The sequence below is a fragment of the Pseudomonas ulcerans genome (genome assembly GCF_036324125.1).
Taxonomy (GTDB): domain Bacteria; phylum Pseudomonadota; class Gammaproteobacteria; order Pseudomonadales; family Pseudomonadaceae; genus Aquipseudomonas; species Aquipseudomonas ulcerans.
In genome coordinates, this window is sequence record NZ_JAZDQN010000017.1 from 57,672 (window position 1) to 115,342 (window position 57,671).

The following is a 57,671-nucleotide window of genomic DNA, read 5'->3' on the forward strand; positions in this document are numbered from 1 at the left end:
CTCGTCCAGCTTCTCTGGCGGTACCAGGAAGACCGCGAGCACGGCACGCCTGTCGTTCACGGGGGTATGCAGCAAGGCGCACTGCCAGCCGGCAAGCTCCTTGACCAATGGCAGGCTCACCAGCTTCATCCTTTTACCCAGGCTTACCGTCGGATCCAGGACGCGCCAATCCAGGGTCACCTCACATTGCTGCGAGGCGTCGAACTCCAACACCTTGATCAAACCGGCGCCCTGGCCAATGGTGAGCGTGCCTTGCGTTGCTGGAAACTGGATCCAGCAGTTGCCACTGAAGTCCGGGGAACTCTCCTTCTTGATGGTGCTGACCAGCCAGTGCGGATGCAGATAACGACGCAACCCGACGCTGAGGAAGTGCTCCTCCAGATCCAGTGATTTCAGGGGAGAGCCGTCCTCCTTGTCGATCTCCAGGCTCACCGGGTCAAGCACCAGTGCGCTGTTGGGAAACGCCGGTGCCGCCACCGCGTCGGACTCGAAGGTCAGGCCGATCGGCCCCTCCACGGAGAGCAGCACGCCCTGCCCCGTGGCTTGGTCGAAAGGCTCGTAGGCAAGCCGCGGATCGCGGCCGATCTCTTTGCGTATATCCGCCGGGACCACCGATGCCAGGGCGTTTTCCTGGGCCGCGGGCAGTTCGTAACCGATACCGGAACGAATCTCGGCAATCACCCGATCGGCCAGGCCGCCGTAGTCGAACGGCCGCTCCTGCAGGATGGCCATCAGCGGCGGCGTGAGGCCCGCGCCCTCCTCCGGCGACTGGGTCAGGGGAATCAGCGCGCGCAGTTGCGGGCGGGTCAGTTCGATGCGCGAGGCTTCGGCGAGCATGGCTACCCGCAGCCAGGCCTGTTCCAGGGCGTCGGACCATGCCTGGCATTGCCCATCCGTGTCCCGCTCAAAGGCCGGGGTGTAGCGCGAATGCAAGGTGAAGCGGTGACGGAACACAGTGGCCGAGGGTTTTTCCCAATGCGCGGTGTGCAGGGTCGTTACGGCGGGCCAGGGAAGCAGGTTGACCGTCGAGGATTGGCCGTCCCGCTCACGTCCGGCAAAGGCCTGCTGCTCGAAGCGGGCCAGTCGGCCGTCAGCCTTGAGCTTGCGCGACGCACAGCCGGGCGCTATGGGGCTGATGTCATCGTGTGCCTTAGGATTGATCCAGGCATAGATTGGCTTGCCGTCGAAGCGCCAGCGCTGGGTCAGCACGGTGACCGCGCCCAGTTGCCGCCAACGCCATGCCTTGGGATCTTTGGCGGCAGCTTCGAGGGTACCGCCGGCCTTGAGCGTATAGCTGCGTGCGCTGCCGACAGGCTCGTAGCTGACAAGGCCGAGGGCCAGGCTCGTCCATTCTTCGCGGCTGGCCAGCAGTCCGGTCGTGTTGCCGGCTGGCACCGACAAGGGGCCCGGCATGCTTTCGACCAGGACCTTCGCCCCCTCGAACACGACGAGACCGCCCTGTTCACCCACGGCCAGCTCCTTGAGACGTTCGTCGATGACGCGCGACTCGAACCGCCGCGACTCGACTTGTGGCCTGGCACACAGCTGGACGCAGGCTCCGGCGGGAACCTGCAACGTACTGTCCTTGAACGACAGTGACTGGCTGCTGCCGCTCTCGAAACTGCTGATCGTCAGGGTGTGGCGACATTGCCGGTCTAACTGCCCGAGGATTTCCTTGATCTGTCCGTCCTTGACAAGCTTGTCGAAATTTAAAATTCCATTGAGCATCTTGCCGAGCGACGGAATCTTGATCGGGCGGATCGCCTGGGGCTTGAGTTTCTCAAGTTTGCCCAACTGCTCGGGTGCATCCATCAGCCCGTCCATCACCACCACGTCAAGCCGCAGACTGCTCACGGCCGGATCCAGCAGTGCATCCAGCAATTTGCCGAGTTCCAGATCCCGTGAACGGTCGATATTGGCGGCTTCGAGCAGGTACAGGAAGTCTTTGATCTGCGTCTCCCCATTCAAACCCTCGAACACCTCGCCGCGCAGTTTCGGATTGGCGATCCAGCGCACGAAATCGCTGTAGGGAACCCGTGGAAAAGTCACGCGCAGGGTTGCCTCCTTGTGGAAAGGCGGCCGCCATTTGCCCTGGAAGGGCGCGCCGAGCAACAGCAGGTTGTTGTCCTTCGGACCCTGGCCTGCGGTCCGTTGCGTCGACGCGGCGGGGTCGACGAAGCTGACGCTTGCCACTTCTGCTCCGGTCAATTTCACACGCAGCCACAATGAAACGGGGCCAGGCGTTCTTGGGAGCTTGTCCCGCTTGCCCTCGCATTCGACCGTGACCACCTTGCCTTCCAGCCGTATCGACAGGCGTTTGCTCTGCGAAAGCCCCGCGACCAGCACCTGCGTGAAGGTGTGCGAGGCCGCGCCATGCCATACCTCGATCGACAAGGTTCCGCCATCAGGCCCCGAATAACGAAAATCTTCCAGGTGGATGTCCCTGAATGGCTCGTCTTCGCTCAGATACAGCGCGCCGCTGCCATTTACCTGACGGAACAGGTCCAGGGCCAGGCTCCCGTCGCCGTGCAAGCCCAGGCGTGGATAGTCCGCCGACAAAGGTTGCAACCCCGATGGGATCAGGCCCAGGTGCCGCGTGGCGCCCGCGTCGCTGATGGTCGTGCGCCCGATGGCAGTGCGCCGTGAATAGGGCAGTGTCAAGAACGGCGGTTCGTCCCCGGTCGGGATCGGCGCGGGCGACCAGGGTTGCTCGCCCTGCATGCCTGCCGGGAGGGTTCCGCTGCGTCCGACCACATGGGCAAAGACGTCGTACCGTGCGCCATAGGCCAATGTCGGCAGCGGTTCGAAGTCTTTCTTCAGGCTGCCCGGATAGTCCGTCGCGAAAAACGCCTTGCCCACGGGATCGAGACCTGCGTCCGGCAGGCTGTCATCGAAAGCGCTGCTGGCCAGCGGTAATCCGTCATAGTGCAGGAACAGGGAGCGGCGGCCATCATTGATGGTCGTGGGAACCGGCTGCACGGTCAGGACATCGCCCAGTGCCGCCTCTGCTTTAACCGTGGGATGGTGGAAGTCGGCGAGGTTGGCATACGCCCAGGGGCCAGGAATCTGATCGTCGAAGGCATGGCGCAGACCCAGTGCCATACCGGAAAAGGCGGCGGCGAACGCATCCAGATCCTCATCGTCGACCACCGGGTCGAGGGGCAGCGAAATTGCCAGGGGGCTCGGCGCAAGGTCTGGGGTGAAGCGTGCAAAGGTCGGCGCGAACAGGTCGTCCAGCACGGATGCCTGCATCTGCCTGCTGGCCTTGCCCAGGGACTTCAGTGCGCACAGATCCCGCGGCACTTCGTCTGACTGCTTCGCGAAAAATACTTCGTATGACGGCAGGAATGCGCAGCAACGCAGCAGCGACCGGGTAGCCTGCGCAAAGGTTGTCGGCGCGGCGACACCGAGCCGGGCTTTCCAGAACGCAAGTTGCCGGACCGCCTCCTTCAACGGTATCCCCAGCGCTTTCGACTGGTGCAGTGCTATATCGCAGATCAGCTTGCCGACCGACTGGCGCGCGGCGTCGGCACCGTTGAGTCCGGTGTCCAGCAGTGCCTGGAAATCATCCACGCTCTGGTCGTAAGCCTGCAGCACTGACTTCTCGATGACATAAACCACGGTTTGGTCATAGCCCAGCAGCATCGACTGCTTGGCGACACTCAGGGTCTTGATGGAGTTAAGGGTTCTAACGGCTTTGCGGATTTCGAAGGGTCTGACGGCTTGGTGAATCTCGATGCAGATCTGACCGCCCAAGTGCCGCAACAGGCGTACCACGGTCGATTCGAAACCTTTCTCGCTGAGGATCGCATCCTGCAAGGGCGCCAGTTCGGCACTGAGGGTGTCCAGCGAGGTGTTTTCCAATGCCTTCCAGTCTGTCTTCGGATCCACGCTCGCCTGCAGCAGTCGGTACAGCGACGACTGCGGGCTGGCGAACGCCTGGTCCTGCGGTCGGCAGATAGCCAGCAGCAGGTCGAGGTCGGTCTTTGCAGCGGCAGGATTGAGTCTCGACTGGATGACTTGGCGAATGGCGTTACGCAGCACGGACCGAGGGGCATCGGCACCGATACTCTTCTGTTCGAGGCGCTCGATCAAAAGATTGAGCAGCGGTCCGAGCAAGCCACCGTCCCGGGGACTGAACCCGGCGGGGTCGACATGCGGCATCGTCAGTGCCAGCAGCAGGGTATCCAGGCTGGTGGACAGCGTGGCCAAGGCCCGCCAGGCCTCGCGGCGCACCCTTTGCACTGGCAGCGGCTCAGCTTCCCATTGCACTTCGGTAACGGCGAAGAAACCGGTGAACAGCGAGCCGGCCCGCTGTTCCAGCCGGGTCAGTGTCCGATACGCCTCCTGGTCGGCCGCGTCGTCCGCGAACTGGACGAAACCTGACTTGGGATCGATCAGCATGTCGCCAAGCACCGGGCGGTGAGCACGGTTCGAGCGGCAACTGTCGGCTACCGCCGAGGACGGGTAGGAAAACACCACGTCCATCTCATCGACCTGTGCGTTGTCGCTGGCCGGTAGACTGGGATCGCCGACATAGGGTTGGAACACTACGTCGTCGCTACCCGTATCCTCGATTGTCAGGACATAGGCCAGCCCCAGGGATTGCGGTACCGGGGCAACCCAACTGGAGGCGCCAACCAGTACGCTGAAGGCATCAAGCATCGCAGGGTTGTCGAAACCGCTGCCAGTGCTGCTGCGGGGAGCCCTGAAGTCTGATGGGCTGTTCTTCTTCACTCCTTGATGGCCGTCCAGCCAGCCTTCGAAAGCGTCGAGCAACACCGTGCTGGTAGCAGCCGGCGCAACCTGTGGTTTCACCCCAAGAGAACCGTCGAGGCGGACCGTATAGGCGCGGAACTCCAATGCGCCGGTTTTCAACAGCTTGAAGAATTCTTGATAAGCCGACCGGGCGTTATCTCCCTCCTGCAGTTCCTCGACCTTCAAGGCCAGTCGAACCGAGAAGCTTCGCTGCCCGGCGTCCTGGAAGCCTTCCAGTTCTTCCTCGATCATGCAGTAGATGGTCCGTATCATCCTTTATGCCCTCCCCTGTCCATCGATCAGTTTCTTGGCCTTTTCCAGGCTCTCGGCACGCACATCGCTGTTGGTGCTGCTGTTTACTTCCCTGCGCCCCCCCGTCATCCGATAGCGCGCCTGCCCCCCGGCCCTCACGGTAAAGAACCGCGAAATCCGAATGCTGACCCGGAAGCTTCCGGTGGCATCGATATCGCCGTTGTCCTGGTAACTCAGGCGCAGGGTCACCGACAGGTAGGCGCTGGCGATGCGCAGCACGTCGACCACGCCGACGATGACCACCACCATCGACACGGTCAGGCCGCCGCCGGGCCGGCCGATCAGCTTGCGGTAGGTCAGCGCGACGTTGAGCGAGATCGACACCGTCCCCGACACGCCGCAGAAGGAGAACCCCAGCGAGCCCGAGCCACCCGCCGCCGCATCCACCACCACCGCCAGTTCGTTGTTGAACGGCCGGTAGTTCATGTCGACGGTGAGCCAGCCGCTGCCGCCGATGATGAACACCGAGAACAGGAACGGCAGGTCGGCGCGGGCCAGGGCGAAGCTGTTGCTGATCAGGAAGTCGGGATAGGCCAGCAGGCGGAAGGCGTTGCTGATCTGGATGTTCTGCACACCGCTGGTGCCGAACATCATGCCCATGGGCGGCAGCGCGAACAGGTGTTCGACACCGATCGGGATGCCGTTGTCCTTGATGATCTTCAGCCCGCCGATCTCGTCGCCGAAGATCGACTGGAAGGTGTTCTGGATGAACTGGAAGCTGGGGTTGAGACGGATCTTGCGCGGGTCGAAATCGACCTTGAGGCCGCTGTTCCTGTCGAACCGCACCGCCACCTGGCTCAGGGTGACCATGGACGTTCCCGCAACCACTGCATCGAAGTCGGTCAGCAGCGTCGCCGTGCCGGTCTGCGCCACCTCGGCGCTGTCCTTCGACGCTTCCAGGCGCACTACCGCCGTGATCCTCGCGTTCATCAGGTCCAGGGTCACCGGCCCGACGCTGAACAGCGAGCGACGCTCGGGCAGCGGCAGGTCGACATCGACCTGGACCCAGGCCCGCAGGTTCTTCTTGTCGAACTCGTGAGTCACGCGGATGGCGTCCTTGGCTGCGGCTGGCAGCTTGTAGCCGGGCAGCAGCTTGCGCAGGTCGAGGCCGGCGATTTTCTGCAGGGCCTGGCCGATGTCCTGCTTCGTCAGGTCGAGCGGGATCAACCGCTCACCTAACGCATCGATCTGCATGTCCAGGCCCAACGCCTTCAGGTCATCTCCCAGGCGACCGAACCAGGCATTTATAGGTGCCATGTCCACCCGGTCCTCGGCCCAGCCGAAGAAGTACGGCGAGGTCAGGCGCGAGAAGTCCAGGTTCGGCAGGTCCGGCGTGGAACCGAAGGCAGCCATGGCCCGCAGGATGTTGTTGGGGGCTGCCAGCAGGCCGCCTTCGCCGAGGCGGCCGACGGCGTCGACCACGCGCTCGCCGTAGCCTTCGACCAGGTTGCGGGTGGTGGCGAGGTCGTTGCACAGGCCGCGGACCTCGTGGTCGAACGCGTCCAGTTGGCCGAGCAGGTCCTGGTACTGTTCGTCTGTTTTCAGCAAGTCGTCGATTTTGCCGAACAATCCGGCCTGGTAATCGTGCAGACAATCGTAGAGCGGCCCCAGTGTATCGGTAACCGCCCGGGTCAGTTGGTCGCGCAACCCGCCGAGCCCGCTGGAGACGGCCTGACAGGCTTTCTGCACTTCGGCATTGAGCCCCCCCAGCAGCATTGCGGCGCTATCCAGACCGCGGATCACTTCATCGGTACAGGCATTGACCAGGTCGATGGCCGCCTTGAGGCGCGTCTGCACTTCCTGCGTCGTGTCGAACGCCGCCGGCCCGGCCCGGTCGATGACCAGCACCACTGCCGGCAACCCCAGCAATCCTTTGACCAGTTGCGCGACCAACGCGTTGCTGCCCAGTGCTTCCTCCGCGCTTTTCACCTTATCCAGCGTTTCCCCGACAACTCTGTCGAGTTCCACTTTCAACGGCTGGGTGTGCTCTACAAGCCATTGCTCCGTGTCGTCGAGCACCGTCCGGGCTTGTTCGAACAGATAATCGGCCCATTCCTCCGTACGCGAGAACGTTGCCAGCAAGTGTTCGACCTCGGCCGGAATGCTGATGGACAGCGTGGCCCTTGCCGATTCGAATGCCTGGAACAGGTCAGCCTCGATATCGGTAACTGCCGTTTTCAGATCGGTGCTCAGGTCCTCGGACGCCTTGACCAAGCTGTTACGCGCCTCGATCAATTGGCCGGCACATTTATTGGCTGCCTGCGAAAGCAGGCCGTCCGACTCGCCCGGCGTCCTTAAAGACTGGCGTGCCTTGATCAGGTTCTGGCCAATGGCAGTCAATGCGCCGCGTATCGGTTTGAGCGCTTCGTCGCGCTCGGGCGTCGACCCGATCGCCTTCAGCGCGGCCTCGACCTTGGCCACATAGTCAGCCACGGTACGTTCGTCAGGCAATACGCTCGCCACACTCGCCAGGAACCGCGCCAAGGGTTGTTGCAGTGCCCTCCCGGCAAGCGCCTCATCGACGCCACGGATGGCGGCCACGCCGATACGCTGGGCGAAGTCGTCAAGCTCCACGGACAGACGCTGCCGGGCATTGCCGACCTCCACCTGCAGCGCATCGCTGGTACGGGCCAAGGCTTGCCCGATCTGTTGCTCCAGGTCTTTTGCACGGCTCTCCGACCAGGGCTTTGCCTGATCGATGGCCTTCTTGAAGGTATCCAGTTCGGCACGTGCCCGGTCAAGACCGTCATGCCCAGAAGCAATCGCCCCGTCGACGGTCAGCCGGGTGACTTCGATACCCCGCCGAAGCTTGCCCAGTTCCGCCGTGGCTGATTCGAACAGCGGCAACAGCAACGTGTTCAACTTCGCGGTCAGGTAGGACTCGAACTCGCTACGAAGGGCGAACTCTTTGGGTATCGCCTTGGACAGGATCTGGATCTGTTCCTGCCGCCACGCCTCCAGCTCCTGCACCATGGCCATGCGCCTGGCCGTGATTGCGCTGGCGAGATTGTTCTGCAAGGCAGCACATGAAGGAGGCACCCATTTATCCAGATCCTTGACAGGGGTTTCGAAGGACTTGAAGGCCTTGCTGCATTTGTCCGCCAGCTCTTGCAAGTGCTCCTGGATACCGCTCTTGGCGATGACATCCTGTTTTGCCGCATCACCCAACGCAACAAGCCGCGCCTTCAGGGCGTCCAGTGCCGCTGGATCGGAAGGCCTGGTCGCAGGCAACTCGCTGACATCCGCCAGGCAACTCGACAAGGGCTGCAAAGGTCCGGCAACCACCTTGCCCTTGCTCAGGACGCCATCGAACAACGCCCCAGGCAATTTGCTCAGGGCCTCGGGCAACTCGTTCACCAGCTTCCACGCCGAACTGTCCATGTCCGGCTGTTTTTCCTGCCGGCCCGCGCGCATGAAGGTCAGCGTCTCCAGCCCCACGTACACCGGCTTGTCGGCCCGCCCGGCATTGACCCGTGTGCGTTGCGCCGCCGGCGCCAGACGCCAGGTGAACCTGGCGAAGCCTGGAGGCACCGTGGCAGTCGTCGCCGAGTCTTTCGTATGTCTGGGCGGTGGCAGGTCGGTGTAGTCGATACCCCGCCGTACGCCCCAGGCATTGGTGTCGTCGGTCTGCTCCAGGCTGGTATCGGCGAAGAAGTACAGGTTGTCGGGATCGAGGCATCCCTGGGCCACCAGCGGGTCGTCGCCGTCGCCCTCGGCAGAGGTGACGAAGGCAACGTCCGGCATCCCGTAGACCTGCGGCCGCTGCCGGGCGGCATGGCGGTTCCACAGGGGAATGCTCCAGCCCACGGTGCCGATGTCCTCCGCCCAGAAGCTGTCTACCGGGATGATCCGCTTGTTGAAGCGCAAGGCACGCAGGAAGCAACTGGTATGCACCGGCGCCGTGGGCATGTCCGGGTAGTGCCGTTCCGGTTCGAGGATCTCGATGTATTCGCTGACCTTGCGCAGCACCGGGCGGCGGGTCCGGGTGCCCAGGCCGCCCTCCGGGGTGAACTGGGCCGACGGATTGACCGTGCGCTCGTACACCACCACATGCTTGGCGCGGTGCCAGAACGCTCCGATGCGGCCCAGTACCTCGACCTTCTGGCGCTGGACGAAGCCGCCACGGGTCTCGCTGATGATCGATACCCGGTTGTTGTTGAGTTTCACCGTCTGGTCGGCATCGCCACCCAGCGGCGACAAGGCGATGTTCTCGATCGAACCGCCGCTGGCCCGCGGCTGGGCCAGAACCAGGCGCAGCACGTTGGCCGACTCGATCGGCCACAAGGCGCCTCCGGACAGGCCCGCCGGGTGCAGGCGCGGGGACAGGTCGGGCACCTCCTGGGTTGGCAGTCCTGGCTTCTTGCTCTCTTCGAAAGGTACTTCCAGCGCCGCCACCGCTGGCCGGTGCAGCGCCGTGGAGCGCAAGGCGAAACGCGCACCATCACTGAAACGCACCGGGGCGAACTGCATCCGCTGCGAGGGATCGTCGGCCCACAGTTCGAGGCGCTGCGGACGGGTCTGCATGACCTGGTACAGCTTGTTCCAGCGCTCTTCCTTGTGGCCCTCGTCCGGCGGCACGGGACGCCCGGTCAGCGCCTCGATTTCGGCGACGCGGGTACGGCGGGCGGTGCCCTGCTCCAGTCGCGGGGTGACGCCAAAGGCCAGGCCGTACAGGAACTCGCCACTGAGCGAGTCCAGCGCGCAGCCCAGGCCCAGCTCGCCACGCTGGCTGAACAGGTCGCCGGCGGCCCATTCCGGCAGCACGTAGTTGCGCTCGACGTCGGACGGCTGGACCCACAGGTGGGCGGCGGGTGTCAGGCGGAACTCGACAGCCCTGCGGTAGGGCGGGTTGGTCTTCGGATCCCAGCGCTGATCGATCGGGCGAACGAATCCGTCGGTCTGGTACTCTTTCTCGACCTCGGCGTCCTGCAATTCGAGCCGTCGCGGCTTGTCCATGCTTTCGCCAATCACCTGCGGTGGCAGCACATAGTGATAGAGCCCGCTGGTTTGCTTGAACTTCCAGCCACGGTCGTCACTGTCGTAGCTGGCGATGATTGCATTGGACTCACTGCCGAGCATGTCCAGCGGGGTGGAATAGAAACGCTGGAAGGTGAAGGGTTGCTCGCCGATCAGCAGGCTCTTCTGGGTATCCGCGCTGCTCTGGACGTCTTCCAGCAGCGTGGCCAGCAAGCGCCATTGACGATCACCGCGGACCTCCTCGGTGCACTTGAGCCAGTACTGGCCGGTGCCCACTGTCGTCTGCGGCTCCTGGTACAGCAAGGGCTGCGCGCGCCCCGTGCGGTCGCCGCGCAGGACGTCCACCGCCACGGGGGCTACGCGGGTCACAGCCAGATCCAGCCCCACCTTGATACCAAGCACCGCAGAGGTGCCGAGGACGCCTGGGTCAGCCCGCAGGCGCAGATGAATCCGTGCCGAATTGACGAAAACTGGGTTGCCGTGCATCAGCTCCAGGCCGCCCAGTTGGGCGCTGACGGGTAGCTTGCCGGCAGGTTTGTCGGTCTGGACCAGGCCCAGGCGTATGCCCTGGAGTACCTCCTGCGGACCTTCTGCCTGGTGGACCAGATAGCATCCCGCAGGCGTCGGCTGCCGATGCAGCGAGGGCCAGCTGACCTGCAAGGGGATGCGCGCCTGCTTCGCGGCCTGCACGCGGTCATTGAAGATGCTCGTATCCTCAGGATTCGCCAGCATCGCCGACCAGGTCCACGCCTCGCTGTCGAGCGCCAGCCTGCCGGCGGAGAGCGATCCCTTGCGCCGGCCCGCGAACAGCCCGAAATGTAGTGCCGCACTGCCCGTCGGAGGTGCACCTGAGAAGCTGGGCAGAATCGACTGGGGCTGGTCCGGCGCCAGTTGGTGCAGCGCGAAGCGTGCACTGTCCATGGAGGCAACGGCTGCCCGGAGCAGTGCCAGCAGGTCGGCACCCTTCCCGTTCGGGTCGAAGCTGGCGCCAGACTGCGCGAGTTTGTTGCCGGTGTAGGTGGTGATGCCGCCAATGGTGACCTGCAGCGAGCTGGCGTGCTGATCGCTCCAGACGTCGCTGACCGCTCCGCTCAACACCACGGTGATATGCAACTGTTCGGCAAACGTGAGCCAGATGCCGTCCATGCCGGCGGCGCGCAACTGGATACTCTTGTCTGCTACCACGCGAATGTCCGACGAGTCGGCAGAGCCCGATGAAACGGGGGTGGCATTCAGGGCGAAGCGCTGCTCGATACGAAAGCCGGGACCATCCTTCTCGGCGGAGGCACCGAAGGTGATGCTGGGCGCCGGCAACAGGATGTTCACCCGGTCGAGCAGAACCTCGAATGAATCCGGCTTGGCTGTGTGCGTGCGGAAACCTAACGTGGGTAGCAGATCCCCCAGAATCGACTCGCGCGTGGCCCAGTAACCTGGCATATCGAGCTTCACGAACCTGCCCGTGTTATCGCTCCAGGGGTACCGGGCGAAGCCGAAACGGCCGACGGCCTTCATCGAAGGTGCCTGCAGCTTGCTGAAATCGATATTGCCGGTCGAGCGGTCCTGTCGACCGAACACCATGTTGTCCAGGGACAGGGGTTGTGCAGCCGCGGGGAACTGAGCGGTGGCGCGCCGTGCGGGATACAACGCCGAGAATGCGACAAACGCCCGCTTTGCCCTGAACTGCTCTGCATCCAGCGACGCCAGCAACGGCAGTGCCAGATCGAAGCGCAGCAGCGCGTCCTGGTCCTGCCCCACCAGGACCCGGCTGGTGTATTGCTCTTCCCCGGCTTTCGGGAAATGCTCGCGAACTACAGGGATCCTCAAGTCCAGCGCTTGCTGGAAGCTTCCGTTACTGTCCTTGCTCACCGCGTACTGCTCGAACACCTGCACGCCTTCGAACGCCAGCACCACGCCTCGCTTGTCGAAGCGCCAGGTGAGGATCGTGTTGGCGGCCCCCGAAAGCTTCTGCTCGGCGTCTTCCTGCTTGTCTGGCACGGTGGGGATCCCGGCCAGCGGGTCGCTGAACGCCAGTTGCGGATTCCATTCTTTGCTGGGCACCCAGCGCGCGCACCCCACCATTTCCTTCTTCGCTGCGTCGAGCAGGTAATGGATCTCGACCACACCTTCCACGGTCTGCCCGGTCCTGGCCGACTTCAGCGGCGGCCATGCAAATTTACCGAAACAACGAAACGCCAGAAATCGGTCAGCCATCGTCCACCTCCCTGTGAGATCGGAAGTTGCAATTCATCGCCTTATTGGATGCGCCAACCGACTGCAAGAGCAGACGCTGCATTAATAGCAATATGCTAGTCGTCGTTTTCCTTTGTGCTACTCGGGCAAACTGTTTTTTTCTGGCTACCGTTGCTGAAGTACAACTTGAAAGGAACATCGCCGTGGCCAACAACGTTTCCGTCAAACTAACGATCGGTATTCCCAGCGAAGCAGTCTATTACCTTGCCTACACCTACAACGGCGGAACCAAGTGCAGCCCGAGCGCGACACTGGACCTCGACCAGGCGGGCTCAGCGTCGTTGAAACTGCCCGCGCTGGCATGGGGCACCACCCGTGAATACGCCAATGCTGATGCCTCGCCCATCTCCGGCAAGCCGGACTGGTTCCGCGCCCTGCGCCCAGGCGCGCAGCCCACCGGGACGGCCACCCTGGCGCGCACGACGGACAACCTCGACGTGGTGTGGACGGCCATGGAAGGTGCCAGCCATGCCATGAAATTCACCGTGGACGGCGGCAACCCGATGATGACGTTCGCCCCGCACATCGATGCAACGATCACCGTGGGCCTGCGCAAGGTGGCCGGCGGCATACAGTTTTGTGTCGATGGCATGCATGACGGTTTTCCCAACTACACCCTGCAGATCAATAACAAGACGGTCTATGAATGGGATGCGGTAAAACAGGGTGAAGATCCATCGGCGCTGGCAGGGACCGGCGATCAAGATATAAAGATCCCTTGGAAATCGTTATAGACACGAACTTGTACGTATTGAACAGGCTTGTATAGGTTTTCACCCCGCAATAGTCGGGGTGCAAACTAATTTTCATTGGAATTTTAATCTCGGTTTTATTTCACCGCTGTGCAATTTCAACTCGTTACCCGTCTTTGAGTGCGCCCTCGCGACCGTCAATCCGAAAAGGCCAGGCAATCGCGCCCTTTTCAACGCTTTGCACACTCTCCTCCTGTTCTTTACTCACCCCTTACCAAAGGCTGACAGAGCGCTCTGTCCACGACTGCTAACCTTGGCAAATTAATTACCTAGCTAAGTATCTAATTGCCATCATTGCTGCCGTATCTTATGACTACTGATAGATGCCATCCCTGGAAAACCCGGGCCCGCCAACTCGATGCCTATCGTTGGGCATTGCTGCGGGAAAAACATGGGCTGATCGGTTCGACCGTCCGGGTCGTGCGTGACACCTCCTTCGATCTCATGCTCGGCCTGGGCGCACGCCTGCGGGCCCGCCGGGCAACCAGCAGTCCGGCCGAGCGCATCCTGGTCCTGCATGGCTCGCCAAGGCTGCTTGCGCAACGGCGCAAGACCGGCCTGGTCGACGCCCTGCGCCGCCTCGGCCACCAGGTTGTCGAAGCGGCTATCGAGCCGCTGGGTGTCGCGGTCCGCCACAATTACCTGTATCGCCCCTGCGCCGCAGTGCCGCTGCGCTACTACGCCCATGCCGCCTACGCCGAGTGGCTGGCGCGCCGGCACAATCCGGGGCTGGTCCTGAACGAGCGTCACGGCAGCCTGGTCATACCTTTCCTGCGCCTGGCGCTGAATGCCCAGGGCAAGTTCCTGGCGCAGTTGTCCCATGCCACCTCGGTCGATCATTCGCGACGCCTGAGCATGACCGACTACGACTACTACTTTCTCTTCGGCCAGAGCTCCCTGGAGGCCTTGCGCAGGCGGGCGCTGCGTTTCGGCACGACCCGGACCATCCTCACCGGTTCCTACCTGGTCGATCCGCAATACGCGTTGCCTGCGGCGAAAAACGAACTGCACGTCCTGGTCCTGGGCGTCGGCCCCGACAAGGAAGCCCGCCCTGGCTATCAACGCACCTACGCCCTGATCCGCGACTGGGCCGCCCGCCATCCGCAGGTGCCGGTCACCTTCAAGGCCCACCCACGCAGCCGCATGGCCTTCTGGCAGGACGCCGCGGCCAATCACCCGAACATCCACCTGGCCCTGCCGGACGCCTCGCTGGCCGGCGCGCTGCGGCAGAGTTCGGTGGTCCTCAACATCATGTCGAACGCGGCCCTGGAGGCGAGCCTGGCGAATCGTCCGGTGGTGTACGTGAATGCCAGCGACGATCCCGACATCCTTGAACAAGCGCGTTTCTTCGGCACCTGCGTCAGCGATCCGGACATGCTGCAAGCACGCCTCGACTGGCTGTCGCACAACTACCAGGAGGCCGTGCGCAACGCCCGCGCCTTCGCCGAGTACCACCTGGCCCACGGTATCCAGGGCCAGAGCAAGACCGCCGAGGTCATTGACCGACTGGTTCGGCGTCAACCCCTGCCCGCCGTCGAGCTGGCGGGAACCATCGGCTGATTCGCCGGGACCACGCTGCTTCGCAACTCCATCGGGAACACTCATGATCGCGAAAAAAATCCACTATTGCTGGTTCGGCGGCAAGCCGCTGCCGTTGCTGGCTCGCCGCTGCCTGGCCTCCTGGGCCTGGCACCTGCCGGACTACGAACTGGTGCGCTGGGACGAATCGAACATCGACGTCTATGCCCACACCTTCACCGCGGCGGCCTACAACGCCGGACGCTACGCCTTCGTCGCCGACTATGTGCGCATGCAGGTGCTCGCCCGGGAAGGCGGGATCTATCTGGACACCGATGTCGAAGCGCTTGCCTCCTTCGACCCTCTGCTCGACAACGACTTGTTCATCGGCCTGGAATGGGACGACCGCGTCGGCACCTCGGTGATCGGCGCAGCGCCCGGGCACTGGCTGCCCAAGGCCATGCTGGCCTGGTACGACCGGGTACGCTTCGATACGGCGCGCCTGTCCGAGCTGGTGAATGTCAATGAAGTCAGCCGCCTGCTCGGGGTCAAGGGTTTCGGCGCATCGCCCCAGGAACAGTTGATCGGCTGGGACCGGGTGTTCCCCGTCGGCGTGTTCGCCGACCCGCACCGCCAGGCGGCGGCCGGGGTGCGCCCGGTGGCGCGGCACCTGTATGCCGGAAGCTGGCGCGACCGCAGCCATAAAGGCGCCCTCAGCCGGACCTGGCGCGCGCTGCGCAAGGCGCCGGGAAACGCCGGCCATTGCGTGCAACTGTGCCGCTACAGCGTTGCACAACAGTTGCGTAAGGCATGGACCATCCCCCTCACGGACCGGGAGACCAGGCAATGAAAGCGGTATTTGCGGCGGGCAGCGCGAACGTCGGCGACGAGCTCAACGAATGGATCTGGCCGGCCTTGCTGGGGGATATCCAGCGCGACAACGTGGCGTTGCTCGGCATCGGCACCCTGCTCAACGAACACTTCTGCCGCCGTCTGGACAACGCCGAGAAGATCATGGTGCTGGGGACCGGTGCCGGATACGGCACGCCGCCCGCACTCGACGGGCGCTGGCATTTCCATGCCGTGCGCGGCTTGCGCACCGCACAGCGGCTGGGGCTTGAGGCGCACCTTGCGATAGCGGATTCAGCCTATCTGCTGGCCAGCCTGGACTGGAACGCAACGGCCGGGAGACGCGACAGCGTCGTACTGGTGCCTCACCATCGCTCACTGCGTTATGTGGATTGGAACCAGGTCTGCGAACAGGCCGGGATGCGTTTCGTCTCTCCCTTGCTCCCGGCCCCGGAATTCATGAGCGCGCTGACCGGTGCCAGGCTGGTGCTGACCGAGGCCATGCACGGAGCGATCCTTGCCGATATCGTCCGGGTGCCCTGGCAAGGATTCTCCTTCGGCGGGCAGTTCAATGCGGACAAATGGCATGACTGGGCCGAAATGTTCGACCTGGAGCCGCGCATCCAGCGATTGTCGGGTTTCTACGACCCCGCCCGGTTCAGCGAAGGCCGGCCGTTGCGCTACCACCTCGGCAAGATCGTCAAGTTCCACGCCAGCCGGATCGGCCTGGGTCGCAGCAAATGGACGCGCATGACCCTGCCCGCCTTCCGCATGGAGCGAGCTCAGGAGCGTCTGGTCAGTGAATTGCAAGCGCTGGCACTGCAACCCGGCATACTCAGTCAGGACAACATGCTGCAACTGCGGGTCGATCAGCTCTACGAACGGGTCGATCGGTTGCGTGAAGAGCTGCAGGCTGTCCCAGGCGCTCGCCTGCAGGGCGATGGCATGGCCTTTCTGCGCGCCCGCTGATCAATTCGCCTTGATGCAAGGAAATCGCCTGGGCGCAACGCTCGGGAGTGCTGCAGACCTGTAACAAACCTTAAACGAAAGCGTGACATTTTCTCTGCGTGCTCACCAACGGACGGTGAGCACGCACGCCGTCCGCGGCCTCTACAGGTTCTGACCAGGAGCATAGGGATGAAGGTGACGGTTTTCGGTACCGGTTATGTGGGACTGACCCAGGCAGCCTGCCTGGCGCAGATGGGACATTCGGTGTTGTGCATGGACGTCGACGCCGAACGGGTCGCCGCGCTGAACCAAGGGCACTGCCCACTGTTCGAGCCCGGCCTGACGACGCTGCTGGAGGAGAACCTGGCGGCTGACCGACTGCGATTCACCACCGATGCGGCCCTGGCCACCCGCTACGCCAGGCTGCAGTTCATCGCCGTGGGCACGCCACCACAGGCCGATGGCAGTGCCGACCTGGGCCAGGTGTTCGCGGTGGTCGACAGCATTCTCGAACACGCCGACGCGCCCAAGGTCATCGTCAACAAGTCCACTTCGCCGGTGGGCACGGTCGACCGGATCCGCGGGCGGATCGCCCAGGCAGTGGCCAACGCCGACGACTATGGGGTGATCAGCAACCCTGAATTCCTCAAGGAAGGCTCGGCGGTCGACGACTGCATGCGCCCTGAGCGCATCATCATAGGTGGCGCAGCCCCTGCCGAAGTGGAACTGCTGCGCGAGCTCTACCTGCCGTTCAGCCGTAACCGGGAAAAACTCATGGTCATGGACGCACGCAGCGCCGAACTGACCAAGTACGCCGCCAACTGCATGCTGGCGACGAAGATTTCCTTCATCAACGAAATCGCCAACCTCGCCGAACACCTGGGGGCCGACATCGAGATGGTGCGCCGCGGCATCGGCTCGGACCCGCGCATCGGCTACGACTTCATCTATGCCGGTTGCGGCTTTGGCGGTTCGTGCTTCCCCAAGGACCTGCAGGCACTGCGCAGGTCTGCCGAAGCCGAGGGCTTCGATGCGCGCCTGCTGGGCGCCGTCGAGTCGGTGAACGAACAGCAGAAGCATCGCCTGTTCGACAAGATCCAGCGGCACTACCCAGCGGGGTTGCGTGGCAAGGTCTTCGCCCTCTGGGGCCTGTCGTTCAAACCCAATACCAACGACATCCGCGAAGCCTCCAGCCGGGTGCTGCTCGAAGCGCTGTGGGCCGCTGGCGCCCGGGTCCAGGCGCATGACCCCAAGGCGATGGAGGAAATCCAGCGCCACTACGGTCCCCGCGCCGACCTGCAACTGATGCCGAGCAAGGAAGAGGCGCTACGGGGCGCAGACGCGCTGATCGTCGTCACCGAATGGCAGGACTACCGCGTGCTCAACCTTGACCAGGTGCCGCGCCTGCTGGCGGACCGGGTGGTATTCGATGGGCGCAACCTGTTCGAACCCGAGCACATGGCCGCCGCCGGCCTGACCTACTACGGCATCGGCCGTGGCCAGGTGCAGCCACCATGCCCGTACTGATCACCGGCGCGGCCGGTTTCATCGGGTTCCACCTGGCGCGCCGCCTGTGCCAGGAGGGGATCGAGGTGGTCGGCATCGACAACCTCAATCCCTACTACAGCGTCGAGCTCAAGCAGGCACGCCTGCAACAATTGAAGCAGTGGCCGAACTTCCGTTTCCAGCACCTGGACATTGCCAACGCCGACGCGCTGCTGCAGTTGTTCGCCGCCCATGACTTCAGCGAAGTGATCCACCTGGCAGCCCAGGCCGGAGTGCGCTATTCCCTGGAAAATCCGGGCGTCTACGGCCAGGCCAACCTGGTCGGTTTCCTCAATATCCTCGAAGCCTGCCGCCAGGGCCGCCCGGCTCACCTGGTCTATGCCTCCAGCAGTTCGGTGTACGGCGCCAACGCCAAGCTGCCGTTCGGCGTCGATGACCCGGTCGAGCAGCCGGTTTCACTGTATGCCGCGAGCAAGCGCGCCAATGAACTGATGGCCCACAGCTACGCGCACCTGTACCGGCTTCCGGTCACCGGGCTGCGCTTCTTTACCGTCTACGGCCCCTGGGGTCGTCCGGACATGGCGCTGTTCAAGTTCACCCGGGCGATGCTCGAAGGCCAGCCCATCGAGGTCTACAACCATGGCCTGATGGGCCGCGACTTCACCTATATCGACGATATCGTCGAGAGCATTCACCGCCTGCGGGGGAAACCACCGCGGCCCGCCGAGGGACAACCGCCCTGCCAGCTGTTCAACATCGGTCGCGGCCAGCCCGTACGGCTGCTGCACTTCGTCGAATGCCTGGAACAGGCCCTGGGCATCCAGGCGCAACGCCAGTACCTGCCACTGCAGGCCGGCGATGTCCTGGAAACCTGGGCGGACATCTCCGCGCTGCAGCGCTGGATCGACTACGCGCCAAGCGTCTCGATCGAACAGGGCGTACGCCATTTCGTTGACTGGTACCGGGACTTCCATCGGGTCTGAACCAGCCACCACAACAAGAAACCAGGTAGGACCATGAACCACCCGATCGAACTTTCCGTACTGATCCCGGCCAAGAACGAAGCCGACAACCTGCCGGCGTTGCTCGGCGAGATCCGCGTGGCGCTGGCGGCGCAAGACTACGAAGTGCTGGTAGTCGACGATGGCAGCAGCGACCAGACCCTGGCAGTGCTGCAGCGCCTGCGCGCCGAAGGTTTCAGCCAATTGCGCATCCTCCGGCATGAACGCTCCTTGGGCCAAAGTACCTCGGTCTGGCATGCCGCACAGGCGGCACGCGGGCGCTGGCTGGCGACCCTGGACGGCGACGGGCAGAACGACCCGGCGGACATCCCCGGCATGCTCGGGCTGGTGCGCAATACGGATGGCATCCAGCTGGTGGCCGGTCACCGTGTCAAACGCCGCGACAGCGCCAGCAAGCGCTGGGCCTCGCGCTTCGCCAACGGCCTGCGCAGCCGCCTGCTCAAGGATGCCACCCCGGACACCGGCTGCGGCCTGAAACTGGTGGAACGGGCGGCCTTCCTGCGCCTGCCCTACTTCGACCACATGCACCGCTTCATCCCGGCGCTGATCCTGCGGCACAACGGCCGCATGCTCGTCCATCCGGTCAACCATCGCCCACGCAATGCCGGCATCTCCAAGTACGGCAACCTGGACCGGGCCCTGGTCGGCATCCTCGACCTGTTCGGCGTCTGGTGGCTGATCCGTCGCACCCGCCTCGACAGTCGCCCACAGGAGCTTGAAGGATGACCCGGGAAACCTTCTGGCTGATCATCGGCTTTGCCGGGCAGACCGTGTTCACCGGGCGCTTCGTCCTGCAATGGCTGTACAGCGAGTTCAAGCGCCGCAGCCTCATCCCCGTCGGTTTCTGGTACCTGAGCATGCTCGGCAGCGCCTTGCTGCTGGCCTACGCCATCTACCGCCAGGATCCGGTGTTCATCATCGGCCAGTCCTTCGGCTTCCTCGTCTACCTGCGCAACCTGCAGCTGATCTCCCGAAACAGCAAAGAGCAGAAGGAATAGCCCGTGCCCCGTTTCGCAACCGCCGGGCGCGAGTGCCTGGCCCTGGTCATCCTGGCCGTGCTGCTGATCGCTGCGGGCATCGGCTGGCGCCAGCCGATGAACGTCGATGAAGAACGTTTTCTTGGCGTTGCCCTGGAAATGCTGCAGCGCGGCGACTGGTTCATCCCCCATCGCGCCGGCGAGATCTACGGCGACAAGCCGCCGCTGTTCATGTGGACCGTGGCGCTGTTCAGCGTGATCACCGGGCTGCCCAAGGTCGCCCTGTACATCCCCGGCCTGCTCTCGGCGGCCACCATCACCGCCGTGCTCTACGACCTGGGGCGGCGCCTGTGGAACCGCCGCGTCGGACGTATCGCCGCCCTGCTCTTCCTCGCCACCTACCAGACCTACAGCATCCTGCGCACCGGGCAGATCGACAGTTTTCTCTGCCTGTGGGTGGCGCTCGGCTTCTACGGGCTGATCCGCCACCTGTTGCTGGGCCCGGCATGGGGCTGGTTCTACCTCGGTTGCGCGAGCATGGGCCTGGGCATCATCAGCAAGGGCGTGGGCTTCGTCCCGGCGCTGATGCTGCTGCCCTACGCCTGGGCGGTGCGCCACGGCTGGCGCGGCGTGGTGGCGATGCCGGGTCAGGGGTGGCGCTGGAGCCTCGGCCTGCTGGCGCTGCTGGCGGGCTGCGCGGTATGGCTGCTGCCGCTGCTGCTGTCGGTGGCTCACGGTGGTGGCGCTGCGGAGCTGGCCTATCTCAAGGAAATCCTCCTGCGCCAGACCGCCGGCCGCTACGCCAATGCCTGGGATCACCGCGAACCGTTCTGGTACTTCTTCGTCGAGGTGATTCCCAAATACTGGCTGCCGCTGATCCTGGCCTTGCCATGGCTGGTACCAGCCTGGCGCCGCCAGTTGCAGAAACGCGACGGGCGTATCCTGCTCCTGCTGGGCTGGGTCGTGCTGGTGCTGCTGTTCTTCTGCCTGAGCAGCGGCAAGCGCAAGCTCTACATCTATCCCGCCCTGCCCGGCCTGGTCCTGGCCATGGCGCCGCTGGTGCCATGGCTGCTCAAGCGCTGGTTCGGTCATCGTCCGGCGTGGCGCAAGGTCTTCACGGTGGTCGCCGTGGTGTGGTTCTGCCTGTGGTTCGCCCGTGGCTTCGTCGAGGCGCACAAGGATGGCCGCAATCCCCATGAAACCCTGATGGCCGAGGCGGCCCGGGTGACCGGCGGCGCCGAACTGGTGTTGGTGGAGTGGCGTGAAGGCCATTGGCTGTATGCGCGCCAGCCGATCGTCCACTTCGGTTTCCTCGATCGCTCCGTCGCCGATGAGGCGGCCGCCTGGCTAAGCCAGCACCCGGGCAGCTTCGCCCTGGTCCCCGCCAGCGAAACCGGGCGCTGCTTCGACGCCAGCAAGGCGCGCAAGATGGGCGACACCTCGCGGGCCGAGTGGTATGTGGTCGGTGCCGATGCCGACAACGGAAAGTGCCGGCCCGCGGCACCGGCGCATGTCTATCGCTTTGCCTGGGAGTCGCCGCTGTGACCAGCCAGACGCTCCCCGTGCAACGCCTGCGCCGCTGGTCGCGACCACGTCCGGTGCGGCTGATCGTTACCCTGGCGCTGCTCGCCGGGCTGACATTCCTGACCGTCCGCGCCCTGGGTGCCTTCTGGCCACAGCAGCTCCAGGCCCATCTGAGCAACTATTGGAGCGGCGATACCGCCCCCGGCCAGAACATCTGGCTCCCCGCCTATCGGGTAGTGATCGATGCCAAGGTGGTCGATCCGGCGTTGCAGAACCTCTCCGGCATCACCTACGACCACGACCGCAACCGCTTGCTGGCGATTACCAACGGCAACCCCATGCAATTGCTGGCACTGGACGGTAACGGCGACATTCAGGCCCGCTACCCGCTGGAAGGCTTCCAGGACACCGAGGGCCTGGTCTACCTGGGCAACGGTCGCCTGGCGATCGCCGACGAACAGCTGCAGCGCCTGGACGTCATCACCCTGCCCGCCGAGCCGCGCCCGATACGGGCCAGCGAGGCGCAATGGGTCACCCTGGACATCAATCCGACCAGGCGCAACAAGGGCTTCGAAGGGGTGACCTACGACGCACGCCATGACCGTCTGTTCGCCATCAAGGAGCGCGATCCCCGGCAACTGTTCGAGGTGTCCGGCATGCTCGCGGCACTCGACGGCGGGCCCTTGCGCCTCACCGTCAGTGACCGCCGTGATTGGGTCAAGCGCAGCGTGCATGCCACCGACCTGTCCGACGGACACTACGACTCGCGCACCGGACACCTGCTGTTGCTCAGCGACCAGTCAAGGAACATCACCGAGCTGGACGGCGAAGGTCGCTTCGTCAGCATCCTGTCGCTGCGCGCGGGCTTCTCGGGCCTGGCCCGCACGGCGCCGCAGCCGGAGGGCATGACCATGGACGACGCCGGCAACCTCTACATCGTCAGTGAGCCGAACCTTTTCTACAAGTTTCAAAAGCCCTGAGGCCGGTGCGCTACTGCTCGGCCACCGGCCCCAGCGCGGGATGCTGCACCGCCAACTGCCCTGGCTGACAAGGCTGGAACATATCCAGTTGCTGGCGATAGACCGAAGTCTGCACGTTCATGAGCCCGAGTACCGAGTGGAACAGGTTGTCATGGGACAAGGTGGCGCTGCCGCGTTGCGCCATGCAACTCAGCGATATGCCACGGCGCGCGGCCAGCTGCGGCGACATCCACAGCACCATCGGCACATGGGTCTGCTCTGCCGGCGCCATGGCATACGGCAGGCCATGCAGGTACACGCCCTTTTCCCCCAAGGATTCACCGTGGTCCGAGACATACAGCATGGCGCCGTCGAAGCGTGCCGCGTTGTTCTTCAGCAGGTCGATCACCTGCCCCAGGACGTGATCGGAATACAGCAGGGTATTGTCGTAGGCATTGCGGATGGTCTGGTCCTCGCACTGGTCGAGCTGGTTGTCGGCGCAGACCGGCTTGAAGCGCTCGAACTCGGCAGGATAACGCTTGTAATAGGACGGACCGTGGCTGCCTTTCATATGCAGGACCACCACCGTGTTGTCGCTGCGCTGGTCCAGGTACTGCTGCAGGCCCGACAGCAGCACTTCATCGAAGCACTCGCCGGTACTGCACAGCCGGGCATCGCCGAGGTGCGACACATCCTCGCTCGGGACGCGGTCGCAGGCGCCCTTGCAGCCTGAGTTGTTGTCGCGCCACAGCACGCCGACACCGGCCCGCTGCAGGACATCGAGCAGGCCTTCGCGATGGTCGCCGTAGCTGCTCTTCCAGTTTTCCCGGCCTGTGTCCTGGAACATGCACGGCACCGAAATGGCGGTGGCGGTGCCGCAGGAGCTGACCTGGCTGAAGTTCAGGACATCGCGCCGGGCCAGTTCGGGGTTGGTCTCCCGTTCGTAGCCGTTGAGGGAGAAGTTCATCGCCCGTGCGGTTTCGCCGACCACCAGGACCAGCAGCTTGTGCCGACCGCCCTCGCCTGCGTCGACCTGCTGATGTGCATCGGTGCCCACCTGGACGAAGGCCTCGGGCTTGTCGAAAGACTTCTTCGCATAGCTGTGGATCGCCCCCAGCACGTTCGACGGCGTGAGGATCAGGCGCACCTCGCGGTTGTTGCGCAGCAGCGAGGCATAGGACTGGTACTGCGTGGCGACGATCAGCCCGACCATGGCGAGCACCGCCACCAGGCTGCCCAGCCGCCACAGGGCCTGGCGATGCCAGCGCGGACGGGACAGGCGCAGGCGATAGAGCACCAGCACCGGCAGCACGGCGGTTCCCGCCAGCCACAGCAGCATGCCGGGGCTGAGCAGGTCGCGCGCTTCGGCAGGGTCGGTCTGGAACACGTTCATCAGCATCTCGGCATCGATGACGATGCCGTAGCGCGAGATGAAGTAGCTGGCGAAGGACGCAACGATGATCAACAGCGCCAGTACCGGGCGCAGCAGGCGTCCCCAGCACAACGCCCAGAGAATGATGAAATGCCAGGCCAGGACGAACACCGGCAGGCTCAGCAGGAACAGCGGGTTGCCATTGTCGAAGCCATCGACGGCACGCCAGACGGTGGACCAGAACACCGAGTTGACCACCAAGGTCATCCACAAGGCGACCAGAAGTATGGCGCCAATCGGGTTGATCCCCATTTTCTTCGTAGTTTCAGGTCGTACGGCGACCGCTTCCTTGTCCATCGGTACATCACTCCAAAGCAGGCTGGCAGTTTTCTAGTTATGCGAATGCAGTTTTCGGTCGCGCACGAAGGCGTTGAAACGCACGACCAGCAAGGTTCCCCAGGGGATCACCAGGCCAACGCCGAGCAAGGCGTACAGCGGCACGCTGCCCTCCACGAGGCGGAACAGTTCCAGGACCGTGAAGATCAGCACCAGCGTCAGCCCGGCGGCGGCAAATCCGCCCGACCTGGCGACATGCCCGCGGATCAATTGCAGCGGCAGGTAGCCCACCAGCCACAGCAAGACCCAGGTCACGATCGAGGCCATGAAGACAATGAGAAAGAACAAGCGATAGGCGAGCATGCCGGCGTCCTCCCGAGGCCAAACGCACATGGCCGCCGTTTTACGGGGGAGGAGATGAAAAAGCCGTTAAAAAAACATGCTGGAAATATCCAGGCGACGCGGGGAGGAAAAGCCCGGGGACGAACATGGCAGGCATGAGCAGACACTCCTTTGTCTGGTTTTCAAGCGGGAACACGGTTGACTCCACGCTCTGTCTGAAATGTGTCTGCGCGAAGGCCAGACAAGGCGAAACGGGGCGAGGAAGCGGAGTGTACTGGAGTACATGAGCATTCCGAGCCCCGTTTCAACGCAGTATGGGCGAGTGCGGACACATTTCAGACAGAGCCTAGTACAGCCCGGCAATCCGTGGTGATGCGGCTGTCACTCGACAGGCCAGCGCAAGCAGACCTGCCAGCCCTGGCGAGCCCCGGCATCGGCATACCCCGCCGTGATCGCACCGCCAGAGCGCTGCACGATGGTCTGCACGATCGACAACCCCAATCCCGAGCCCTCTTCCTGATTGCCCGGGCTGCGATAGAACGGATCGAACACCCGCTCCCACTCCTGCGGATCGATCCCCGGACCGTCGTCGCGAACGCATATCTCGACGAATGCCTCGCTGCGCAGCAACAGCACGTCGACCTGTCCGGCCTGTGGCACATGGCGAAGGGCATTTTCCAGCAGGTTCTTGAGAATTGCCTGCAACTCGACCTCCCGCAGGGCCAACTGGACATCCTCGCCCTCGACGCCAATATCCACCTGTTTGCGCTCCACCAGCGGCATCAGGTCGGCCAGCACCTGCCGACATACGGCATGCACCGACACCGATCCCCTCTCCTGCTCCGCCAGTTGCGCGCTGGCCAGGCTCAGCAACTGTTCGATCAGCTTGCGGCTGCGGCTGATGCCGCGGCGCACCAGGGCCACCTGGGTTCGAGCCCGCTCCGGCAGTGCTTCGGCTTCCAGCGCCTCGACCTGCAGGGACAGGGCGGTCAGTGGCGTGCGCAGTTCATGGGCGGCGTCGGCGACGAAGCGTTTCTGGCTGTCCAGGCTGCGCGCCACCCGTTGCAGCAGGCGGTTGATGGCATGCACGAACGGCCGGATCTCCGAGGCCAGGGCCTGGTCGTCCACCGGGCGCAGGTCCTGGTCGTCGCGGCTGTCCAGGCTGGCCGCAACGCTGGTGACCGGGCGCAGCAGCTTGCGGATCAGGTCCGCCACCACCAGCAGCAGGATCGGGAACAGGATGGCGAACGGCAGCAACGCCCGCCAGGCGCTATTGCGCGCATCACGGTTGCGTCGGTGGATTTCCTGGGCCACGACGAAGCGCTGCCCCGTCGCATCGCTCGCCACCAGCACGCGAAACGGCTCGTCGCCGACTTGCACGGTGGACAGGCCCGCGCCGATATCGCCCGGAATCGGCAACGGCAACTGGCTGTCGTCGCCCGGCACGACCTTGGCCCCGTCGGCGAGCAACTGGATGACGATACGGGTTTCCTCGTCGTCCTCGGAGACACCGTCCAGTTCATCCGCAGCGGGATAGGTGAAGGTCATGTGCTGCCGGGCGATCAGCTCGGCGACCTGGCGCAGGCCGTTGTCCTGGAAGTCCAGTGCTTCGTCGTAGGCCGAGCGATAGGTGAACAGGCCGGTCATGACCGCCACCAAGAGGATCGCCAAAGACAACGCCAGGGACAGGCGCAGTTGCAGGGAACCGCTCAATCGCCCTTTGAAACCATCCATCCCAGCCCCCTGACATTGCGGATCACATCCTTGCCCAGCTTGCGCCGCAGCGCGTGGATCAGAAACTCCACGGCATTGCTCTCGACTTCATTGCCCCAGCCGTACAAGCGGTCTTCCAGCTCACCCCGAGAAAGGATCGCGCCCGGACGCAGGAGCAAGGCCTGCAACAGGGCGAACTCGCGGTTGGATAGCTGCACCGGCTCCTGTTCCAGGATCCGCGCGCATTTGCTCGCCGGATCCAGGCTCAGGGTGCCGTTGCCGAGTTCCGGTGCCGCACGGCCGCCCTTGCGCCGCATCACCGCGCGCATCCGGGCCAGCAACTCGGCCATTTCGAAGGGCTTTTGCAGGAAATCGTCGGCACCACCGTCGAGGCCGCGCAGGCGATCGTCCAGGCCCGGACGGGCGGTGATGATCAACAGTGGCACCGGGTTGTCCGCCGCCCGCAGGCGTTGCAGCAGTTGCAGGCCGTCCTGCCCGGGCAGGCCGAGGTCGAGCAGGACCTGGTCATAGTGCTGGCTGCGCAAGGCGCTTTCCGCCGTCAGGCCATTGTCCACCCGGTCCACGGCATAGCCGGCGGTCTCCAGTGCCGACTGCACCGCCTCGGCGATCATCCCGTCGTCCTCGACCAGCAATATGCGCATGTCACCTCCCCGGCGCGAAAGATGGGATGAACGATAGCCTGCCCGCTGCGGTGCCGGAAGCACTCAGCCCTGCAGGGAATCGAAGATCTTCAGCAGATCGTCCATCGCGGCCTTGCAGTCCGCCTGTTGCGGCTGCTTGGCGCGCAGGGCGTCGAGGGCGCGGTCGATGCCCTTGTCCAGGCGGTGCCAGTCTGCGGCGGCACGCGGCTTGATCCCGGCTTCGGCGTCGTCCCAGGTTTTTTCCAGGTCGCGGATGCGGGTCTTGGCCCCGGCCAGGTCCTGGGCATCGACCTTGGCGGCGACATCCTCGGTGATGGTACGGAACGGTGCCAGGTTGCCCAGCTTGCTCGGCGCATGCACGCCAGGTGCCGATTGCGCGGGCTCATTGCCCGGCGAGCAGCCTTGGGTGGCGGTGAGGATGAACGCCAGGCCCGCCATGGCCAGGACCGCGGAAAGCGTACGTTTGCTCGACATGCTGATTACCTCGATTTCAGGGGATGAAGGGTTTTGCTCTGGGCGGTGCCGAACTGGGCGACCGCGACCAGGATGAAGATCACGCACAGGAAGATCGCGCTGGTCCAGGTGGCGCCCATGCCCAGGCCGCCGTACTCCGGGGATTGGGTCAACAGGTCACCCAGGGACGCGCCCAGTGGTCGGGTCAGGATGTAGGCCAGCCAGAACACCAGCACGGTATTGGCCCCGACCACCCAGGCCAGCAGGCAGACGGCGATCAACGCGGCGAAGATCAGCGATCCGATGCCGAAGCCGAGGCCCAGGGCTTCGGTGGCCAGGTCGCCGCCGGCAGTGCCGAGGGCGAAGGTGCAGAGGACCGTGGTCCAGTAGAACAACTCGCGGCGCGGGGTGACGATCTGGCGGATCGACAGGTTGTGCTCCACCGCGTACCAGGCCGCGAAGTTGGCCGCCAGCAACAGCGAGAAGGCAGCGGTACTGGCATACAGGCTGATATCCAGGACATCGGTGAGGATGTCGGTGATCTGTGTGCCGAGAATGCTCACCAGCACCACGCTCAGCCAGTAGATCCAGGGCTGGCAGGAGCGGTTGCGCAGTTGCAGGCTCAGTGCGCCGCCGAGCAGGACCGCCATCACCACGCTGGTGATGCCCAGGCCCCAGCCGACATCGACGGCGAGAAAATCGGCGACGGTTTCGCCGACAGTGGTGGACAGGATCTTGATGATCCAGAAGGACAGGGTCACTTCCGGGACTTTGTTGAGCCAGACTCTACTGGGTGTGTTCATCGAATGCGCCTCCTCGGGGCCTGTTGCGCTGACAGGAAGAGACGTTATCGAGGAAAACTTAGGCGAGCCTGAGGATGGCAATCGGAACTGGCCGCCGCCGCTATGCTCTGACAGACTGCTGGCCCTCTTGCGAACACCCCAAGGAGACGCCATGACGCCACTGCTCGAAGCCAGGGCCCTGGCGCGGACCGCCCCGGAGCAGCACGACACCCTGCTCGCCCCCACCGATTTCACCCTGGCGCCCGGCGAGCGCGTGGCGATCATCGGCGCCTCGGGTTCTGGCAAGAGCGTATTCCTGCGGGCCCTGGCCCTGCTCGATGCACCGAGCGGCGGCCGCGTGACCTGGCAGCGGCAAAACGTTTCCCCGCAGCGCATCACCGAGTACCGCGCCAGCGTCTGCTACCTAGCCCAACGCCCGGCACTGGTCGGGGGTACGGTGCTGGACAACCTGCGCCTGCCCTTCACCCTGGCCAGCCACCGTTCGCGTACCTTCGACCGCGAGGCTGTTACGGCGCTGCTGCTGCAGGCCGGCAAGCCGCCGGCCTTCCTCGACCGCTCGGCGGACGACCTGTCCGGCGGCGAAGCGCAGATCGTCGCTCTGGTGCGGGTGCTGCAACTGGCGCCGCAGGTGATCCTGTTCGACGAGCCCACCGCGGCGCTGGATCCGCACTCGGCCACGGCGGTCGAGCGGCTGGTGACGGACTGGTTCGAGGCAGCACCACAGACCCGGGCCTTCGTCTGGGTCAGCCACGACCACGAACAGGCCCGGCGCCTGTGCAGGCGTCAACTGAACATGCACCAGGGCGTTCTCCAGCCATGACCTACCAGAGCCTTTCATACGCGGACCTGGCCATCGCCTCTGCACTGATCCTGATCAACGGCGTGCTGTCGGTGCTGCTCAAGCTGCAACTGGAACGCCAGTTGCTCCTGGCGGGCATCCGTACCGTGGTGCAGTTGCTGGCCATCGGTTACGTGCTGGGCTGGGTCTTCCAGTTCGCCCACTGGTACGTGGTGCTGCCGCTGATGTGCGGCATGACCCTGGTCGCCGGCTTCTCCGCCAGTGGCCGGCGCACGGAGCGCCATCGCGGCCTGCTGGTGGACAGCGTGGTCTCGGTGTGGCTGAGCTCCTGGCTGGTCACCGCCATCGGCCTGTTCGTGGTCCTGCGGGTGCGGCCCTGGTACGAGCCGCAGTACGCCATTCCGATCCTCGGCATGATCCTCGGCAATACCCTGACCGCCGTGTCCCTGGGCATCGAGCGCATGGCCCGTGAGTTGAAGTCCCATCGCGGCGTGGTGGAGATGATCCTCGGACTCGGCGGCACGCGCTGGGAAGCGGCTCGTGGCGCTGCGGCGCAGGCGGTGCGGGCCGGGATGATGCCGACCCTGAACCAGATGTCGGTGGTGGGCATCGTCAGCCTGCCAGGCATGATGACCGGGCAGATCCTTGCCGGACAGAGCCCGGCGGAGGCGGTGCGCTACCAGATCGTGATCATGTTCCTGATTGCCGCGTCGTCGGGGCTGGGCACGGTGTGTGCGGTGTTGTTGACGTTCAAGCGCCTGTTTTCGAAGGACCATCAGTTTCTGGCCCACAGACTCTGATTTCAGGGAGGATCGATGCTCATCGTATTCAGCGGCCTGCCGGGCACCGGATCATCGTCGACTGCGTCAACCCGGTGGCCGAGAGCCGCGAGGCCTGGGCTGAAATAGCCGAACGCGCGGGGGTGGCGTTGATCGATGTCCAGGTGATTTGCTCGGATGTCCTGGAGCACCGGCGGCGAATAGAAAGCCGGATCCCGGATATCCCTGGCCTGGTCCCGCCCGACTGGCAATCCGTTCTGCACCACGATTACCAGCCCTGGCCTGAAGCGCCGTTTACCGTGGATACCGCCTTGCTCAGCGTGCCAGAGGCCATCAAGGCCATCGTCCGCCATCTGGCCGTTGGCGTGTAAACACTACGCGCTGAAATCTCACCATTTTTTGACGATTTTTTGCCATTCGCTTCCCTACCGTGGCGTTCCCGACCCTGCAGGATGCCGCCGATGAAGCCCTATTTTCCTTACCCGGTCTGTGACGAGATCCTCAACCAGGCAGCCGAATGGTGCCTGCGCCTGCAGGAAAGCGCCTTCACCGTCGCCGAGCGCGAGGCCTTCGTGCAGTGGGTCCAGGCCGATCCGCGGCATGCCTTCGAATATGCCCGGGTGCTGGAAACCTGGGAATTGAGCAATGCCCTGCCCAAGGTTCCAGCACCCGCCAAGCCCGAGTGAGCGAACTGCGGCGTACCGCAGCACGGACTGATTGCTCCCGACCCGCCTGACACGGCAGGATATGGCGCTCGGCCAGCACTCCCGGTGACCCGGCCTCACATCCGCCAAGGAGCTGCACACCATGGATGCCAGACTGGATCCCGGCGACGCCGGCCTGACCGTCACCCTGGGCCCGGCCGAAAGCCTGGACAGCGTCGCCTACACCTACGGGCATGCGTACACCACCCTCTGGGACCACCCCGACAACGCCGCACTGCGTGAACGCAGGCCCGACCCCACAGTGCTCGCGGCGCAGGACCAGGTGTTCGTGCCGCCCCGTGAGAAAGCCACGTTCACTGGCAATGCCACCGGAAAGCGTCACCGTTTCCAGGTATCCAACACCCCGGCGCTGCTGCGTTTCCGTCCCTATGCCCTGGCCGGCCAGGGCCTGGCCCAACGCTTCGAGATCCGCCGCGGCGACTCCCTGATCGGCGAAAGCACGGCACAGGCCAACGGCGATATCGTCTGGCCGTTGCCACCTGTCGCCGAGGACATCACGCTACGGGTGTTCTTCGAGCATTTTTCCCGCGACTACCAATTGAACCTGCGGGCTCTTGATCCCGTGGAAACCCTCATCGGCGTGCAGCAACGCCTGCGCGCGCTGGGTTACCTCGGCGGTGAGTGCAGTGGCAGGCTGGACGATGCTACCCGCGCCGCGATTGGCGCCCTGCGCCTGCGCGCCGGGCTTCCCGCTGAAGACGAAGTGCTCAGCCAGGCAGTGCTCGACACCCTGCGCCAATACCATGGAGAGGCCCCGCTGTGATCAAGGTCAAGAAAACCCCTGATGTGCCGCCCGCCCTGGCCGCATCGCAGAAAGCGATGGACGCGCAACTGGTGGCTGCACGGAACAAGAACCTCGATGTGGTGCTTTGCACCAAGGGCACTGCAGCCGCCAAAGCGACCACGACGACAAGCGGCGTGGTCAAGATCATCATCGACGACGAGCAGTACAAGCCGCCTCATGCCAAGGCCCTGCTCAAGGTCGACCAGCACGGCAAATGCGCTTTCTGCGAGGCGCGCTTCATGGATACCGCCGGCGGCGACGTCGAGCATTTTCGGCCAAAGAAGCGCTATGACGGTTTCCAGACGGTGGAGAACGTCGGCTACTTCCAGTACGTCTACGACTGGAGCAACCACTTGTGGTCGTGCAAGGAATGCAACGAGACCTACAAGAAGAACTATTTCGATGTGATGCCGGACAACTTCGATGCACCACCGCCGGACAGCGATGATTTCGACGACGAGGACGACTTCTGGGCGGCCATCAAGGAGTGGGGACGCTACATCAACGGCCAGAGGGACAACTGGAATACGCCGCACAACAATGAAAGGCCGGTGCTGATCGACCCCATCAATGAAGACCCCCGTGAGTTCATCAGCTTCGACATCAGTACGGGCCTGGCCATGGCGGGTCAGCTCGGCGACCGCAATCAGTCTCTGCCTGGCGATCAATTCAACATCGGGCGTGGTGGCAAGACCATCAACACCCTTGGCCTGAATCGCAAGGAACTGGTGTTTACCCGTATGCGCCACCTGTCGATGTTGCGCGGCGTGTTCCTGGAAATGACCCAGAACTTCGATCAGGTCAACCAGTTCATGGATTGGCAGCGCAAGACGCCTTGGGTGAACTCGCGGATGAAACCGACCATGCGGTACGAGATTACCTATCCCGACGAATGTGTCGTGGAAGATGATGCTTCGCAATCTGCCCTGCAGTTCCTGGCCTACTCCACGACACCCCAGGCACCCTTTGCAGCCTTGGCCAGGGACGCGCTGGCCTGCTGGAGCCTGGAGTTGCTCGAACACCTGCTCGCCGCTCAACAGCAGGCCACCCAGTTGCAGGCACCGGACAGTGCCCAGGCGCTGTCCACCCGCAGCGTGCATGAACTACCGCGCCTTGGCCTGCATCCGGTCATCCTCGCCACCTACCAGGCGGACATGAACGTGCTGGCCGACCTGCGCAAGAACCTGGCCGATTACAAGGTGCTTTGGGAGAACGGTTACGAACAGAGCGAAGTGGAATACGTCTGCCGGAAACGGCTGGAGGAGGTAATGAAAGATCACCTGGAGTTCCTGGGCCGGTTCAGCATAGCCAATCGCCATAAGCCCGCCTTCTACGATGAGTATCTCAAGCACGAGCGCAACCTCATCGATGTGCACAACGCCCTGGAATACTACAAGTGCGACCGCAAGAACTGGGAGTCTGCGGTGGAAACCATGACGGGCAACCTGGGCGAATATGGACCAGACCTGGAGGATGACCTGATCCCCAGGTACAACACTCTCGTCGACGCCTTGGAGCACATCGAGCAAAACCACTTCCGGGGACCGTACGATCCCGGAATGGAGCCTGTCCTGATCGGACAATCCGAACAGGAGGTCGACCAGTTGCGCAAGCTACTCAAGCAACGCAGCGATGCGTTTGTCGAAATAGATCGGAAGTACGGCGTCACCAGCGGCGGCAAGGTGGTCGATCCTGACGACGCTAATTCGATGGTCTGGGAAAGCCAGTCTTACACCGATTCCATGGAGCATTCGCTGAACGAGATCGTCGGCGCACTGACAGCGTTCAGGGAGGGCCGCCCCCCCCAGACCGTTGCCAAAATGCAACAGGAGGGCACTCTGGCAAACTGGAAAATTCCCACCGCGACTGGAGTGCGCAACCGCACCAACCCGCCCGCCAACACGGTCGCGGCCTGGAACCACATCCGTGAAGTCGCCAATCAGGCGCCGGTGTACAAGGCCACCGCGCGCTGGTCCAAATAGGGAAACACCACCTGGCAGTCGCCAGGGTCCAGCCCCTCGACCCTGGCCAGCCCCTGGTCGTCCAGCGTGCCGCGGTGCTCGCTGCCGTCGGCCAGGATGATGATCCAGGCCTCGCCGGGCACCGGACGCCCCTGCATGTCCAGCAGCTCGATCTCGATGAAGGTCTTCGCAGGCGCAGCGACGGGCGCGGGCTCGGCAACCTCGACCCGCTCCGGCGCTGCGCTGGCCGGGGTGGCCCGGGCAACCACCGTTACCGGTTGATCGGCCGCGGGGCTGCGAGTGGCAAGCCACGGCCGCGCGGGCAACCTGAACATCGCCAGGCTGCCATTGACCAGCATGTCCGCCATCAAGCGCAGCACCTCCTGGTCGTCCACGCGGAACATCTGGGGCATCTGGCTGCCCAGCAACCCGCGCAAGCGCTGCAAGCCTTCCCTGCCTGGGAAGTGCCGGGTCAGGAAGGCATCGGCGCTCCAGCTATCGGCGAACGCCAGGCGAATGGCGTCGTCGCCAGCGAGGATGCCAGCCTGGTAGCCCGGCGCAGCGAGCTCGAACTCTTCGGTCCCGTCGAAAAACCGGATAGACATGGGGCGTGGCGATCTGCGAGGAAAGAGAGACGGCAGTGTAATGCATCCGCGCCCTCGCCTTCCTTCGAATCCATCTTGCATGGCGCCTTTTGCTGCAATGTCAGGCAACCTCCATGCCGAGCCCGAGCAATACCTCCCAGGCCAGCGGCGTAAACCGATAGCGCTTGTCCACATGCAGGCACAGCACGCCATCCTCGCACAGGCGCTTCAACACCTCCCGCACGCTGATGAACAGCAGTTCCCTCGATTGCGCCACCAGGGCGCAATGCACCCCGCGGGCGCCGAGGCCCTGGCCGTCGCGCTGCGCCACGATCAGGGCATTGATCACCTTGAAGCGGATCAGGCTGGAACGCAGGCCGAACCGGCGCAGCAACTCCCGCGCCGGATCGTTGCTGCCGCGCGGGCTTTCGAGGGTTTGCAGGCTGTACGCCATGAAGAATGCTCCTTTTCAGTAATGTGCTGGTTTGGCGGGACGTCCGTTCCCGCCGCGACTCCAGTCAGAAATCCACAGTAGCCGACAGTTGCAGGGTGCGTGGGTAACCCGGCGAAATCGCCCCGTAGGACGCCACCCCCGACCAGTACTCGCGATCGAAGACGTTCTGCAGCGTGGCGCGGAAGGTCGTCGGCCGGCCTTCGATGCGCGTGGTGTAGCGCGCGCCGGCATCGATGCGGGTCCAGGCGTCCAGTTCCTGGGTGTTGGCCTGGTTCACGTACTGCCGACCGGTGTAGATGGCACCTCCCGTCAGGGTCACGCCCTCGATCCACGGTGTATCCCACTCGCCCCAGAGGTTGGCCTGCACGTCCGGCACGCCCACCGGCTTGTTGCCGCGGTTGGCCGCGGTAGCCGAATCGGTCAGCTTGCCGTCGAGCAGCGTGACGCCGCCCATCAGCCGGGTGCCCGGCGCCACTTCGCCGAACACGCCCAGTTCGACCCCGCGGTTGCGTTGTTCGGCCTGCACCGAGAACACATTGTCCGCCCCGATTTCACCGCTGGGCTTTTCGATCTGGAACAGGGCCAGGGTGGTCAGGAAACTGCCGTGCTCGTACTTCACCCCGACTTCATGCTGCTTCGACTTGTAGGGTGCGAAGGTGGTGCCGCCGTTGTTGGCGGTCGCCGGGGCGATATCGCCTTTGCTCAGGCCTTCGACGTAGTTGTAGTAGAGGGAAACGTCCTCCCAGGGCTTGACTACCACACCCACCAGCGGGGTGGTCGCATCGTCCTTGTAGCGCACCACGCCCGTGGTGCCGTAGTTGCGCGATTCGATGGACTGGCGGCGCACGCCGAGGCTCAGTTGCAGGCGCTCGTCCAGCATCGACAGGGTGTCGGTCAGGGCCACGCCCGAGAGCTCGGACTCTGAGACCCGCAGCACCTTGGGCGCGAGGATGTATTGCTTGGGCACGTCCACCGGGTGGTAGATGTTCGAGTTGATCACGCTGCCGTTGTTGATACCGCGGGACAGTTCGTCCTGGTAACCGCTGGCCATCAGCGTGGTGGTGTGCGCCACGGGACCGGTATCGAACAGTGCGCGAACCCCGATGTCCGCGGTGGAACGGTCCACGTTGAACTTGTAGTAACCCGGGATGTTGGTGGTGTCACCGGCATTGTTGAGGATGCGCGGCACCTGGTCGGACATGCGCTTGACGTCCGACCGGCCACCGCCGGCGTGGGCGAACACGGTCAGCGAATCGCTCAGGTCGTACTCGCCGCCGAGCAACGCCGACTGCTCGTGGGTGGTCGACCAGCCCCACTCCTGCGGCAGGCTCGTGCGGCCATTGGGCGCCGACGGTACCTGGATCGTCGGCAGCACGGTGAACGGCCGCGAAGCACCATCGAAGTGCTCGCGCTGGTTGAGGAAGTCGAGGTTCAGGCGCAGGCGCTCGCCCTGGTAGTCGAGGGCGATGGCGGCAATGTTGAGGTTGCGCTGCTGGTTGTCCACGGCGGTGTCACCGTCCTGCAAGCTGCCGTTGAAGCGGATGCCGAAGCGGTTGTCCGGACCGAAGCGACGGCTGAAATCGAGGTGGCCGCCCACCTGGGAGTCCGATGCGTAGCTGGCGGTAAAGCGGGTCAGGTCCTCGGCCAGTGGGCGCTTGGGCACGAGGTTGATCACCCCGCCCACGCCGCTGTTGGGCGAGATCCCGTAGACCAGCGCCCCCGGTCCCTTGAGCACCTCGATGCGCTCGGCGTACTCGGTGAAGGCCCGGTAGTTGGGGGCGACGCCATACACGCCATCGAAGGCCAGCTCGCCAAGGTTGCCCTCGCCGATGGCGAAGCCGCGGATGAAGAACGAGTCGACGATGCCGCCGGTCTGGCCGGTGGAGCGCACCGACGGGTCACGTTCCAGTGCGTCGGCGACCGTCACTGTCTGCAGGTCGGCCAGGGTCTTGGCGGTGTAGCTGGTGATGCTGAACGGCGTGTCGCGCACGTCCTTGTTGCCCATCATGCCCAGCCGTGCGCCACGCGCGACCTGCCCGCCAGCGAGCTCTTCCGGCAGCGCGCCGGGGCTGATGGCGCTGGAATCGACATGGGTGGCGTCGAGGGTCAGGCTGTCGCCAGGCGCAGCCGGCGCGAGGGTGTCAGCCCAGGCACAGGCGCCGCCGGCGGCCAGGACGAGGTTGAGGGAGGCGGCACGGATGGCGATCGACAATACACTGCGATCGAAGGGGCGACGAACAACTGGCATGACGAGTGGGTCCTTTTCATCAGGAGAAAATGCTGATCATTCCTATTGCCAGCCGACGCAAAAAAAAGTATCACCCTCGCGCCCTCAATCGACCCACGAGCTTCGACCATGCCCCCTGCCGCTTCGCGTGTAACCGTCCTGATCTGGCTGCTGTTCGCGATCCAGCTGGTGTCGATGGGCGCCATGGAGATGAGCGGGCCGTTCTGGCCGGTGCACCTGCAGGGCCTGACCGCATCCCCGGCCTTGTTCGCCTTCGCCAGCGTTGCCGTGTACGTCGGGCCGATGCTCGGCATCATCCTCACCAGCGCGTTCTGGGGGCGGATCGGCGACCGCTGCGGGCACAAGCTGATGATGATCCGCGCCCTCGCCGGCCTGTCTCTCACCCAGTTGGGCCTGGCCATGAGCGACGATATCTGGGTGATCCTGCTGCTGCGTTTCGTCCAGGGCGCCTGCGCCGGCTACATCGCCCCGGCCCAGGCCTACGGGGTGAGCATCGAGACGCCCGCACGGCGGGCACGCTTGTTCGCCCTGCTGCAGATTTCCACCAACGTCGGCTCGCTGCTCGGCGCCGTGCTGGGCGGATTGATCCTCGACCACGCGACGTTCTTCTGGATCAATCTGGGCGCCTCGGCACTCTGCGCCCTGTGCACGCTGGTCGCGGCGATCTGCCTGCCGAACGTGCCTCCCGCCCGGGCTGGCAGCGCCAACCGCAACCAGGCCCCGAGCACCGCCAGCCTCTGGCACGACGCCCCGCTGCGTGGGCTGTTGCTGGTGATGGGCCTGTTGCTGCTGGCGCGGATGCTGCCGCAAACCAGCTTCTCGCTGTATGTCAGCGCGATGTTTGCGGTCAGCCACTCGGTGGTCGGCCTGTGCTACGGCCTGCTGGCCCTGGGTTTCATCCTCTCGGCGACGGCCTGGTCGCGCCACTTCGAGCAGCGCTCCCGCGTCGACACCCTGCACCGCATGGCCTGGGTGGTGCTCGGCTGCATGGTCCTCAGCGGCATCGCCGGGATCACCCGGCAAGCGCCGGTGTTCGTCGCCAGCTACTTCCTCTGGGGCGTCCTGCTGGGCGCTACCACGCCGGTGCTGATGGCCCTGGTGTCGAAGTCCGTGGATGCCACGCGGCAGGGGCATGTCCTGGGCCTGGCCCAGGGCACGGCGCAGTTCGCTTCGATCGCCGGCATCTGCATCGGCGGCCTGCTCAACCAGCTGTACGGCCTGCAATACACCTACCTGTTCGTCTGCCTGGCCTATGCCGTGGCGCTGCTGGTCATGCTCGCCCAACGCCGGCTGACGCTCGGTTGAGCGCCACGGCGTCGCGCTTGCACGGCAGGCGCGATATCACTACCATCGCGAATACTTCCCAATTACAACTAAAGCTGCCGCCATGAGCGAACCTGTCCCCGCCGACCATCAGACCCACCTGCGCATGATCGAAGCCCTGTACAGCGGCCACCATGGCTGGCTCTACGAGATGCTCAAGAAGAAACTCGGCAATGCCATGGATGCGGCGGACCTGACCCAGGACACCTTCACCCGCGTGCTTGCCTCGCAGGTCACCCGCATTGAGCAGCCACGGGCCTACCTGAGCTGCGTGGCCAAGGGCATCCTGGTCAACTGGTACCAGCGCAAGGCCCTGGAACGCACCTACCTCGACGCCCTCGCGCAGTTGCCGGAACAGCAGGTGCCGTCGCCGGAACTGCGTTTCCTGGTGCTGGAAACCCTGCATCAGGTCGACGCCATGCTCGACGCCTTGCCGCCGCTGGTAAAACGCGCGTTTCTCCTGTCGCAACTCGGCGGCCTCAAGTACGACGACATCGCCAGCCAGCTGGGCGTCTCGCTGATCACCGTCAAGCGCTACATGAAGCAGGCCTTCGTGCAATGCCTGCTGCTGGTGGAATAGGTGTCCCTTTCCGCTGACAACCTCCAGGCCCTGGAAGAAGCCGCCGAGTGGCTGGTGCGCTGGAGCGAAGGCGAACTCGACGCCAGCGAGCAGGCCGCCTGGGAGCGCTGGAAAGGCAGCAGCCCGCAACGTGAGCAGGCCTGGGCCCGTGCCCAGTTGCTGCAAAGCCGCATGGGCGGCTTGCCGCCGGCCCTGGCCCTGGCGGTGCTGGACCGCCCGCACAACCCGCAGCGCCGCGCCGCGATGCTCAAGCTGGCCGTGCTCCTGGCGCTGCTGCCCGCCGGCTGGGGTGGCTGGGAACTGAGCCGCCGGCAACAGTGGAGCGCCGACTACCGCAGCGCCGTCGGCGAGCGCCGCGAGCTGACCCTGGCCGACGGTACGCGGATCACCCTCAATACCGACAGCGCCATCGACGTGTCGTACGACGCCAACCAGCGCCTGGTTCGCCTGCGCGCCGGCGAGATCATGGTGCAGACCGCGCCCGACGTACCTTCACTGGCCCGGCCGTTCCTGGTCTGCACCACGCAAGGCTGCATGCAGGCCCTGGGCACCCGTTTCTCCGTGCGCGAGCTGGCTGCGCGGACGCACCTGGCGGTGCTCGAAGGCGCGGTGAAGGTGGTCCTCGCCGACAACCGCCAGGCCCCGCCGCTGGTGATCAATGCCGGCCAGCGCACCGAGTTTTCGGCGCAGACCTTCGGCGAGGTCGGCCCCGTCGAGCGTTATGCCGGCGCCTGGACCCAGGGCATGCTGATGGCCGACAAGCTGCGCCTGGCGGATTTCGCCGCAGAACTGTCGCGCTACCGCCGCGGCGTGGTGCGCTGCGACCCGGACATCGCCGGGCTGCCGGTCTCCGGCGCCTACCCGGTCAGCGACACGCAACGCTGCCTGAACATGCTGGCACAAACCTACGGGATCAAGGTCGCCAGCCACTTCGCCGGCTACTGGATCACCCTCAGTCCCGGTTGAAGCGAAAAAAAGCCGAGCACGGCTGATACTTTTTCCGCGCTCGGCTGGCTATCAGGGAACAACCTTTTCCATCGTCGTCCACGGAAACCCCATTCATGTTCGTCGCGCGCTTGCTGCGTCCGGCTCGTCCGTTCCAACCGCTTGTCCGCAGTGCGTTGCTGGGCCTGGTACTGGCAGCCTCGGCCTGCCCGCTGGCCCACGCTGCCGCCCCGGCCCGCCTGGACAGCGTGGTGGTGCGTGCCTACGACATTCCCCCAGGACCACTGGGAGCGACCCTGTCGAGTTTCGCCGTGGACGCAGGCATCGCCCTGTCATTCCAACCGGCGCTGACCGACGGCCTGACCAGCCCTGGCCTGGTCGCCTCCTGCACCTCGCGGGAAGCGGCGACCCGCCTGCTCGCCGGCAGCAACCTGGACATGCGCTTGCGCGAGGATGGCAGTTACACCCTGGTGCCGAACCAGGTGACCCTGGACGACACAGCCATCCAGGGTAGCGCCCCGGCCAGCGGCAGCGAGCGCCTGCCGGCGTTGCTCCCGGGCGACCAGGCCGCCGTGGGCGGCCGTCTCGGCCTGCTCGGCAACCGCGACCTGATGGACGCCCCGCTGAGCATCAGCAGCTACAGCTCCACCCTGGTCCGCGACCAGCAGGCGAGCACCGTCGGCGACCTGCTGGAACGGGATTCTTCGGTCCGCGCCACCGGACAGACCGGCGGCATCGTCGACTCGTTCTTCATCCGCGGCTTTCCGCTGGGCGAAGGCAACCTCGGCGAACTGGCCTTCGATGGCGTCTACGGCGTGGCTTCCAACTACCGGGTGTTCACCGATTACGCCGAGCGTATCGAGGTGGTCAAGGGGCCGGGCACCCTGCTCTACGGCATGTCGCCCAACAGTACCGTGGGTGGCGTGATCAACGTGGTGCCCAAGCGCTCCCTGGAGGAAGACCTGACGCGTTATACCGCACGCTACGCCCTCGATGCGCAGTTCGGCAGCCACCTCGACATCAGCCGCCGCCTCGGTCCGGAGCGGCGCTTCGGCGTACGGTTCAACGGCAGCCTGCAACAAGGCGACACCGCCATCGATGCCCAGCACCGCGAGGTCGGGCTCGGCGCATTGTCCCTGGACTACCAGGGCGAGCGCCTGCGCACCAGCCTTGACCTGATCGACCAGAAGGAGACCCTGGACGCTGCCTCGCGCCCCTTCCTGATCGATGTCGGCGTGGCCATTCCCAAGGCGGCCAACGGCCGGACCAACGTCAGCCAGGCGTGGGGCCGCTCGACCACCCATGACCGTTCGCTGCTGCTCAGCGGCGACTACGCGGTGAGCGACGACCTGAGCCTGTTCGCCCATGCCGGTGGTGGCCGCTCCGACGTATCGCGCCTGTCCGACCAGACCCCGCGGATCGTCGACAGTGCCGGCAACACCTCGTCCATTCCTGGCTACTACCGCTTCCACGTGCAGCGCTACACCGCCGACATCGGTGCGCGCCTGCGCTTCGACAGCGGGCCGGTCGCGCACAATGCCACCTTGCAAGTCAGCCAGTATCACGACGAACTGGGGCGCGGCATCAACTCCGCGGCCGCAGTGCTCTCGAACATCTATCACCCGGTGGATCGCCCCGAACCGGCCATCGCGCGACCGTCCACGCCCAAGGTATCGGCCAGCGAATTGTCCGGCGTCGCGCTGGCCGACACCCTGTCGCTGTTCGAACAACGCCTGCAGGTCACCGTCGGGCTGCGCCAGCAACGCATCGACTCGCGCAACTACAACGCCCGCGGCGGCAGCCGTTACGACGCCAGCCGCACCACGCCGCTGCTGGGCGTGGTGCTCAAGCCACTGGACAACCTGGCGCTGTACTACAACTACGTCGAAGGCCTGAGCAAGGGCGACGTCGCCCCGTCCAGCGCCAGCAATGCCGGGGAGATCTTCGCGCCCTATATCTCCCGCCAGCACGAAATCGGCATGAAGCTGGACTTCGGCAGCTTCATGTCGTCCATCGCCCTGTTCCAGATCAGCAAGCCCAGCGGTGAACTGGCGGCCGGCACCTTCTCCATGCAAGGCGAGCAGCGCAACCGCGGCGTCGAACTCAACCTGCTCGGCGAGATAGCCCCCGGCACCCGCCTGCTCGGCGGCGTGACCCTGCTCGATGCCCGCCTCAGCCAGACCCGCGTGGCCGCCAACCGCGACAACAAGGCGGTGGGCGCGGCGGATGTCCAGGCCAACCTCTGGGCCGAGTGGGACACGCCGTGGATCGACGGGCTGACCCTGACCGGCGGGGTCATCCATACCGGCGAGCAATACGTCGACCAGGCCAACACGCAGAAGCTCGATGCCTGGACCCGCTTCGACGCCGGCGCACGCTACAGCACCCGCATCGCCGGACACCCCACCACCTTCCGCGCCACCGTGCAGAACCTGTTCGATACCGCGTACTGGTCGGGTGTCGCCTCCTACGGGGCGTTTTCCCAAGGGGCGCCACGCACCCTGCTGCTGTCCGCCAGCGTCGATTTCTGAAACGTCCCGGCCGCGGCGCTGCCCGGCCCTTGCAGAGGCTTGCTCCATGTTCGGATCCCTGTGTCGCCGCCACACCTTCGCCTTCTTGCTGTTCACTGCCGTGGCAGGCCTGTCCACGTTGCTGCCCGACAGCGCCGACGCGGCCGAGACGCCCGCCCTGACCACGGTCACCGACCTGCTCGGGCGCGAGGTCAAGGTGCGGGTACCGGTGCGTCGGGTCATCCTTGGCGAAGGTCGCCAGTTGTACCTGGTCGCCGCGCTCGACCGGGAAAACCCGTTGCAGCGCATCGTCGGCTGGCGCAAGGACCTGATCCAGGCCGACCCGGACACCTACGCGGCCTACCGTCGGCAGTTTCCCGCGATCACCGCGATCCCCACGTTCGGCGGCTTCGAGGACGGCACCTTCGACATCGAGCAGGCCATCTCCCAGCGCCCGGACGTGATTTTCCTCAACATCGAAGCGCAGCACGCCACCGAGGACGCCCGGTACATCGAGAAACTCGGCGCCCTGGGCATTCCCGTGGTGTACGTGGACTTTCGCAACAACCCCATGCGCAACACCGAAGCGACCATGCGCCTGTTCGGCCGTCTGTTCGGCCAGGAAGAACGTGCGGAGGCCTTCATCGTCTTCCGCGAGCAGCAGATCCGCCGCGTGACCGATGTCATCGAGGCCCGTCACCCGCCCCGTCCGCGGGTGTTCATCGAGCGGATCGGCGGCTATACCGAGGACTGCTGCCTGAGCTTCGGCAACGAGAACTTCGGCCTGTTCGTCGATCTGGCAGGCGGCAACAACATCGCCCGCGACATCATTCCCCAGACTTTTGGCCAGCTGAACCCGGAGCAAGTGCTGGTGGCCAACCCCGAGCAGGTGGTGATCACCACCGCCAACTGGGAAGCCTTCGCCCCGGGCGGGCACTGGGTCGCGGTCGGTCCCGGGGCGGACCTGGCCGAGGCCCGGCGCAAGCTCGCCTGGTACACCGGGCGCCCGGCCTATGCCGGTATCGCGGCGCAGCAGACCCGGGCCTTCCACGCTGTGTGGCACCAGTTCTACAACAGCCCCTATCAGTTCGTGGCCATCCAGCAACTGGCGAAATGGTTCCATCCCGAGCTGTTCGCCGACCTCGATCCGGACGCGGCCTTGCGCGAGCTGCACGCGCGCTTCCTGCCGGTGCCTTACGCTGCCGGCTACTTCGCCAGCCTGGCCGACGCCGAGGGCCGGCCATGAGCGCGCTGGAGAAAAATCCCGTGTGGCAACGCGACGGTTACCGTCGCCTGGTGCTGCGCAAGCGCCTGGTGCTGGGCGCGCTCGCCGCCTTGCTGGCGTTCAGCGTGCTGCTCGACCTGGCCCTGGGTCCGGCCCGCTACAGCCTGGGCGAGGTGCTTGGCGCCCTGTTCGCCCCCGACAGCGCCGCCGACCCGGTGCGCGTGGTGATGTGGCAGATCCGCCTGCCGGTGGCGTTGATGGCGGTGGCCGTGGGCGCCGCGCTGTCCCTGGCCGGGGCACAGATGCAGACCATCCTCAATAACCCGCTGGCCAGCCCCTTCACCCTCGGTATCTCTGCCGCCGCCAGTTTCGGCGCGGCCCTGGGCCTGGCCTTCGGCGTCGCCGTGTTGCCGCTGGCGGCGCAGTTCATGGTGCCGCTCAATGCCTTCCTCATGGCCGTGCTCTGCACCCTGCTCATTCATTTCATGAGCCTGCGCCGCGGGGTCAACGCCGAGACCATCGTCCTGCTGGGCATCGCCCTGGTGTTCACCTTCAATGCCCTGCTGGCGCTGGTGCAGTTCTTCGCCACCGAACAGGCAGTGGCCGCAGTGGTGTTCTGGACCATGGGCAGTCTGACCAAGGCCACCTGGCCTAAACTGGCGATCATCTGCCTGGTGATCCTGTTCACCCTGCCGCTGTTCATTCGGCGTGCCTGGGCCCTGACCGCGCTGCGCCTGGGAGATGACAAGGCTGCCAGCTTCGGCATCGACGTGCGCCGCCTGCGCTTGCAGACCCTGCTCCTGGTCAGCCTGCTCGCCGCCTTTCCCGTGGCTTTCGTCGGCACCATCGGCTTCATCGGCCTGGTCGGCCCGCATATCGCCCGGATGCTGATCGGCGAGGACCAGCGTTTCTTCCTTCCGGCCTCGCTGCTCACCGGGGCGCTGATCCTGTCGGCCAGCTCGGTGGTCAGCAAGACCCTGATTCCCGGGGCCATCTTTCCCATCGGCGTGGTTACGTCGCTGATCGGCGTGCCCTTCTTCATTTCCCTGATCCTCGGCAGGAAAAAGCACACATGGTGACCCTTCGCCTGGAAAACCTCGGTGCCCGCTATGGTCGCCACACGGTCATCAGTGCCGTGACCACGGCCACTTTCCATGGCGGCCAGGTGATCGCGGTAATCGGCCCCAACGCCGCGGGCAAGTCCACGCTGTTCAAGCGTATGGCCGGGTTGATAGACGGGCCCGGCGAAGTCCATGTGGGCGGTGCGCAGCACGGCATGCAGGGCATCAGCTACATGCCCCAGGGACTGAACGCCAGCGCCCGGCTGACCGTTTATGAATCGGTGCTGCTGGCACGCAAGCAACTGAGCCCGGACTGGGTGGTCAGCGACGACGAGTTGCAGCGGGTGGATGCCATGCTCGAAGCCCTCGGTATCACCGGCCTGGCGTTTCGCAACCTGGGTGAGCTCAGTGGCGGCCAGCAACAGCTGGTGTCCATTGCCCAGACCCTGGTGCGCGAACCGCAGATCCTGCTGATGGACGAACCCACCAGCGCCCTCGACATGCACCGCCAGGTGCAGGTGCTCGACTTCATGGGCAAGCTGGCTCGGCAGCGTCAGGTCATCGTCTTCATAGCCCTGCACGACCTCAACCAGGCCCTGCGCTTCGCCGACCAGGTCCTGGTGATCGCCGAGGGTACGGCGCAGGCCAGCGGGCCGTGCCAGGAAGTGATCGACGCGGACTTGTTGCGGGCGGTGTACAAGGTCGAGGGCCGGATCGAGACCTGCAGCCGGGGGTTGCGGCATGTGCTGGTGGATGGGGTGGTGTAAAGGTGACGGATTGCGGGTTTCGCTGGGTACCTATACATCTCGTCCCGGGCTGAATAGCAGAGCCGGCGAGTTGTGGGAGCGGGTTTACCCGCGATGACGATGCTGGGTTCACCGCCGTCATCGCGGGTGAACCCGCTCCCACAAGGTCCGCGCTTCACTTGACCGAGAGCTGTACCAGACACGCCATCAGCGGGTTTTCTGCCTATGTCGCTCCTTCATCTCCTGCCGCTCCTTGGCCTCCACCGACAACGATGCCGTCGGCCGCAGCAGCAGGCGCTTGAGACCAATCGCCTCGCCGGTCTCGGCGCACCAGCCATAGTCACCGCGGGCCAGCCGCTCCAGTGCCTCGTCGATCTTGTCCAGCAGCTTCTTCTCCCGTTCCAGTACCCGCAGTTGCCACTGTCGCGCTTCCTCGGTACTGCCGATGTCCGCCGGGTCGGAATTGACCTCGTGGTTCTTCAACGACTCGAACTCTTCGGAGATCCTGTCCTGCAACGCCTGCCGCTGTTCCAGCAACAGGCGCTGGAAGTAAGCCAGCTGCCCGGCGTTCATATAGGCCTCGTCAGGCTGGCCCAGCAGTTCTTCTTCGGTCATGTTCACCTCCTGAAACTCAACGGCAGGCCCTGGCACCCTTCGACGAGGCGCCCCTGGTGCCAGGCCAGTTGCCCGGATACCAGGGTCGTGGCGATGCGATGGCGAAAGGCGTGGTGCCGGAACGGCGTCCACTGGCAGTGGGACAGCAGCGGCTCCTGCCACACCGGGCGCGGCTCGGGCAATCGTTCCACCAGCACCAGGTCGGCCCAGTAGCCCTCGCGGATATAGCCTCGCGCGTGGATACCGAACAGCTCGGCCACCGCGTGGCTGGTCTTGCGCACCAGTTGGGCCAGCGGCAGCACGCCGTCGGCGACCAGCTCCAGCAAGGCCGGCAGCGCATGCTGGACCAGCGGCAGCCCCGAGGGCGCCTGGGCGTAGGGACGGGACTTTTCCTCCAGGGTATGCGGGGCATGGTCGGTGCCGATCACGTCCAGACGGTCGCACAGCAGCGCCTGGCGCAGCGCATCGCGGTCGGCGCGGGTCTTGATCGCGGGATTGCACTTGATCAGGTTGCCCAGCCCGGCGTAGTCGCGGTCATCGAACAGCAGGTGATGGGCGCAGACCTCTGCGGTGATGCGCTTGCCCGCCAGCGGCCCCGGCTCGAACAGCGCCAGTTCGCGGGCCGTGGTCAGGTGCAGGACGTGCAGGCGGGTATCGAAACGCCTGGCCAGCTCCACCGCCAGGGAGGACGAGCGATAGCAGGCCTCGGCATCGCGGATCAGCGGGTGCAACTCCGGGCCGATGGCCTCGCCATAACGCTCGCGCATGCTGGCTTCGTTGGCGAGGATCGACGGCGTGTGCTCGCAATGGGCCAGGAGGATGGTGGGCACGCTGGCGAACAGGCGCTCCAGCACCCGTGGATCGTCCACCAGCATGTCGCCGGTGGACGCCCCCATGAACACCTTGACCCCGGCGACCAGCTGCGGGTCGAGGGCGGCGACCACGTCCAGGTTGTCCTTGCTGACGCCAAAGTGAAAGCCGTAGTTGGCCACCGAACGGCGCGCCGCGCGCTGCTTCTTGTCCTCCAGTGCCGCCACCGACAGCGTCGCCGGGTTGGTATTGGGCATGTCCATGAAGCTGGTGATGCCGCCAGCCACCGCCGCCCGTGACTCGGACGCGATGCTTGCCTTGTGTGGCGCGCCCGGTTCGCGGAAATGCACCTGGTCGTCGATCATCCCGGGCAGCAGCCACTGGCCTGCGGCGTCGATGTCCAGGTCGGCGTCCTGCCCGGTGATGCTGGTGGCGATCTTTTCGATGCGACCGTGGGCGACCAGCACGTCGGCGTCGAAGCCTGTGTCTTCGTTCACCACGTGGGCGTTTCTGATGAGGATGCGGGTCATGGCAATGGGCGGTCTCACGAATTAATTGTTATGTTATAACACTCAATCCAGAAAAACGTCGAGGCCAGCACAGCCCCTCGGCAATACGCCATTAAAGATTCCTTCACCCAGGCCCCGACATTCCTCATCTACGCTCAGCACAAATCATTGCTGGAACCCCGCCCATGGAAATGGACTGGCATCAAGCCCTGCAGGAGAGCCTGGTCTGGCTCGCTGCTGCCTGCGTCATCACCTTCATCGTCCTGGCCATCTGCGCCAGGCTCGCCGTCCGCTTCACCCGCTGGGGCCGGCAGTTCTGGCAGATCGCCGGGCCCTACCTGAGCCCCAGGCACAGTTGGCGTCCGCTGCTGGCCTATGCCCTGCTGATCGTCCTGGCGCTGTTCGCGGTGCGCCTCAACGTGCTGTTTTCGTTCTGGTACAACGGCTTCTACAGTGCCCTGCAGGGCCTGGACCAGACGGCGTTCTGGTACCTGCTGGGGGTGTTCGCGGTGCTGGCGACCATCCATGTGCTGCGCGCCCTGTTCACCTACTACGTGACCCAGGCCTTCAACATCCGCTGGCGCACCTGGCTCACCGAGCGGCTGACCCGCGACTGGGTCGAGGGCGACGCCTATTACCGTGGCCAGTTCCTGGAAACCCCGGTGGACAACCCGGACCAGCGTATCGAGCTGGACGTGACTGCCTTCGTCAGCGGCTCGGTGAGCCTGTCGCTGGGGGCGATCAGTGCGCTGGTATCGCTGGTGGCATTCACCGGCATCCTCTGGGGCCTGTCGGCACCGCTGACGTTAGCCGGCGTGGAAGTGCCGCGGGCCATGGTCTTCGCCGTGTACGTCTACGTGCTGATCGCCACCTGGATCGCCTTCCGCCTCGGTAAACCCCTGATCCGCCTGAACTTCCTCAACGAGAAACTGACGGCGAACTTCCGTTATGCGTTGATGCGCCTGCGCGAGTACGCGGAAAACGTGGCCTTTTACCAAGGCTCGGCCATCGAGCGCGACACCCTGCTGGGTCGCTTCTCGGCCCTGATCAGCAACGTCTGGGCCCTGGTGTTCCGGAGCCTGAAGTTCGACGGTTTCAACCTCGCGGTGAGCCAGGTGGCAGTGGTGTTCCCCTTCATTCTCCAGGCGCCACGCTTCTTCAGCGGGGCGATCAAGCTCGGCGACGTGATGCAGACCTCGCAGGCGTTCGGCCAGGTGCAGGACTCGCTGTCGTTCTTCCGTGAGTCGTACGACACCTTCGCCCAGTACCGCGCCACCCTCGACCGTCTCACCGGCTTCCTCGACGCCAACCAGCAGGCCCGCGGCCTGCCCCATGTACAGCGCGTCAACCAGCCCGACGTCCTGGATATCCGCGGCATGCAGGTGACGCGCCCGGACGGGCATGCACTGCTGAGCGACTTCGACCTGAGCCTGAAGCCGGGGGATTCGCTGCTGATCAAGGGGCCTTCGGGCTGTGGCAAGACCACCCTGCTACGTGCCGTGGCCGGGCTCTGGCCCTATGCCGAGGGCGAGGTGCGTTGCCCCGGCGGCACCGAGGCCTTGTTCCTGTCGCAACGGCCGTACCTGCCATTGGGCATGTTGCGCACGGCGGTGGCCTATCCGGCGATCGGCCTGCCGGGTGACGACGAGCGCCTTCGCCAGGCCCTGCGCGAGGTCAACCTTGGACACCTGGCAGACAAGCTGGAGGACAGCAACGACTGGGCGCGGATCCTCTCCATCGGCGAACAGCAACGCCTGGCCTTTGCTCGGGTACTGTTCAGCCAACCGCGCATCGTGTTCCTCGACGAGTCCACCTCGGCCATGGACGAAGGCCTGGAGCATGCGCTGTACGGGCTGCTGCGCGAGCGCATGAAGGACAGCATGCTGGTCAGCGTCGGTCATCGGGCGACCCTGGCCGGTTTCCACAGCCATCACCTGGAACTGGATGGACGCGGCGGCTGGACCGTAGCCTGAACTGGCGCCCCGGATTGCCCGGGGCGCGCTATCCCGTCAGAAGTCCGCAGTCAGCGACAGCCACGACGTCAGCGGTGCCCCTGCTCCCACGTAGCCGGAAGGGTTGGCCTCCCAGTACTGGCGGTCGAAGACGTTCTGCACCGTGCCGCGCAGGGTCAGCGGCACCTTGTCGACCTTGAACGCATAGCGCGCGCCCAGGTCATAGCGCACCCAGGACGGCGCCACCTGCTGGTTGGCAGAGTCAAGGTAAGTCTTGCCGGTATAGATGGCCCGGGCGGTCAGGGTCAGGCCGTCGAGGGACGGCACATCCCATTCGGTGCCCAGGGTCGACTGCACCCGCGGCACGCCGACGGCGAACCTGCCGTTGTTGGTGTCCCCCGCCGTCTTGTCCTGGCGCGCATCGAAGAAGGTCGCCCCACCCAGCAGGCGTACCTGCGGTGTGATCTCGCCGAAACTGGTGAGCTCGACGCCACGGTTGCGCTGCAAGCCATCCAGGCCGTAGACGTGGGTCAGCGGATCGGTGAAGCCATTGGGCACATCGATCTGGAACACACTGAGGCCAAAGCCGAGGTTGCCAAGGTCGAGCTTGGCACCAGCCTCGTACTGCCTGGACTTGAACGGCGCGAACACATCCCCCGAGTTGACCGCAGCCGCCGGCGGCGTGGGCCCTGGAGTCAGGCCCTCGATGTAGTTGGCGTACAGCGACAGTTCCGCGCTGGGCCGGATCACCAGGCCCACCGTCGGCGACAGCGCCGAGTCACTGTAGCCGCGGGTCTTGAGGCCGGTGGTACCGGAATAGCTCTTCGAATCGACGTATTGCTCGCGCACGCCGAGGGTCAGTTGCACAAGGTCGTCATGCCAGCCGATGGTGTCGGCCAGTGCCGTGCTGTGCATGGACAACTCGGAGGCCCGGCCCTTGCCATAGGACGACGTCACCCGCATCGGCACCGTGACCGGCGAATAGATGTTGCTGCGGTAGTTGGCGTAGGTCACCTGGCCCAGGTCGTAGTCCTGCTCCAGCGCATTCACGCTCAGTGTCGCTTCATGGCTAAGCACGCCGGTGACGAATCGGAACCGTGCGCCGGCCTCGCCGGTGACAGTCTCGTACTGGCCGTTCTGCAGGGCATTGGTACCCACGTTGATGTCGCCGGCGCTGTTGAGGATGGTGCCGCCGCTGGCTTCGCGCTTCTCGAAGTTGAAGCGGTTGGCGCCCACCGCCGCGAACAGGGTGATCTGGCCGTTCAGGTCGAACTCGCCGCGGAGCATCCCGGTGGTGCTTTCGGAGTCGGCGAAGTCGTAGGCCTGGCTCAGGTTGGTCCGTGGATTCGGCGCCGACGGCACGGCGATACCCGGCGTCAGGCTATAGCCACGCTCCTGGGCCGTGGTGTGGTCCTTCTGGTAGATGAAGTCGCCAGAGACGCGGAAACGCTCGGCGGCATAGTCCAGGCCGAGGGAGAAGTCCTTGCTGCGCACAGATTCGCCGTCATAGGGTGCGTCGCCTTCGCTCTGCGAGCCGTTGAGGCGGATGCCGAACTGCTGCTCGTCACCGACCCGCCGGCCGATATCGAAACGCTGCCCCCAGATGTTCGACGACGAGTAGGTGGTGGTCAGGCGGGTCAGGTCCTCGTCGGCACGCTTGGTGACCAGGTTGATATTGCCGCCGACGCCGCCTGCCGGGGCCATGCCGTAGAGGAAGGCACCCGGGCCCTTGAGCAGCTCGATGCGCTCCACCGAATCGACGCCGATGCGCCAGTTCGGCACCAGCCCGAACAGTCCGTTCAGGGCTACGTCGCTGTTGGCCACGCGCAGGCCGCGAATGGTGAAGGCGTCGTAGCGGTTGCTCGCGCCGATCGAGGCGCGCACCGATGGATCGCTGGCGAACAGCACGTCGGCGACGCTCCTGGCCTGCTCGTCCTGGATCTTCTTCTGCGTGTAGCTGACCGTGCTGAACGGCGTGTCCATCAGGTCCTTGTTGCCCAGCACGCCGACCTTGCTGCCGCTGGCCACCTGGCCTCCGGCATAGGCCGCCGGGGCCTCGCCGCTGATCGCCCGGCGTGCATTGACGTCAGTGGGGGCCAGACTGACCGTGCTGTCGGCGACGACGGGCTGCAGGACGAACGCGCCAGTATCGAGGCGCACGGCCTGCAGGCCGGTCCCGGCCAGGACCGCGGCCAGCGCCGTGGGGAAGTCCATGCGGCCGTTCACGCCAGCGGTGCGCTTGCCATCGGTCTGCTCGGCGGTGAAGGTCAGCAGGACATTGGCGCTGCTGGCCAGGCTGCGCAGCGCGGGAGCCAGCGGACCGGGGGCGACCTGGTAGCTGGCCTCGCGGGCAGCCGAGGCTTGCGCCATTGGCAGGTCGTCGGCCATGGCCGTTGGCGCGCCCAGTGCGCTGGCCAGGAGTGCGACGGCAATGGCGCTGGCAACCGGATGACGCTGGAACGGGTGTTGTTTGATGCGCATGACTTCCCCATGAACAGGTTGATTTAAGGTCTCTGGGGAATAGGTGCCGCGAGAATCCCGATCGGGCAGAAGAAATCGAAAAGAATTTCAGCTCGCCGCCTCGACGACCACCCAATAGCGGGTGCGCATCCTCACCGAGACTGGCAGCACGCTTGGCAGTGTCCTGAAGATTGCGTCGGTGTCGTTCAAGGGAAACACCCCGGAAAGGCGCAGGCTCGCCACGGCCGGATCGCAACGCACGACGCCCGGGCGATAGCGGTTCAGGTCGTCGAGGAAATCAACGAGCCGCTGTTCATCGGCGATCAACTGGCCGTGGGTCCAGGCCAGTTCTGCATCGGTCAGTGCCAGCGCTGCGCCAACCTGGCTTCGGCTGAAAGACGTGCGCTGCCCTTGCCGGAGTGGCTGACGCAGGTCGGGCAGGTCGACGGGGCTGATCTCGACGGCATGTTCCTCCACCGCGACCCTTGTCGTGCCGTCTTCCTGGCTCACGGTGAAACGGGTGCCCAGGGCCTTGATCCGCCCCTCCTGCGTGTCCACGACAAAGGGTGCCAGGCGCTCGCCGGCGTGTCCGGTGACGACCCGGATCTCCCCGGCCAGCAGGCGGACACGGCGCAACCGGGCGTCGAACTGCACATCGATGGCACTGGCGGTGTTGAGCAGGATCCGGGTGCCGTCGTGCAGCGTGACCTGGCGTTGTTCGCCGGTCGCAGTGCGGTAATCGGCAACGACGCGCTGCCAGCTCTGCGTGCGGCTTCCCAGCGTCACGGCGAGGCCGAAGGCACCGGCATAGAAGAACAGGCCGAGCAGCCGGCGACGCTCCAGGCCCCCCAGGTTGGCGTACGGCGACAGCACCTTGTAGCTGACGCTGCCGGCATTGCCACGCAGGCGCCCGATGACCGCCTCGATGTGCCGCCAGGCCCGTTCGTGGTCGGGGTCGGCGTCACGCCAGGCACGCAGGCGCACCCAGGTTTCCTCGGTGGCGTCCTCGGACATGACCTGGGTCAGCCAGTCGGCCGCTTCGTCGGCAATGCGCGAGTCGAGGGGCTGGCCGCCCGCCATGGCAACGCTGGCTGGCTTCATGGGCAGTCCTGCAAGGCGATGGCGAACAGGCAATGCCGGTTCGCCCGGGAGAGGTATTGCTTGACCGAGCTCATCGAAACCTTGAGCCGATCGGCGATCTGCGCGTAGCTCAAGCCCTGGAAATGCGCGAGCAGGAAGGCTTCCTTGACCAGCAGCGGCAGCTCGTCCAGAGCCTGGTCTACCTGCTGCAGGGCTTCCAGGGCGAGAAACTGCACTTCCGGAGACGGCGCGGCTTCATCGGGCAAGGCGGCAAGGGCCTCCAGGTAGCTGGTCTCCAGCAGCTTGCGCCGGTAGCTGCGAGACATCAGGCGCCTGGCCACGGTGACCAGGAACGGCCGCGGCTCGCGGATTTCCCGGCAGATACCCGAGGTGATGATGCTGACGAAGGTGTCCTGGGTCAGGTCCGCGGCATCGCTGACACTGCCCATGCGCTTGCGCAGCCAGCCCTGGAGCCAGCCGTGGTGATCACAATAAAGCACCTCCACATCATGCTGCGGCGCGACTTCTGAAGCAGGCATTGCGGACCTCCCGTGAGAATGCGCAGCATCATATAGCAATAAGCATTCTCATTCACTCCGCTCCCGCAAGGTTTGCGCAACGATCATTCAACCAGCGCCAGACGCACTCCCAAGGCCACGAGGATCCCACCCATCGCCGCATCGATCGGCCTGCGCATCCGCCCGTAGAAATCACGAACCCTCTGCGTGGAAAACATCAACGCGAGCATCGAGAACCAGGCCAGCGACACGGCGATCACCACCAGCACGGCCGCCACCAGCACCCAACCCGGCGCATGGGCCGGCAGCACCGTGATGAAGAAACTGCCGAAGAACGCGGCGGCTTTCGGGTTGGTCATGGACACCATGAAGCCGACCCGCGGAGCCGGCGTGGTGACGTTGTCCGCCGTGGCAACTGCCATTTCCCGGTAGGGCCGCCGGGCTGCCAGCAATAGCATGGCGCCGAGGTACAGGAGGTAGCAGACGCCGACAATGCGGATGACATCGTAGAGCCAGGCAATCCGGTTCAGCAGTACGCCCAGTCCGACAATGGCCATCAGCGCCCAGACCGCGATGCCCATGGCGGTGCCGAGCGCTACGCCCAGGCCACGCCTGCGACTGGCCAGGGCGTTGGAGGTCACGGCGATGAAATCGGGGCCTGGACTCACGCAAGCCAGAAGCATGACGACGGCAATGGTCGACAGTTGGGGAAGGTAACTCACGCGGCACCCTCCACCACGTCGTAGTGCACGGACAGTTGCCCCTTCTTCTCCTTCATCTTCAGGATGCGCACGCCGGCGATCACTCCGGTCGACAGCACATGGGTCCCGCCACAGCCGTGCATGGGCAGCGAGCCGAAGCCGACGCTCCGCATGCCGTTTTCGTCCCGCAGGTGCCGAGGTTGGTCGGCGGCGATCAACCGGTTGAGCGCCTGCTCCAGGGACTCGGCGGTCATCTCCTCGGCCTGCGGCTGACGCTCGAAGACCACCCGGCATTCACCCGGCCAGTGATGCCCCTTGACCGCTCGCCAGCCTGCCCGTTCACCGACGCAGGCAAGCAGATGGCCGGCGGAGTGCAGCCGGGCATGCAGCAGCCGGACGTCAGCCGCGACCTTTATCTGCACCGGACCGGACGGGATCGCCTGGGCCACGGTATGCAGCACCTCGTTTTCCGTCTGCACCACCGCCTCGACCGCGACACCGTCTATAAAGCCCTGGTCCGCCAGTTGACCGCCGCCTTGCGGGTGAAACAGGGTTTCGGCCATGACCACCTGGTATCTGCCATCATCCAGTGGGCGGCAAGCGAGGACCCGGGTTTCCAGGGTCAGCTCGTCGGAGAAGAAATAAGCACGCTGCGTCATCTAAAAATCCTCGACCAGCAGGGAACCGCCCTGCCATGACGACAAGCGTAAGGAAGCGAACAGGCGCCAGGCTTGTAAAAAATTGAGCGGGCTCAATAGCCGGAAGGCGCGACGCCGAAGGCCTGCTTGAAGGCGCGGTTGAAATGGCTCTGGTCGTAGAAACCGACCTCCTGGGCCACCCGGGCCAGGTCCCAGCGCTTCTGGCCGAGCAATACGCAAGCGTGCTCAAGGCGCAGGCGCACCAGCCAGGCATGGGGCGTCATGCCGATGGTCTGCTTGAACAGCTTGAGGAACTGGAAGCGCTCCAGGCCGCACAGCGCCGCCAGGTCGGACAGGCTGATCTTTTCCGCCAGGTGGCTCATGCAGTAGTCCTTGACCCGCTGCCATTGCCCGGGAAACAGGGTGCCCTTGACGAACTGCGGACGGATCATCCGTGCCTGGGCGAACAGCCGGCCCAGCAGCACCAGCCACTGCGTCTCGGCGAACAGCGGGTCGCTGCGGCCTTCGCCCAGGGCCTGGTGGAGCTGGATCAGTTGCCTGGCCAACTGCTCATCCTGCAGCACCGCCCCGCCCAGCAGGGCGAACTCGTTGCGCCCGGTAATTTCCTCGGTGACCGCGCCCAGCAGGTCGGCGGGTACGCGGAAGGTCTTCAGCGTGTAGGAGTCGGCATCGGCGAGGATGCCGTCATGCATCTCGCATGGCGGCATCAACTGGATGCTGCCCGGTGCCAGCAACACCGATTCGCCATGCAGCACCTGCCGTTGCAGGCCCTCGGAGATCAGGCCGACATGATAGTCAAGGTGGTAATGGCGGTCGAAGCGGAAACTGGAAAACCTGCCCTCGCTCAGGACGAGGCCAGGAAAGGCCTGGTTGCGCCGGTATTCCACGCGATCTGCCATAGGGACCTCAGACTTCAGGGGGCGCCACTATACCGGGTCCACCGGTTTCCAGCCCGTTTCGCGCAGCGCCGCCAGCAAGCGCTGCCCCGTCAGTGCCGGCACCGCCACGCCGTCCGCCGTTTGCATGTCGACGCCGGCCAGCAGGGCATTGACGATCGCCTCTTCCACCGCCTCGGCGGCGGCGCGGAACAGCGGGCTGATATGGTCATTGTTGACCATCGCCACGCCTTGCGAGAACGCCACGCCGCTGCGGCCGTAGCCCACCGGCGGCAGTTGGTGGTCCGCCGTGGAGAACGCCAGGAACAGGTCGCCGCTGGAGTCCTCGGTGCCACCGCCGGTGCGGGCGATGCCGATGGACGCGCGCTGCGCCAGGCGCTGGCACTGGTGGGGCAGCAGGGGCGCATCGGTGGCGAGCACCACCACGATCGAGCCCATGCCCGGCTCGCCGCGCCTGGCGAACGGCGACGGCAGGTCGGCCAGCACCCGCCCCACCGGATAGCCATCCACCCGCAGCTCGCGACGCTGGCCGTGGTTGGCCTGGAGCAGCGCGCCCACGGTCCAGCCGCCCTGCTCGGCCGGCAGCTTGCGCGACGCGGTGCCGATGCCGCCCTTGAACTCGTGGCAGATCATCCCGGTGCCGCCGCCGACCGCGCCTTCGCCGACCGGCCCGGAGCGGGCATCGGCCAGCGCCGCGCGGACATGTTCAGGGCGCACATGCTGGCCCCAGATATCGTTGAGCACGCCGTCATAGGTCTCCATCACCACCGGCATGCACCAGTAGGTGGACGGATCGGCCAGGGAATCGCGCTCGGCGGCGATCAAGGCATCGCGCACCACGCCGACGCTGTGGGTGTTGGTGAAGGCGATGGGGGTGGTCAGCAGCCCCGCTTCGCGAATCCATTCCAGACCCGTGGCATCGCCATTGCCGTTGAGCACATGGACGCCGGCGAAACAGGGCTGCAAGCGCGCCTCGCCGGCCCGGGGCTGGATCACGGTGACGCCGGTGCGCACCTGCTGGCCCTCGACCAGGGTGCAATGACCGACGCGGACGCCGGGGACGTCGGTGATGGCGTTGAGTTCGCCGGGGGTGCCGAGGCCGGTGGTGATGCCAAGTTGACGGGCGCGCATGGGTGGTCCTCGAGAAATGAATGGTGCACTCAATTTAGCCGGAACTGTTCGCGTGTCTGCATGGGTATCTACACCGCGATCCTGTGGGAGCGGATTCATCCGCGATTGGGCGCGAAGCGGCCATAAAACCTGCCTCCTCGGTGAATCAGACAAAACCGGGACTCAGGGTTTACGACGGCTTCGCCGTCGATCGCGGATGAATCCGCTCCCACAGGATCGCGGCTGTCCGCCGAATCTGCATCTGGCAATCGCTGGGTATCACCCCTGGCGCAACCACTCGATGAAACAGGCGAACAGCTCCGACTGCGATTTGATCGCAAGCTTCAGGTACAGGTTCTTGCGGTGCATGCGCACCGTCTCCGGCGAGATCCCCAGTTCGATCGCGGTGGATTTCACCGAGTGCCCGCGCAGGATCATCTGTGCCACTTCCCGCTCGCGGTCGGTCAGCACCTGGCAGCCGAACGTGTCGAAGGCCGCCTGCAATCCGCCCCGCTCCACGCCACCGCCGGCCTCGGCCAGGCAGTGCAGGCCATGCCGGCGCAGCAGTTCGCGCACCATCGGCTCGACGGCGCGCAGCAGGTCCAGTTGCGCCGTGCTCAGGCGTGTCCCGCTGCAACCCTGGAACAGGCTCAGGGACAACTTGCGGTCCTCGCCCAGGTCGGCGATGAAGTAGCTGTCCTCGCTGCAGCCGGTGGCCAGGTAGTAGGTCTTGTAGTAGTCGCTGTCGAAGAAATGGTCCGGGGCGATCTCCGCCAGGTGGTAGAAACCCTCGGCCAGGCCGTTCTCCACCGCCAGGCAGAACGGATCGAGCAGGTAGCCGGCGGCGAAGTAGCGATTAAGCACGGCATCGCAGTGCTGCTCGGGAATGCCCTGCTGGTACAGCAGCCGTGGCGCGCGGCCGCGGCATTCGAGGCTGATCATCATCGATTCCACCGACACCAGTTCACCGATGGCCACAGCCAGCCGGGCCAGCGCATCGGCGCGCTCGCTGTGGACGAACGCCTCCTGCAACGCGGCATGCCAGCGCTGCAGGGTGGCGAAGGACAAGGTGACGGGAGTATCGGGGGCGGCCTGGGTCATGCCCGGCAGTCTAGCCTGCCGGGCATGGGCTCGAACAGCGTGGCGCAGGCTGTTCATAGGTCGTGGTACAGGCCTTCGGCACGCAGTTCGGCGGCGGTGTCGAGGATGCACTGGCGCAGGGTCCCGACGATCTCGTCGACCTGGGCATGGGTGATCACCAAGGGCGGCGACATCACGTTCAGGTGCATGATCGGCCGCACCAGCAGGCCCCTGGCCTGGGCCTTGCGATGGATGCGCTCGCCGATGTTCACCGCATCGGCGAACAGTGCCTTGCTGGCCTTGTCGGCGACGAACTCGACGCAGGCCATCAGCTTCATGCAGCGCACGTCGCCCACCAGCGGCAGCTCGCGCAGGCTTGCCAGGCGCTGCTCCAGGTAGCCACCGACGTCCCGGACATGGGCCAGCAGGTTCTCCCGCTCGATGATCTCGATGTTCTTCAGCGCCGCGGTGCAGCACACCGGATGGCCGCTGTAGGTAAAGCCATGGGTGAAGCAGCGGCCCTT

46 protein-coding genes (2 of these 46 cut by a window edge) are annotated in these 57,671 nt (G+C 64.9%); 24 read left to right on the forward strand and 22 right to left on the reverse strand.

All coding sequences use genetic code 11. The annotated features are described in order from the left end of the window. Positions 1-5,010, reverse strand: the 5' portion of a protein-coding gene (locus tag V0R59_RS16765; protein WP_330074027.1) for a hypothetical protein. It extends 1,245 nt beyond the left edge of the window; only the first 5,010 of its 6,255 coding nucleotides appear in the window; the start codon lies at positions 5,008-5,010; the stop codon falls past the left edge of the window. Between the two features lie 24 nt (positions 5,011-5,034). Continuing rightward, positions 5,035-12,258: a coiled-coil domain-containing protein gene (locus V0R59_RS16770; protein ID WP_330074028.1), complete on the reverse strand. Its 7,224-nt coding sequence runs from the start codon at positions 12,256-12,258 to the stop codon at positions 5,035-5,037. A gap of 182 nt (positions 12,259-12,440) precedes the next feature. Here V0R59_RS16770 and V0R59_RS16775 point away from each other — a divergent pair, with 182 nt between their 5' ends. The 10 genes from V0R59_RS16775 to V0R59_RS16820 all read left to right on the forward strand — a co-directional run bounded on the left by V0R59_RS16775 (position 12,441) and on the right by V0R59_RS16820 (position 22,373). Beyond that, on the forward strand, positions 12,441-13,031 hold the full coding sequence (locus tag V0R59_RS16775) for a DUF3238 domain-containing protein (RefSeq protein ID WP_330074029.1): 591 nt from the start codon (positions 12,441-12,443) through the stop codon (positions 13,029-13,031). Positions 13,032-13,358: 327 nt separating this feature from the next. Continuing rightward, positions 13,359-14,609 carry a glycosyltransferase family protein gene (locus tag V0R59_RS16780; protein ID WP_330074030.1) on the forward strand — a complete coding sequence of 417 codons (1,251 nt, stop codon included), beginning with the start codon at positions 13,359-13,361 and terminating at the stop codon, positions 14,607-14,609. 43 nt (positions 14,610-14,652) lie between these two features. After that, positions 14,653-15,417 (forward strand): glycosyltransferase family 32 protein, encoded by a 765-nt coding sequence (locus tag V0R59_RS16785; protein ID WP_330074031.1) that lies wholly within the window; start codon positions 14,653-14,655, stop codon positions 15,415-15,417. Then, on the forward strand, positions 15,414-16,385 hold the full coding sequence (locus V0R59_RS16790; protein WP_330074032.1) for a glycosyltransferase family protein: 972 nt from the start codon (positions 15,414-15,416) through the stop codon (positions 16,383-16,385). The genes V0R59_RS16785 and V0R59_RS16790 overlap by 4 nt, the downstream gene beginning before the upstream one ends. 168 nt (positions 16,386-16,553) lie before the next feature. Continuing rightward, positions 16,554-17,891: a UDP-glucose dehydrogenase family protein gene (locus V0R59_RS16795; protein ID WP_330074033.1), complete on the forward strand. Its 1,338-nt coding sequence runs from the start codon at positions 16,554-16,556 to the stop codon at positions 17,889-17,891. After that, positions 17,879-18,853 (forward strand): NAD-dependent epimerase, encoded by a 975-nt coding sequence (locus tag V0R59_RS16800; protein WP_330074034.1) that lies wholly within the window; start codon positions 17,879-17,881, stop codon positions 18,851-18,853. Before V0R59_RS16795 ends, V0R59_RS16800 begins: the two co-directional genes overlap by 13 nt. Before the next feature lie 33 nt (positions 18,854-18,886). Beyond that, positions 18,887-19,618, forward strand: a complete 732-nt coding sequence (locus V0R59_RS16805) for a glycosyltransferase family 2 protein (RefSeq protein WP_330074035.1) — start codon at positions 18,887-18,889, stop codon at positions 19,616-19,618. Then, positions 19,615-19,890 (forward strand): lipid-A-disaccharide synthase N-terminal domain-containing protein, encoded by a 276-nt coding sequence (locus tag V0R59_RS16810; RefSeq protein ID WP_330074036.1) that lies wholly within the window; start codon positions 19,615-19,617, stop codon positions 19,888-19,890. Before V0R59_RS16805 ends, V0R59_RS16810 begins: the two co-directional genes overlap by 4 nt. Positions 19,891-19,893: 3 nt before the next feature. Continuing rightward, on the forward strand, positions 19,894-21,414 hold the full coding sequence (locus tag V0R59_RS16815) for an ArnT family glycosyltransferase (RefSeq protein WP_330074037.1): 1,521 nt from the start codon (positions 19,894-19,896) through the stop codon (positions 21,412-21,414). 71 nt (positions 21,415-21,485) lie between these two features. Continuing rightward, positions 21,486-22,373: an SdiA-regulated domain-containing protein gene (locus V0R59_RS16820; RefSeq protein WP_375547354.1), complete on the forward strand. Its 888-nt coding sequence runs from the start codon at positions 21,486-21,488 to the stop codon at positions 22,371-22,373. A 10-nt stretch (positions 22,374-22,383) separates the two neighbouring features. On the opposite strand, the gene V0R59_RS16825 is transcribed toward V0R59_RS16820, so the two are convergent. The 6 genes from V0R59_RS16825 to V0R59_RS16850 form a co-directional block, all read right to left on the reverse strand. Then, on the reverse strand, positions 22,384-24,081 hold the full coding sequence (locus tag V0R59_RS16825) for a phosphoethanolamine transferase (protein WP_330074038.1): 1,698 nt from the start codon (positions 24,079-24,081) through the stop codon (positions 22,384-22,386). Positions 24,082-24,114: 33 nt separating this feature from the next. Next, positions 24,115-24,423, reverse strand: coding sequence for a hypothetical protein (locus tag V0R59_RS16830; protein ID WP_330074039.1), 309 nt, complete (start codon positions 24,421-24,423; stop codon positions 24,115-24,117). Positions 24,424-24,783: 360 nt separating this feature from the next. Next, positions 24,784-26,136 carry an ATP-binding protein gene (locus V0R59_RS16835; RefSeq protein WP_330074040.1) on the reverse strand — a complete coding sequence of 451 codons (1,353 nt, stop codon included), beginning with the start codon at positions 26,134-26,136 and terminating at the stop codon, positions 24,784-24,786. Then, a complete protein-coding gene (locus V0R59_RS16840) occupies positions 26,112-26,777 on the reverse strand; it encodes a response regulator (RefSeq protein ID WP_330074041.1) in 666 nt (221 codons plus the stop codon). Before V0R59_RS16840 ends, V0R59_RS16835 begins: the two co-directional genes overlap by 25 nt. A 63-nt stretch (positions 26,778-26,840) precedes the next feature. Then, positions 26,841-27,251: a hypothetical protein gene (locus tag V0R59_RS16845; RefSeq protein WP_330074042.1), complete on the reverse strand. Its 411-nt coding sequence runs from the start codon at positions 27,249-27,251 to the stop codon at positions 26,841-26,843. Between the two features lie 5 nt (positions 27,252-27,256). Then, positions 27,257-28,033: a COG4705 family protein gene (locus V0R59_RS16850; protein WP_330074043.1), complete on the reverse strand. Its 777-nt coding sequence runs from the start codon at positions 28,031-28,033 to the stop codon at positions 27,257-27,259. A gap of 151 nt (positions 28,034-28,184) precedes the next feature. On the opposite strand from V0R59_RS16850, the gene V0R59_RS16855 reads away from it, so the two are divergent. The 6 genes from V0R59_RS16855 to V0R59_RS16880 all read left to right on the forward strand — a co-directional run bounded on the left by V0R59_RS16855 (position 28,185) and on the right by V0R59_RS16880 (position 33,102). Beyond that, positions 28,185-28,853 (forward strand): ABC transporter ATP-binding protein, encoded by a 669-nt coding sequence (locus V0R59_RS16855; RefSeq protein WP_330074044.1) that lies wholly within the window; start codon positions 28,185-28,187, stop codon positions 28,851-28,853. Beyond that, the gene (locus V0R59_RS16860; protein WP_330074045.1) at positions 28,850-29,632 is read left to right on the forward strand and encodes an ABC transporter permease; all 783 of its coding nucleotides are present in this window, start codon (positions 28,850-28,852) and stop codon (positions 29,630-29,632) included. The genes V0R59_RS16855 and V0R59_RS16860 overlap by 4 nt, the downstream gene beginning before the upstream one ends. Positions 29,633-29,706: 74 nt before the next feature. After that, positions 29,707-29,982 carry a hypothetical protein gene (locus tag V0R59_RS16865; RefSeq protein WP_375547352.1) on the forward strand — a complete coding sequence of 92 codons (276 nt, stop codon included), beginning with the start codon at positions 29,707-29,709 and terminating at the stop codon, positions 29,980-29,982. A gap of 90 nt (positions 29,983-30,072) precedes the next feature. Further along, complete coding sequence (locus V0R59_RS16870) at positions 30,073-30,297, forward strand: FecR/PupR family sigma factor regulator (protein ID WP_330074046.1); 225 nt, start codon at positions 30,073-30,075, stop codon at positions 30,295-30,297. Between the two features lie 121 nt (positions 30,298-30,418). Beyond that, complete coding sequence (locus V0R59_RS16875; RefSeq protein WP_330074047.1) at positions 30,419-31,099, forward strand: peptidoglycan-binding domain-containing protein; 681 nt, start codon at positions 30,419-30,421, stop codon at positions 31,097-31,099. Continuing rightward, entirely contained in the window at positions 31,096-33,102 is a 2,007-nt protein-coding gene (locus tag V0R59_RS16880; RefSeq protein WP_330074048.1) for an HNH endonuclease family protein, read from the forward strand. Before V0R59_RS16875 ends, V0R59_RS16880 begins: the two co-directional genes overlap by 4 nt. Here the strand turns inward: V0R59_RS16880 and V0R59_RS16885 are convergent. The 3 genes from V0R59_RS16885 to V0R59_RS16895 all read right to left on the reverse strand — a co-directional run bounded on the left by V0R59_RS16885 (position 33,060) and on the right by V0R59_RS16895 (position 36,367). Next, positions 33,060-33,686, reverse strand: coding sequence for a hypothetical protein (locus tag V0R59_RS16885; RefSeq protein ID WP_330074049.1), 627 nt, complete (start codon positions 33,684-33,686; stop codon positions 33,060-33,062). The two genes, V0R59_RS16880 and V0R59_RS16885, sit on opposite strands and share 43 nt — an antisense overlap. A gap of 100 nt (positions 33,687-33,786) precedes the next feature. Continuing rightward, positions 33,787-34,119 (reverse strand): fe2+ zn2+ uptake regulation protein, encoded by a 333-nt coding sequence (locus V0R59_RS16890; protein ID WP_330074050.1) that lies wholly within the window; start codon positions 34,117-34,119, stop codon positions 33,787-33,789. Positions 34,120-34,183: 64 nt separating this feature from the next. After that, positions 34,184-36,367 carry a TonB-dependent receptor gene (locus tag V0R59_RS16895; protein WP_330074051.1) on the reverse strand — a complete coding sequence of 728 codons (2,184 nt, stop codon included), beginning with the start codon at positions 36,365-36,367 and terminating at the stop codon, positions 34,184-34,186. A 108-nt stretch (positions 36,368-36,475) separates the two neighbouring features. Between V0R59_RS16895 and V0R59_RS16900 the strand changes: the two genes are divergently transcribed. From V0R59_RS16900 to V0R59_RS16930, 7 genes are all read left to right on the forward strand, one after another. Then, a complete protein-coding gene (locus V0R59_RS16900; protein WP_330074052.1) occupies positions 36,476-37,672 on the forward strand; it encodes an MFS transporter in 1,197 nt (398 codons plus the stop codon). A gap of 82 nt (positions 37,673-37,754) precedes the next feature. After that, positions 37,755-38,270, forward strand: coding sequence for a sigma-70 family RNA polymerase sigma factor (locus V0R59_RS16905; protein ID WP_330074053.1), 516 nt, complete (start codon positions 37,755-37,757; stop codon positions 38,268-38,270). Continuing rightward, positions 38,271-39,236 (forward strand): FecR domain-containing protein, encoded by a 966-nt coding sequence (locus V0R59_RS16910; RefSeq protein ID WP_330074054.1) that lies wholly within the window; start codon positions 38,271-38,273, stop codon positions 39,234-39,236. It abuts the gene before it with no gap. Between the two features lie 95 nt (positions 39,237-39,331). Further along, a complete protein-coding gene (locus V0R59_RS16915) occupies positions 39,332-41,746 on the forward strand; it encodes a TonB-dependent receptor (RefSeq protein WP_330074055.1) in 2,415 nt (804 codons plus the stop codon). A 46-nt stretch (positions 41,747-41,792) separates the two neighbouring features. Further along, positions 41,793-42,971 carry an ABC transporter substrate-binding protein gene (locus tag V0R59_RS16920; protein WP_330074056.1) on the forward strand — a complete coding sequence of 393 codons (1,179 nt, stop codon included), beginning with the start codon at positions 41,793-41,795 and terminating at the stop codon, positions 42,969-42,971. Then, positions 42,968-44,029: a FecCD family ABC transporter permease gene (locus V0R59_RS16925; RefSeq protein WP_330074057.1), complete on the forward strand. Its 1,062-nt coding sequence runs from the start codon at positions 42,968-42,970 to the stop codon at positions 44,027-44,029. The genes V0R59_RS16920 and V0R59_RS16925 overlap by 4 nt, the downstream gene beginning before the upstream one ends. Next, complete coding sequence (locus V0R59_RS16930; protein WP_330074058.1) at positions 44,023-44,778, forward strand: ABC transporter ATP-binding protein; 756 nt, start codon at positions 44,023-44,025, stop codon at positions 44,776-44,778. The genes V0R59_RS16925 and V0R59_RS16930 overlap by 7 nt, the downstream gene beginning before the upstream one ends. Before the next feature lie 186 nt (positions 44,779-44,964). Here the strand turns inward: V0R59_RS16930 and dksA are convergent, their stop codons facing one another. Beyond that, positions 44,965-45,372 (reverse strand): RNA polymerase-binding protein DksA, encoded by a 408-nt coding sequence (gene dksA / locus V0R59_RS16935; RefSeq protein WP_330074059.1) that lies wholly within the window; start codon positions 45,370-45,372, stop codon positions 44,965-44,967. 2 nt (positions 45,373-45,374) lie between these two features. Next, positions 45,375-46,712 (reverse strand): dihydroorotase, encoded by a 1,338-nt coding sequence (locus V0R59_RS16940; RefSeq protein ID WP_330074060.1) that lies wholly within the window; start codon positions 46,710-46,712, stop codon positions 45,375-45,377. Between the two features lie 164 nt (positions 46,713-46,876). On the opposite strand from V0R59_RS16940, the gene V0R59_RS16945 reads away from it, so the two are divergent. Beyond that, the gene (locus V0R59_RS16945; protein ID WP_330074061.1) at positions 46,877-48,664 is read left to right on the forward strand and encodes an ABC transporter ATP-binding protein/permease; all 1,788 of its coding nucleotides are present in this window, start codon (positions 46,877-46,879) and stop codon (positions 48,662-48,664) included. A gap of 36 nt (positions 48,665-48,700) precedes the next feature. Here the strand turns inward: V0R59_RS16945 and V0R59_RS16950 are convergent, their stop codons facing one another. From V0R59_RS16950 to V0R59_RS16990, 9 genes are all read right to left on the reverse strand, one after another. Then, on the reverse strand, positions 48,701-51,124 hold the full coding sequence (locus tag V0R59_RS16950) for a TonB-dependent receptor (protein ID WP_330074062.1): 2,424 nt from the start codon (positions 51,122-51,124) through the stop codon (positions 48,701-48,703). Positions 51,125-51,211: 87 nt separating this feature from the next. Then, positions 51,212-52,204 (reverse strand): FecR domain-containing protein, encoded by a 993-nt coding sequence (locus V0R59_RS16955; protein ID WP_330074063.1) that lies wholly within the window; start codon positions 52,202-52,204, stop codon positions 51,212-51,214. Next, the gene (locus tag V0R59_RS16960) at positions 52,201-52,722 is read right to left on the reverse strand and encodes a sigma-70 family RNA polymerase sigma factor (RefSeq protein ID WP_330074064.1); all 522 of its coding nucleotides are present in this window, start codon (positions 52,720-52,722) and stop codon (positions 52,201-52,203) included. The genes V0R59_RS16955 and V0R59_RS16960 overlap by 4 nt, the downstream gene beginning before the upstream one ends. 83 nt (positions 52,723-52,805) lie before the next feature. Then, positions 52,806-53,423: a LysE family translocator gene (locus V0R59_RS16965; protein ID WP_330074065.1), complete on the reverse strand. Its 618-nt coding sequence runs from the start codon at positions 53,421-53,423 to the stop codon at positions 52,806-52,808. After that, on the reverse strand, positions 53,420-54,061 hold the full coding sequence (locus V0R59_RS16970) for an alanyl-tRNA editing protein (protein ID WP_330074066.1): 642 nt from the start codon (positions 54,059-54,061) through the stop codon (positions 53,420-53,422). Before V0R59_RS16970 ends, V0R59_RS16965 begins: the two co-directional genes overlap by 4 nt. 92 nt (positions 54,062-54,153) lie before the next feature. Then, entirely contained in the window at positions 54,154-54,960 is an 807-nt protein-coding gene (locus tag V0R59_RS16975; protein WP_330074067.1) for an AraC family transcriptional regulator, read from the reverse strand. Positions 54,961-54,987: 27 nt separating this feature from the next. Beyond that, on the reverse strand, positions 54,988-56,088 hold the full coding sequence (locus V0R59_RS16980; RefSeq protein ID WP_330074068.1) for a DmpA family aminopeptidase: 1,101 nt from the start codon (positions 56,086-56,088) through the stop codon (positions 54,988-54,990). Positions 56,089-56,346: 258 nt separating this feature from the next. Next, positions 56,347-57,168, reverse strand: a complete 822-nt coding sequence (locus V0R59_RS16985; protein WP_330074069.1) for a helix-turn-helix transcriptional regulator — start codon at positions 57,166-57,168, stop codon at positions 56,347-56,349. Positions 57,169-57,221: 53 nt separating this feature from the next. Continuing rightward, a protein-coding gene (locus V0R59_RS16990; protein ID WP_330074070.1) for an aminotransferase crosses the window boundary here: on the reverse strand, positions 57,222-57,671 show its end. 963 nt of this gene lie beyond the right edge of the window; 450 of the gene's 1,413 nt are visible here — the last part of the coding sequence; its start codon lies off the right edge, out of view; its stop codon occupies positions 57,222-57,224.

Excerpts from the sequence above, each read along its gene's own strand:
- V0R59_RS16850 (WP_330074043.1), bottom strand. The coding sequence starts at position 28,033 with ATGAACACACCCAGTAGAGTCTGGCTCAACAAAGTCCCGGAAGTGACC.
- V0R59_RS16875 (WP_330074047.1), top strand. The coding sequence starts at position 30,419 with ATGGATGCCAGACTGGATCCCGGCGACGCCGGCCTGACCGTCACCCTG.
- V0R59_RS16835 (WP_330074040.1), bottom strand. The coding sequence starts at position 26,136 with ATGGATGGTTTCAAAGGGCGATTGAGCGGTTCCCTGCAACTGCGCCTG.
- V0R59_RS16905 (WP_330074053.1), top strand. The coding sequence starts at position 37,755 with ATGAGCGAACCTGTCCCCGCCGACCATCAGACCCACCTGCGCATGATC.
- V0R59_RS16960 (WP_330074064.1), bottom strand. The coding sequence starts at position 52,722 with ATGCCTGCTTCAGAAGTCGCGCCGCAGCATGATGTGGAGGTGCTTTAT.
- V0R59_RS16790 (WP_330074032.1), top strand. The coding sequence starts at position 15,414 with ATGAAAGCGGTATTTGCGGCGGGCAGCGCGAACGTCGGCGACGAGCTC.
- V0R59_RS16985 (WP_330074069.1), bottom strand. The coding sequence starts at position 57,168 with ATGACCCAGGCCGCCCCCGATACTCCCGTCACCTTGTCCTTCGCCACC.
- V0R59_RS16895 (WP_330074051.1), bottom strand. The coding sequence starts at position 36,367 with ATGCCAGTTGTTCGTCGCCCCTTCGATCGCAGTGTATTGTCGATCGCC.
- V0R59_RS16955 (WP_330074063.1), bottom strand. The coding sequence starts at position 52,204 with ATGAAGCCAGCCAGCGTTGCCATGGCGGGCGGCCAGCCCCTCGACTCG.
- V0R59_RS16845 (WP_330074042.1), bottom strand. The coding sequence starts at position 27,251 with ATGTCGAGCAAACGTACGCTTTCCGCGGTCCTGGCCATGGCGGGCCTG.
- V0R59_RS16840 (WP_330074041.1), bottom strand. The coding sequence starts at position 26,777 with ATGCGCATATTGCTGGTCGAGGACGACGGGATGATCGCCGAGGCGGTG.
- V0R59_RS16810 (WP_330074036.1), top strand. The coding sequence starts at position 19,615 with ATGACCCGGGAAACCTTCTGGCTGATCATCGGCTTTGCCGGGCAGACC.
- V0R59_RS16770 (WP_330074028.1), bottom strand. The coding sequence starts at position 12,258 with ATGGCTGACCGATTTCTGGCGTTTCGTTGTTTCGGTAAATTTGCATGG.
- V0R59_RS16795 (WP_330074033.1), top strand. The coding sequence starts at position 16,554 with ATGAAGGTGACGGTTTTCGGTACCGGTTATGTGGGACTGACCCAGGCA.
- V0R59_RS16805 (WP_330074035.1), top strand. The coding sequence starts at position 18,887 with ATGAACCACCCGATCGAACTTTCCGTACTGATCCCGGCCAAGAACGAA.
- V0R59_RS16920 (WP_330074056.1), top strand. The coding sequence starts at position 41,793 with ATGTTCGGATCCCTGTGTCGCCGCCACACCTTCGCCTTCTTGCTGTTC.
- V0R59_RS16855 (WP_330074044.1), top strand. The coding sequence starts at position 28,185 with ATGACGCCACTGCTCGAAGCCAGGGCCCTGGCGCGGACCGCCCCGGAG.
- V0R59_RS16930 (WP_330074058.1), top strand. The coding sequence starts at position 44,023 with ATGGTGACCCTTCGCCTGGAAAACCTCGGTGCCCGCTATGGTCGCCAC.
- V0R59_RS16885 (WP_330074049.1), bottom strand. The coding sequence starts at position 33,686 with ATGTCTATCCGGTTTTTCGACGGGACCGAAGAGTTCGAGCTCGCTGCG.
- V0R59_RS16940 (WP_330074060.1), bottom strand. The coding sequence starts at position 46,712 with ATGACCCGCATCCTCATCAGAAACGCCCACGTGGTGAACGAAGACACA.
- V0R59_RS16900 (WP_330074052.1), top strand. The coding sequence starts at position 36,476 with ATGCCCCCTGCCGCTTCGCGTGTAACCGTCCTGATCTGGCTGCTGTTC.
- V0R59_RS16975 (WP_330074067.1), bottom strand. The coding sequence starts at position 54,960 with ATGGCAGATCGCGTGGAATACCGGCGCAACCAGGCCTTTCCTGGCCTC.
- V0R59_RS16860 (WP_330074045.1), top strand. The coding sequence starts at position 28,850 with ATGACCTACCAGAGCCTTTCATACGCGGACCTGGCCATCGCCTCTGCA.
- V0R59_RS16950 (WP_330074062.1), bottom strand. The coding sequence starts at position 51,124 with ATGCGCATCAAACAACACCCGTTCCAGCGTCATCCGGTTGCCAGCGCC.
- V0R59_RS16870 (WP_330074046.1), top strand. The coding sequence starts at position 30,073 with ATGAAGCCCTATTTTCCTTACCCGGTCTGTGACGAGATCCTCAACCAG.
- V0R59_RS16830 (WP_330074039.1), bottom strand. The coding sequence starts at position 24,423 with ATGCTCGCCTATCGCTTGTTCTTTCTCATTGTCTTCATGGCCTCGATC.
- V0R59_RS16890 (WP_330074050.1), bottom strand. The coding sequence starts at position 34,119 with ATGGCGTACAGCCTGCAAACCCTCGAAAGCCCGCGCGGCAGCAACGAT.
- V0R59_RS16780 (WP_330074030.1), top strand. The coding sequence starts at position 13,359 with ATGACTACTGATAGATGCCATCCCTGGAAAACCCGGGCCCGCCAACTC.
- V0R59_RS16970 (WP_330074066.1), bottom strand. The coding sequence starts at position 54,061 with ATGACGCAGCGTGCTTATTTCTTCTCCGACGAGCTGACCCTGGAAACC.
- V0R59_RS16980 (WP_330074068.1), bottom strand. The coding sequence starts at position 56,088 with ATGCGCGCCCGTCAACTTGGCATCACCACCGGCCTCGGCACCCCCGGC.
- V0R59_RS16915 (WP_330074055.1), top strand. The coding sequence starts at position 39,332 with ATGTTCGTCGCGCGCTTGCTGCGTCCGGCTCGTCCGTTCCAACCGCTT.
- V0R59_RS16785 (WP_330074031.1), top strand. The coding sequence starts at position 14,653 with ATGATCGCGAAAAAAATCCACTATTGCTGGTTCGGCGGCAAGCCGCTG.
- V0R59_RS16945 (WP_330074061.1), top strand. The coding sequence starts at position 46,877 with ATGGAAATGGACTGGCATCAAGCCCTGCAGGAGAGCCTGGTCTGGCTC.
- V0R59_RS16800 (WP_330074034.1), top strand. The coding sequence starts at position 17,879 with ATGCCCGTACTGATCACCGGCGCGGCCGGTTTCATCGGGTTCCACCTG.
- V0R59_RS16825 (WP_330074038.1), bottom strand. The coding sequence starts at position 24,081 with ATGGACAAGGAAGCGGTCGCCGTACGACCTGAAACTACGAAGAAAATG.
- dksA (WP_330074059.1), bottom strand. The coding sequence starts at position 45,372 with ATGACCGAAGAAGAACTGCTGGGCCAGCCTGACGAGGCCTATATGAAC.
- V0R59_RS16925 (WP_330074057.1), top strand. The coding sequence starts at position 42,968 with ATGAGCGCGCTGGAGAAAAATCCCGTGTGGCAACGCGACGGTTACCGT.